The organism is Mycetocola reblochoni REB411, assembly GCF_900163835.1.
Taxonomy (GTDB): domain Bacteria; phylum Actinomycetota; class Actinomycetes; order Actinomycetales; family Microbacteriaceae; genus Mycetocola_B; species Mycetocola_B reblochoni.
In genome coordinates this window covers 1-56,559 of sequence record NZ_FUKR01000048.1, presented here as the reverse complement: position 1 = coordinate 56,559, position 56,559 = coordinate 1, and the positions used below count along the sequence as shown (strand labels likewise).

The window sequence follows — 56,559 nt, the reverse complement described above, 5'->3', positions numbered from 1 at the left end:
GCGCCGGGGGTCTCCGCCGTCCTGTCCATCGCCGGAACCGACCCGAGCGGCGGGGCGGGGATCCAGGCGGACCTGAAGAGCATCGCGGCCCACGGCGGGTACGGGATGGCCGTCGTCACCGCCCTCGTCGCGCAGAACACCACTGGCGTGCGCGAGGTCCACCTCCCCCCGGTCGACTTTCTTCGCGCCCAGCTCGACGCCGTGTCCGACGATGTGCGCCTCGACGCCGTCAAGATCGGAATGCTCGGCACCGCGTCCGTCGTCGCCGAGGTCGCCGACTGGCTGCGCACGTCCGCGGTCGGCGTCCCCGTCGTGCTCGACCCGGTGATGGTGGCCACGAGCGGCGACCGTCTGCTCGAGGCCGACGCCGAGTCCGCGGTGAGGGCGCTGCTCACCCTGGCGACCGTTGTCACGCCGAACCTGCCCGAGCTCGGCATCCTCGCCGCGGAGCCGCCCGCCGCGGACTGGCCGTCCGCGCTCGCTCAGGCCGGACGCGTGGCACGGGCTCACGGCGTGACCGTGCTCGTCAAGGGAGGGCACCTCGAGTCCGGGTCGAGTCCGGACGCGCTCGTCTCCGTGCGCGCGGACGCCCCGGACGGGGTCGACGTCGTCGAGCTGCCGGCCGAGCGCGTCCGCACCCGGAACAGCCACGGCACCGGCTGCTCGCTCTCGAGTGCGCTCGCCACGCTCATCGCGTCCGGCGAGACCGTCGCCGTCGCCGCGGCCCTGGCCAAGGAGTGGCTCTCGGAGGCGCTGCGCCGTTCGGAGGAGCTCGACGTCGGGCGGGGTCGCGGTCCGGTCAACCACTTCGCTGGCTCGCTCGGCACCCTCTCGCCCGCCGCACGGCTGCGGGCCGGGGGCGGTGTGCGCGAGCCGGTCACGTCCTCGTGGTGGCGGGACACCGAGACGGTGCGGCGTCAGACCGAGCGGGGTGCGTTCGTCCGCGCCCTCGCCGACGGCTCCCTGGCCCCCGAGCGCTTCGACGCCTACCTGGCGCAGGACGCGATCTACCTCGACGGCTACGCGGACGTCCTCGCCGCCGCGGCGCTGACGGCCCCCGACGATCAGGAGCGGGCATTCTGGGCTGACGCCGCCGTGCAGTGCCGTGACGCCGAGATGCAGCTCCACCTCTCCCGGCTGTCCGGCCGGGCCGCGGCGCGGCCGTGGCCGACCACGGTCGCCTACCTCGACCACCTGCGCACCGCCGTCGCCACGGGAAGCCACCTCCGCGTCAGCGCCGCCGTGCTGCCGTGCTACTGGGTGTACCGCGACATCGGGCTGCTGCTGCACGAGGCGAGGCATCCGGCTCACCCCTACGACGACTGGCTGGCCACGTACGGGGACGCCGGGTTCGACGAGGCGACGGAGCGGGCCATCGGCTACGCCGAGCGCGCCGCGGCGGCCGACCCGGACGGGGTGCCCGCGGCGGGTTCCGCCTTCTACCGCTCCACGGCGCTCGAGCGCGACTTCTTCGCCGCCCCGGTCGAGCGTGACCTCCGCGAGCTGGGCGTGCCGCCGGCGCGGTAGGCCGACACGCTGGGCTCGTCGGCCAGCCAGAAGCGCCAGGGGTAGTCCGCACCCTCCGCCTCGGGGTTCACACCGACGCGCGGACCGCGGAGGACGCTCAGCCCGCGGCCGGCCGGTCCCTCCGGATCGAGGGCGATCGTCAGCCGGGCGCCGCCGAGCGCCGGCGTTCCGTCGAGCTCGCGGGACGCGATGCCGAGAGCCTGGGCGAGGTTGCCCGGACCCCTGGCCAGGTTGACCTCGGTCGAGGAGTCGCCGCGCCGGAGCCGCACGGCCTCCAGGCCGGAGACGACGGCCGCCGAGCGGATGAGCACACCGCTCGCGCTGCCCTCGGGCGAGCAGACCAGGTTGAGCGCGTGATGGATGCCGTAGTTGAGGTACACGTACCAGTGCCCCGGAGGACCCCACATGCTCGCGTTCCGGGCGGTCATCCCCATGCGGGAGTGTGAGCAGGCGTCAACCGGTCCCGGCATGCCCTTGCCGTGGTACGCCTCCACCTCGGTCACGCGGAGGCTGACGTCGCCGAGCCGGTCGTCGTGCCGCGTGATCACGGCCCCGAGCAGCTGCGGCGCGCAGTCGAGGGCGGGGAGCTGGACGAGCTCGGCGGCGGTGGGCATCCCCCCATCTTGCCGCCCCTGACGCGGCCCGACCAGTGCCCGCTGCCGTTAGCATGTGGTCACGAGGAAGGGACCGCCCGTGACGTTCACGCCCGATGCCGACATCAGCTCGTCGAAGGTCAGGCGCCGCCGCAGCGGTGCACGGACGGGAGGCATCGCCGCGGGCGGGGGCGTCCTGGGCGTCATCGTCCTCGTGCTCGTCGGTCAGGCGTTCGGCATCGACCTCAGCGCCCTGCTCGGCGCCTCCTCGGGGCTGGGGTCGTCGATCGAGGGGCGGACGGGCACCATCAGCGAGCAGGACCTCGGCAGCGAGTGCCGCACCGGTCAGGACGCCAACGACAGCGCGGACTGCCGTATGAGCGCCGCGTACGTCTCGCTGGACGACTTCTGGTCGCGCGCCTACGCCGAGGTCGGCGACGGCGCGTACCACTCCCCCGACTTCCTGCTCTTCTCCGACGGCACCTCGACCGCCTGCGGGTACGCCTCCAGCGCGGTCGGGCCGTTCTACTGCCCCGGTGACGAGGCGATCTACATCGACACCGCCTTCTTCGGCCAGCTCAGCTCCCAGCTCGGGGCGGAGGGCGGTCCCCTGGCCGAGCTGTACATCGCCGCGCACGAGTGGGGTCACCACATCCAGCACCTGGCCGGCACCTTCGACCGCGCCGACCGCTCCGGCACGGGCCCCTCCTCCGACTCGGTCCGGCTCGAACTGCAGGCGGACTGCTTCGCGGGCGCCTGGGTGGGCGGCGCGGCACAGACCTCGGACGCGAGCGGCGGTGCCCTGCTGGAGCCGCCGAGCCGCGCGCAGATCGCCTCGGCGCTCGACGCGGCCGCCGCCGTCGGGGACGACCACATCCAGCAGGCGTCCGGGGGGATCGACCAGGACAGCTGGACGCACGGTTCCAGCCAGCAGCGGCAGAGCTGGTTCACCGCGGGGCTCGAGGGCGGCGTGATCGCCTGCGACACCTTCGCGGTCGCCAGCCCCTAGCCGAGCGAGGACAGCAGCGTCACCTGAACCGCCGTCCCGGCCAGGATGCTCAGCGCGGCGTTGCGTCGCCACAGCTGCAGGGCGACGGTGACGCAGAGCGAGGCGGCCGTGACGGCGCCCTCGCTGAGCGAGGAGATCCCGAGGCCGCCGACGCTGTACATGACCAGGATGATCATGATGCCAAGCGGGAGCTGCTCGGACAGCTCCCTGACCAGCGCGGCGCGACGGAGCTGCCCGACAACGAGGAACGGCGCCGCCCGCAGCGTCCAGGTGATCGCGGCCGAGATCGCGACCGCAGAGACGAGGTACCACGGATCGGTCACGATGAGCTCCCTCCCCGGCGCCGCCGCAGCAGCAGGCGTGCGATCGTCGCGGCGGCGAACAGGCTCGTGCCGACAAGCAGCATGTTGTCCGGCGTGAGCAGCATCGCGACGGCGCCGCAGACGATCGCGAGTACGGGCGTCGGGATGTCGTGCCTGGCCCGGAACGCCTCGATGGACAGGACGGTGAACAGTGCGGTCAGGGCGAAGCCGACGCCGGGCAGCTGGACGGGGAGCGCGGCACCGGCCAGAGCCCCCGCGGTGGCCCCCGCGACCCAGAGCACGTGGAGGATGACCTGGATCCAGATGATCCGCGCCGTTCCGAGCCGGCGCGGTGCCGCACCGGCGGTGATCGCGTAGGCCTCGTCGGTGAGCGCGAAGGTGCTGTAGACGCGCGCCGGCGTTCCCCTCACCTCGTGGAGGGGGAAGGAGAGCGCGTAGAACACGTGCCGGGAGTTGACCAGCAGTGCGGTCACGGCGATCTGCGACAGCGGCGCCGCGACGGCGACGAGGCCGACGAGCAGGAACTCGAGCGAGCCGGCGTACACGACGCTCGCGAACACGGTGGCCCACCACCAGTCCAGACCGCTCTGGGTCACCAGGACGCCGAAGGCCAGGCCGATCGGCAGCATCGCCAGCCCCGCTCCCCTGGCGTCGACGACGGCGTCGCGGAAGGGGCTGCCCGTCGTCTCCGCGGCCAGCGGGACGCCCGTCGGCAGGGTGAGAGGCGCCGTTGCGGGCGGTTCGGGTGGCATGGTGAAATGCTAGGAAAAGATCGGAGCAATGTGGTGACATTCTCGGGGCCCATGACCGGCGTATCGCGCACTGTTGTTCCACTCGACGCCATCGATCACAGCATTTTGTTGCTTCTGGCCGAGGACGGCCGCATGTCCAACGTCGAGCTGGCCCGTCGTGTCGGCCTGACGCCGCCGCCGTGCCTGCGCCGGGTGCGCCGCCTGGAGCGGGCGGGGATCATCGCCGGGTACACGGCGACCGTCGACTGGGCGGCGGCGGGGCGAGGCTTCGAGGTGATGGTCGCGGTCGACATCGGGATGAACGACCGCGCCACGATGGAGGACTTCGAGCGCTCGGTCGTCGAGATGGACGAGGTCATCGAGATGCGGCGCATGTTCGGCCGTCCCGACTACTACATCCGGGTCGCGGTGGCGGACGGCGAGGCCTACGACCGCTTCCTCACCGACCGGCTGTCGCGCCTGTCGGCGATCACCCGGATCGACTCCCACCTGACGATGAACGCACTCAAGCAGAACGGCCTGCGCCCGGCCGGGGTCGAGTCGCGTCCGGCCGGCGACGGGTAGCGCGCCCCATGTGGAGCGTCGCCACGTCGGACGGCGGGATCCCGATGATGGGGTGACCGCTCGTTCCGAGCGGCGGTTTCACCGTCCACCCGTCCCCGTACTCGACTTCCGGCGCGTCTGGTCCCCGTGCGGCGCCGTCCCTGGAGGACCCATGCCCGCACCCCGTCCGTTCCTGATGCCCGCTCACCGTTCCCCCCGCGGGCGACGTCGCGCCGCTCGCACCGTCGCGCGGGTTCTTGTCGCCGTGCTCGTCGGCATGATCGGCGTCTCCCTGGTCCCCGTGATCACGGCACCGGCCGTCGCGGCGACGGACACGGGCATCGATGTCCGCGGGGTGACCCTCGCGGCCGCGCCGGACGCCGCCGTCGACGAGGCCGGTCGTGTCCTGCCGGGAGGGCTGCTGCGTCTCGGGTTCGACTGGAGCGCAGACGACGCGGTCGCCTCGGACGACACGCTGCGGATCCGCGTACCCGAGCCGCTGCGGGCGTTCGGCGGGGGCTTCCCCATCGGCGACGACAACGGCGCGGTCCTCGCCGCCTGCGAGCGGGCGGAGGACGAGCCGGCGGTGATCGACTGCGTGTTCCGCAGCTACCTCGACCAGCACCGCGCGGTGTCCGGCACGATGACCCTCGACGTGCAACTCGACCCCGCCGCCCCTGCCGGCATGGACGAGACCTCGGCGGCGCTCGAGTGGACGATCGCGGGCGAGCGCGTCGCGACGCCGTGGCCGGGAGGGGGCGTCGGCGATCCGGGGGCCGCCGGCGCACTCACGGAGACGCCGATGCGCACCGCGGTGGCCAACGCCGACGGCACCACCACCTGGACCACCACGATCCCCGACCCCTCGACCAGCCACGAGATCCGATTCCCCTCCGGTTCCGAGCCCGTGAGCCGGTCGGTCAGCTGCGACGGAGAGGAGCTGATCGCGGGCGTCGAGGCGGACGGGAACCGGGTCCGGACACCCGCCCTGCCCGACTGCGCGCGCCTCAGCCTCGTCGACAGCCACCTCACGCCGCTGGGCACCACCGTCGTCGCCGACAACAGTCGCGTCCTCCTCGACGGCGTGGACCTCGAGGCGGAGCTGCCGCGCCAGCCGGAGATGGAGGGGCACGGGTCGGGCCGCTTCATCCCGCTGCCGTCGACGCCGACGCCCACCGCTCCGCCGACGTACTCGTTCACCGTGACCCCGCCCCCGGGCGGTGACGGCTCGGCTGCGCCGGCGACGCCGTCAGAGTCGCCTGCGCCGCCCGCGTCCTCAGCGCCGTCCGAGGCGTCGGCGGTGCCCACGCCGTCGACGCCGGGTGCACCGGCCACACCCTCGCCAGCCCCGTCGCCGGCGTCGGCCTCACCGGCGACGCCGGCACCAGCCGCAGCGTCCCCGTCGTCCTCCGCGTCCGTCGTGGCCGCGGCGGTGCCGGCCGAGCGGATGCCCGACCTTTCCGCCGCCGGCCACACCGCCGGCCACACCGCCGGCCACACCGCCGGCCACACCGCCGGCTCGTCCGCCGGCTCCGTCTCCCCCGCCTCCACGCCGATGCGGGGCGAAACGGCCCTTGGCGACGGTGAGGCTGCCGCTGCCGCTGCCGCTGCCGCTGCCGCTGCCGGCGACAGCGGCTCCGCGGAGGTGCCAGCACTCGCGCGGACGGGGGCGGACGACCGACCGCCGCTGGCCCTGCTCGGCGGCGGACTCCTGGCGACCGGCGCGGTCCTCGCGGGTGTTCTCGCCCGGCGGCGGCCGTCGGCGGCCGACGCGTCCGACTGATCGGGGCACGAGCGGGAGTCCGCACGGACGCGGAACCGGTGGTTGGATGGAGACCATGACCTCAGCTCGTCGCCCCGACCCCGAACAGCACATCGACGATCTCTCCCGATTCGTCGCGGCGTCCCCCAGCTCGTACCACGCCGCCGCCGAGACCGCCCGTCGGCTTGACGAAGCCGGATACACCCGCCTCGACGAGCGCGAGCCCTGGGGCGACACCAGCGGTGACCACTACGTCATCAGGGACGGCGCGATCATCGCCTGGCGGCAGCCGGCCGGCGCGGACGCGGGCATCCCGTTCCGCATCCTCGGGGCGCACACCGACTCCCCCGGGTTCAAGCTCAAGCCCCAGCCCACCCTCGAGCGCTCCGGCTGGGCGCAGGCCGGGGTGGAGGTCTACGGCGGCCCGCTGCTGAACTCCTGGCTCGACCGCGAGCTCGAACTCGCCGGACGTGTCGTCGCGGTGGACGGCAGCGAGCACCTCGTGCGCACCGGGCCCCTGCTGCGCATCCCCCAGCTCGCCATCCACCTGGACCGCGAGGTCAACTCCGGCCTCACGCTCGACCGGCAGCGCCACACCGCGCCGGTGTTCGGACTGGGCGACGCGGGCGACCTGCTCGCACTGCTCGCCGCGAGCGCAGGGCTCGCCGCGACGGACGTCGCCGGCCACGACGTGCTCGTCGCCGACACGCAGCCGGCGCGGCGCTTCGGAGCCGACGGCCAGCTCTTCGCCTCCGGCCGCCTCGACAACCTCGCCTCCGTCCACGCCGCCGTGACCGCGCTGCTCGCCGCCCCCGCGAGCGCGGAGCACGTCAGCGTCCTCGCCGCGTTCGATCACGAGGAGCTCGGCTCCGCCAGCAGGTCGGGGGCGTCGGGCCCGTTCCTCTCCGACATCCTGGCCCGGATCACCGCGGGGCTCGGCGGGACGGCCGACGACGCGGCGCGCGCGATCGCCGGTTCCTGGTGCCTCTCCGCCGACGCCGGGCACGGCGTCCACCCCAACTACCCGGAGCGCCACGACCCCGAGGTCAGGCCGATGCTCGGCGGCGGCCCCCTGCTCAAGATCAACGGCAACCAGCGCTACGCCAGCGACGCGCACGGCGCCGCACTCTGGGCGGCACTGTGCCGCGGCGCCGGGATCACCGGACAGGACTTCGTCTCCAACAACACCGTGCCCTGCGGTTCAACGATCGGGCCGCTGACCGCCACCCGCCTGGGGATCAGGACGGTCGACGTCGGTATCCCGCTGCTGTCGATGCACTCCGCGCGCGAGCTCTGCCACGTCGACGACCCCGCCGCGCTGTCCGCCGCCGTCGCGGTCTTCTTCGCCGGGGCGGAGCACGAGGCCGCCCGCGCCTGAGGCCTCGGCGTCACGCCCGGAGGGTCACGCGCCGGAGCCCCGCCGCAGGAGGACACTCCTCGGCGACCAGACACGCCTGGGCGACCAGACATGCCCCGGCGACCGCTCGGTCGCCGGGGCATCGTGGTCAGTGGGCGGCCGAGCCCTCCGACCGTCCGCTCAGCCGCAGAGGTTCGCGTCGGCGGTGCTCGCCTCCGCCTCGACGGCCTCCTCCGAGGCGACCGGCGTGGTGATCTCGTCGATGTCGTCGCCGATGACGAGCGTGACACCGCTGGCGTTCGCGTCGACGACGGGCTCCAGGTCGTAGCCCATCTTCTTCACCAGTGCTTCTGCCGTCGCACGCGCCTCCGCAGTGTCGGTGATGAGCAGCTGGGTCTTCTCGCTGACCGCCGCGTCACCGACCCCGCCGGAGACGAAGCCGGCCTCGGTCAGCTCGGTCGAGGTGGACGTGGCCAGACCCTGGGTCATCGTCCCGTTGAGCACGAGGACCGGCGTCGTGGTCGCGACGCTCGGCTCATCGCTCGGCGTTGCGGAGGCGCTCGGGTCCGCGGTCGCGGAGTCGTCCGCCCCCTCCTCGCCCTCGATCTTCAGCGGGGCGTCGGCGGCGATGTTGGTGAAGATCGCCTGCGCCGCCTCCGTGGGGACGACGCGGTTCGGGTCGGTGGGGGCGGCGGCCGCCGGCATCGCGACGAAGGTGATGTCCGAGTTCTTCACGGAGGCGACCCGCGCCGCGAGCGAGCTCAGGTTGCCGATCGAGCCGAGCCCGCTGTCGACGGTGAGGGACTTCGTGATCGCGTCGAGCAGGTTGACCAGCCGGTCGGGGCGCGTGAGCACCTCGGCGCTGGTGATCTTCTGCATGAGCGCCGCCATGACCTTCTGCTGGTTGCCGAGCCGGGCCAGGTCGCTTCCGTCGCCGACCGCGTGACGGGTCCGGGCGAGGGACAGCGCCTGCTCGCCGTCGAGGACCTGCTCACCCGCGGGCAGGTCGAGCCCCGCGTAGCTGTCCTGCATGGCCTCGGGCAGGCAGATCGGCAGGCCGTCGATGGCCTGCACCATCGTCTTGAACCCGACGAAGTCGATCGAGATGAAGTGCTCGATGTTGACGCCGGTGAGGTCCTGCACGGCCGCGACCGAGCAGCTCTCGCCGTACATGAGCGCCGAGTTGATCATGCCGTAGCCGCCGGCGTACGCGCCCGAGCCGGTGTCCTCGCAGGCGGGGAGTTGGGTCAGCGTGTCCCTGGGGATCTGCAGCACGTCGATCCTGGCGTCGTCCTTGGCGATGTGAACGAGCATCAGGGCGTCGCTGCGGCGTCCGCCGTCGTCGTCACCGTAGGCGGCGTTGTCCGCGTCGCGGCTGTCCGAGCCGATGACGAGGATGTCGAGCGCGTCATGGGACTGCTTCTCGTCCGCCTCCTTCGGCAGCGCGGTGCCCGCCGTGAGGGGCGCGGTCTGCAGGTTTCCCTGGAGCTTGAGCGCGACCGAGCCGACTCCGATGCCGAGCGCGACCACGAGCCCCCCGGCCGTCCAGGCCACGATCCGCGGCCAGAGCCGCCGTTTGCGGGCGTGCCGGGCACCGCCGGAGTGGCGTTGGGTTCGAGGCACGGGTCTCACTTTCATCGGGTGGGGGCGGCACCGGGGCGGGACAACCCGGACGATCATGCTGCTCTCCCGTGGGAATCGCCTGATCGTGGAATCTGCCGACGCTCAGAATCTTAGGCTGATAGTCCCGTCGGAGGCGACGTGGACGTCGAGGTCACGGTAGTTCTCCAGTCGGGGCAGTCCGTCGGCCTCGGGCCCTCCCCCGTCACCGATCGCGACGGCCCGCATCCCCGCGGAGCGGGCCGCGGCCAGGCCGGCGGGGGCGTCCTCGAACACGATCGCGTCCTCCGGGTCGACCCCGAGCAGGCGGGCGGCGCGCAGGTACCCCTCCGGGTCGGGCTTGCCCTCCGCCACCTGCTCTGCCGTGACGACGACGTCGGGGACGGGCAGCCCCGCGGCGCGCATCCGGGCGCGCATGAGCGGTTCCGTCGCACTCGTGACCAGCGCCACCGAGCCGGGGGGCAGCATCGCGAGGACCTCCCCTGCGCCGGGAAGCGCGACGACGCCGTCGAGCTCCGTGGTCTCCCGCTCGGCCAGTCCGGCTGCCAGCGCCTCGTGGTCGGCCGCCGGGGGGAAGAAGCGCCGGATCGAGTCGATCGCGCGCACACCGTGGATGTGCGGAAGGACGGTGTCCGCGTCGATCCCCTCCGCCCGGCAGAGGTCCTTCCAGAGTCGCTCGACGACGGGGGTGGAGTCGAGCACGGTGCCGTCCATGTCGAACAGCAGCGCGCGGGCGCGCATCAGGCGGTCCCCGTGCCGTGTCCGACGGCGACGGCGGCGTCGATCGCCGCGATCACCTCGGGGTCGTCTGGCTGGGTCTTCGGGCGGAAGCGGCGGACCCCGCCGTCGCGGTCGACGACGAACTTCTCGAAGTTCCAGCTCACGCGCCCGGCCTTGCCGTTCCCGTCGGGGGTCGTGGTCAGCTCCGCGTAGAGCGGGTGCCGGGAGCGCCCGTTCACCTTCGTCTTCTCCATGAGGGGAAAGGTGACGCCGTAGCTCGTCGAGCAGAACTCCTGGATCTTCTCCGCCGAGCCGGGCTCCTGGCCGGCGAACTGGTTGCAGGGGAAGCCGACGACGGTGAGGCCGCGGTCGGCGTAGTCGCGCTGCAGCTGCTCGAGCTTGCCGTACTGCGGGGTGAGGCCGCAGCGCGAGGCGACGTTGACGACGAGCACGGGTCCGTCGGACAACTCGCCGAGGGTCGTCGCACGGCCGTCGATGGTGATCAGGGGGATGTCGAAGACGCTCACACGCGGCAGTCTACGCGCGCGGGCGCCGCCCGCGGCGGGCGGGATCCGGCAGGCGCGCCCCGCCCGATCGATACGATGGTCCCCATGCAAGAAGTGAGGATGGCCGACGCCCTCGGTCGTGTGCAGGCGCTCGCCGAGTCCCCGATCGTGGCCCGCGTGGCGGCGGCCTTCGCGGAGGCGGGGCACGAGCTCGCGCTCGTCGGCGGGCCGGTGCGGGACGCCATCCTCGGACGCAGCGTGCACGACCTCGACTTCACGACCGACGCCCGCCCCGACCAGATCCTCGCCGTCCTCGAGCCGATCAGCGCCGCGCACTGGGACATCGGCCGCGAGTTCGGCACCATCGGTGCCCGGGTGCGCGTCGGCGACCTCGTCGACACCGTCGAGGTGACGACCTACCGCGCGGACAGCTACGACGGCGTGACCCGCAAGCCGGTCGTGGCCTTCGGGGACAGCCTGAAGGGCGACCTGCGGCGCAGGGACTTCACCGTGAACGCCATGGCGCTGCGCGTGCCCGAGGTCGAGCTCGTCGACCCGGCCGGCGGCATCGAGGACCTGCTCGCGGGAGTGCTGCGCACGCCCGTCGAGCCGGAGCACAGCTTCGGCGACGATCCGCTGCGGATGATGCGCGCGGTCCGTTTCGCCTCGCAGCTCGGCTTCGAGGTCGAGGGCGCCACCCTCGACGCCATCGCCGAGCGGGCGGGCAGTCTCGAGATCGTCAGCGCCGAGCGCGTGCAGGACGAGCTGAACAAGCTGCTGCGCACCGACTCACCGCGTCGCGGGCTGCGCCTCATGGTCGACACGGGTCTCGCGGCCCTCGTGCTCCCCGAGATCCCCGCGCTGCGCCTCGAGGTCGACGAGCACCACCACCACAAGGACGTCTACGAGCACTCCCTGACGGTCCTCGACCAGGCGATCGACTACGAGCACTCGCGCCACCCCGGCGCGGAGCCCGACCTCGTCCTGCGCCTGGCCGCCCTGCTGCACGACATCGGCAAGCCGGCGACGCGGCGCCTGGAGCCCGGCGGCGCGGTGACGTTCTACCACCACGACGTCGTGGGGGCGAAACTGGCGAAGAAGCGCCTGCTCGCGCTCAAGTACGACCGGCAGACCATCGCCAGCGTGTACCGGCTGATCGAGCTGCACCTGCGGTTCTTCGGCTACACCGATGCCGTCTGGAGCGACTCCGCGGTCCGCCGCTACGTGCGCGACGCCGGTGACGAGCTCGAGCGTCTGCACATCCTCGTGCGCGCCGACGTCACCACGCGCAACAGGCGGAAGGCCGATCGGCTCGGTTTCGCCTACGACGACCTCGAGCACCGCATCGCCGTGCTCGCCGAGGAGGAGGAGCTCAACGCCGTCCGCCCCGACCTCGACGGCAACCGCATCCAGGAGGTGCTCGGTCTTCGGCCCGGCCGTGAGGTGGGCGAGGCGTACCGTTGGCTGCTCGAGCTCCGGCTCGACGAGGGCCCGCTCGGCGAGGAGGAGGCGGAGCGCCGTCTGCGCGCCTGGTGGGCGGAGCGCGCCGCACGCTCGGACGTTCCGTCCGGGGGCGACGGGCAGGGCTGAGGCCCTCACCGGTCCGGGTACTGTCGCCGTGGCGGGTCCGCCGCGGCCGCCCGGTCACCATGGCCCCTAGAGGGAGTCGGCGTCCCCGTCCGACGCGGCGCCACGACCGCGCTCACCGTGACGTTCCCGCGTGCGCGGGTGCACGTAGGGACCGTCCCGATGGGCAGCGGGATCGGTGGCACCGGAGGAACGGTCCGTCGCGGCCGCATCGTCCGCCCCACCGTCGTTCCCCGGCTCGTCCCCCCGGTGGTCGGGTTCCTCGCGCCGCCGCATCCGCCGCAGCCGAGCCTCGGCCCAGCCGAAGGTGAGGTGGGCTCGTCCCCACGCGCCGCCGCCGCTGCCGTCCGTCATCGTCGCTCCCTCGTCAGCGCCAGGCGCTCGGGCCCGTCCCGCCCGGCCGGTACTGGTCCATGGGCACGTCGCCGCGCTGCCAGGCGTTCAGGACAGGCGTCACGATCCGCCAGCCCTCCTCGACCGCGTGCGCCCCCAGGCTGAGCGTCGTGTCGCCGGAGAGCACGCCCTCCAGCAACTGCGCCGCCGCGCTGCCCGAACCTCTGAGCGGGGCCGTCGCGAACGATCGGGCCTCCAGCGTGTACGGATCGGGGCCACCGGACATGCCGAGCGTGATCTGGACCTCGGCGGGGTCCAGCCCGATCCGCACGGTCGACGGCGTCCGCGCCGGGTTGAGCCCACGCGGCACGCGGGGCGGGTCCTTCAGCGTGATGAGGATCTCGTGCCTGGCGCTCAGCGCCCGCCCGGCGCGCAGAACGATGGGGACGCCGGCCCAGCGCCAGGTGTCGACCTGGACGTTCACCTCGGCCAGCGTCTCGGTGTCCGCGGCCCCCGAGGCGGTGAACGCCGGGAACGGCACCTTGTCGATCGTGCCGCCGAGGTAGCGCGCCCGTCGCGACGCGCCCGGCCCGTCGCCGGCGACGCTCGTCGCGCGGAGCACCTGCAGCAGGCCGCCGCGGAGCTCGTCGGCACCGAGGCTCGACGGCGGCTCCATGAGCAGGACGCCGAGCAGGTGGAGCAGCTCCGTCTGGACGACACCGGCGAGCGGCCCGCACTCGTCCGGCGACTGGGCGCGCGGCTCCTCGCGGACGATCTCGATCCGGGCGATGTTGCCCGCGCCGAGCAGGGGCTCGAACAGGCGGTTCCCGAAGCGCAGGCCGAGCAGGCTCGTCAGCATGTCCGTGCTCAGTCCCGGGTCGATCCGGTGGGTCCTGCTGTCGGGCAGGGTGGTCTGGAGCGCGCGGTTCAGGGCGCGCGCCGTGCGCAGCGTCGTCCCGAACGGACCCGACAGGGAGAGGGTGAGACCCGAGGGGACGCCGTGCTCGCGGAGCGCGGCGAGCACGGCCAGGGTGTCGGCGTGCGGGGTGTCCAGGTGCAGGGCGACCCGTCCGCCCGTCGCGGCGAGCATGGTCCGCACGCCGGCGGCCGTCCGCGGGTCGGCGACCACCCAGCGGGCCCCCGTCGTCGTCCTCCGGGTCACCGACCTGCTGTAGCCGGCCGCCTCGAGTGCGGAGCGCAGCTCCGCCTGCCAGCGCGCGTCGTCGATGAGGTCGGGGCCGACCCCGATGATGCGGATCGACCGCCCCGGGTCGGCGGAGAGCAGCTCGGCCGCGCCGGTCAGCAGCGGGGCGGAGGGGCTCGGTACGCCGAGCAGCGCGAGGGTGGTCAGCGGCGTCGCCATAGCGTCAAGAGTAGACGCTGTGACCGCCGACACCCCCGGCCAGGGCGGGGGTTAATCGGAAGCCCGGAGGATCAGCCGCGCGCGCCGAGGATGAATCGGGCGAGCCGTCCGCGTGGCGGTCGCGGCCGCGCCGGCTCCGCCGCCGCGTCGCTGGCGAGCACCTCCGGGTCTGCGGGGACGTTCCAGGTCTTGATGATCGCCCACGCCGCGGCGACGATCGGGACCGCCAGCACCGCACCGATGATCCCTGCCAGCACGGTGCCGCCGGTCAGCGCGACGAGGACGACGAGCGGGTGCAGCTTCAGCGACTGGGCCATGACCACGGGCTGAAGCAGGTTCCCCTCCAGCTGGTTGACGGCGACGACCGCGGCCACGACGATCAGTGCGACGACGAGCCCCTGGTCGACGAGCGCGACGAGCGCCGCGAGCGTTCCGGCCAGCGTCGCCCCGACGATCGGGATGAACGCGCCGACGAAGACGACCACGGTGAGCGGGATCGCGAGCGGCACCTGCATGATCAGCAGCACCGCGCCGATGCCGATCGCGTCGACGAGGGCGATCGTCGCCGTCCCCCTGACGTAACCGCCGAGCACGCGCTGCGTGGTCTGGCCCACCCGGACGCCGCGGGCGTAGCGCTCGCCGCTGAACGGGGTGAGGATGAACGCCCAGATCCGGTCGCCGTCCTTGAGGAAGTAGAACAGGATGACCAGGGTCAGCAGGAAGCCGGTGATCACGCTCGCGACGGCGGACACGCCCGCGATGGCCCCCGAGCCGAACTGGCTGCTGGTGAGGAAGTCCCCGACGGCGCTCTTCATGCTCTCCAGTTGGTCGTTGCTGATGGAGAACGGCAGGTGCTGGAGCGCGTCGTTGATCTGCGCGACGCCGTTGCTCGCCGACTCGACCAGGTCGTCCCACTGGTTCGAGACGGTCGAGGAGATCAGCCAGACGACGCCGCCGAAGATGAGCGCACCGGCGATCAGGGTGATCCAGGTTGCGAGCATCTTCGGCACCTTCTTGGCCGCGAGCCAGCGGACCACCGGCGAGATTGCGGCGGAGAGGATGAGTGCGATGAGGACGGGGATGACCACGACCTTCAGCTGGACGAGCGCGACCACCAGCAGGGCGGCCAGACCGATCACCACCAGGATCTGCAGGCTCCGCATCGCCAGCCAGCCCAGCTGGTCGGTGAGGAGCGCGGTGAGCCGGCCGCGGCCGGTCGAGGGTGTCTGTGCCGGTGTCGCCATGGGTGAAGGTTAGCCCGTCCGGCGTGGCGGACGATACCCGTCGGCGTGTGACGCGGTCGCTGGTCCGCGCGCCCCGATCCCGTTTAGGCTGACGATGGCGTCGCCGGACGGCGGCGTCTACCGGCAACAAGGGAGTCCGTGCCATGACGCAGTCGCGTGTCCGCTTCGACCAGGGGGTCCCCGACACCCACGCGCCCTACCGCGCCGCAGCCGATCGCTACACCGGCACCGAGTACCGCCGCCTCGGCGACAGCGGGCTGCTGCTGCCGCCGCTCTCGCTCGGCTTCTGGTACAACTTCGGCGACGACCGCCCCTTCCAGACCCAGCGCGAGATCCTCCGCTACGCCTTCGACCACGGGGTCAACCACTGGGACCTGGCCAACAACTACGGTCCGCCGTACGGCTCGGCGGAGGAGAACCTCGGCCGGCACCTGCGCAAGGACTTCGCGCCGTACCGCGACGAGCTCACGATCACGACGAAGGCCGGCTGGGACATGTGGCCGGGGCCGTTCGGACAGCTCGGCTCGCGCGGGTACCTGCTCTCCAGCCTGGACGCCTCGCTGCAGCGGCTCGGCCTCGACCACGTCGACATCTTCTACTCGCACCGCTTCGACGAGGACACCCCGCTGGAGGAGACGATCGGGGCTCTCGACACGGCCGTCCGGCAGGGCAAGACCCGCTACGTCGGGATCTCGTCCTACTCGGCGGAGCGCACCGAGCAGGCGCTCGACATCGCGGACAGGCTGGGCACCCCCCTGGTCATCCACCAGCCGGCGTACTCGCTGCTGAACCGCTGGATCGAGGGCGGACTGGACGAGGTGCTCGTCCGTCGCGGCCGCGGGGCGATCGCGTTCACAGCGCTCGCGCAGGGCCTGCTGACCGACCGCTATCTCGGAGACGCCCCCGCGGAGTCGGCCGGTTCGCCGCGGTCGCGTCACGTCGACGAGGAGCTGCGTCGCCGGCTGCGCGGACTGGCCGTCATCGCCGCGGGCCGGGGGCAGTCGCTGGCGCAGATGGCGCTGGCCTGGGTGCTGCACAACCCCGCCGTCGTGTCGACGCTCATCGGGGTCTCGTCGGTCACGCAGCTGAAGGAGAACCTCGCGGCGCTCGACAACCTCGAGTTCAGCCAGGAGGAGCTGACGGCGATCGACGAGTTCGCCGGCGACGCGGGCGTGAACTTCTGGGCGGTGTCGGCGGACGCCTGAGCCGTGGCGTCCGCTGGGGCGGCGTTCCCGTCGCCTCAGCGGGCGAGCCAGTGCAGCGCCGCGGTTCGCAGCGCCGCGACGCCGATGCCGAGCGTGGGCTCGATGACCGGCGCGAAGAACGGCGAGTGGTTGGACGGCTGCTCGGCCACGATGCGGGCGATGTCCTCCTCGTCCCTCGCCCCGGCGAACAGCGAGGGGTCGGCCCCGCCGAGGATCCAGTAGACCAGTGGGGCGCCTGACGCCGTGGCGAAGCCGCCGACGTCTTCGCTCCCGGTGACCGGCCCCGGCTCGATGACCCTGATGCCGGGCACGCCCGCGGCGAGGGCGGCCGCGGTCGCCCTGGCCCCCTCCCCGTCGTTGACCAGAGGGGGGAAGGAGTGGGTCGAGGTGAACTCCGGCTCGCGCTCGGCCCCCGATGCGGCGCACTCGGCGCGGACGATGCGCTCGATCGCCGTGAGGATGCGGTCGCGCACCTGCGGCGTGAACGTCCGGATGCCGACGGTGAGCTCGGCCGTGTCGGGGATGATGTTGGGTGCCGTCCCTGCGTGGACGGAGCCGACGGTGAGCACGGCGGTCTCTGCTCCGGCGACCTCTCGCGAGACGATCGTCTGCAGCCGGAGGATCACCGCGGCGGCGAGGACGACCGGATCGATCGTCGTCTCCGGGCGTGATCCGTGGCCTCCCCTGCCGTACAGCCGGATGGTCAGGGCGTCGGAGCCGGCGAACGCCGGTCCCGGCTGCACGCCGAGCACGCCGGCCGGCAGTGGGGCGACGTGCTGGCCGAGGACAACGTCGGGGGTGCCGAAGCGCTCGAACAGCCCGTCGGCGACCATTGCGGCGGCACCGGTGCCGAGCTCCTCGGCCGGCTGGAAGACGGCGAGCGCCCTGCCGCTCCAAGCGGTGTCGGCGGCGAGCTCGGCGACGGCGCCGAGCAGGGCGGCGGTGTGCATGTCGTGGCCGCAGGCATGCATGACGGGCACCTCACGGCCGTCGGGCGTGACCGTCGTCACCGTGCTCCGGTAGGGCAGCCCGGTCTGCTCGGCCACCGGGAGCGCGTCCATGTCGGCGCGGAGCAGCACGGTCGGTCCGTCTCCGCGGTCGAGGACCCCGACGACCCCCGTCCCTCCGACGCCCGTGTCCACGGTGCAGCCCACTGCGCGCAGCCGCTCGGCGACGATGCCGGCCGTGCGCGTCTCGGCGAGGCTGAGCTCGGGGTGCGCGTGCAGGTCCGTGTAGAGGTCGGTGAGGGGCGGGAGCTCGGTTGCGGGCGTCATGGCCCCATCCTGGTCCTCGACCGCGGCTCGCGGTAGACCGCTCCGTGAGGCCGTCGCTGTGCACTCCCCCGCTCCCGAGCGCGGGCAGAACACCTCGGCCCGCGTCGGCCCGGCCGGACGCCCGTTCGATGTTTGCAGTGGCGTGGTCTAGCATCGTGGGGGTCCGAACCCCGTCTCGGGCCGCGGAGCACCCCGGACACCCGACCGGGCTGCGTCGGCCCAGGAAGAGCAGCATGCGTACTCGCCCCCTCGTCATCACCGCCGTCGTCGCCGTCGGCGCCCTCGCCCTCGCCGGGTGCTCCTCCCCCGCGCCGAGCAGCACCCAGAACCCCGACGGCACCACGACGGTGACCGTCCGGCTGTGGGACGAGACGGTCGCGGCCTCCTACGAGGAGTCGTTCGCCGCGTTCGAGAAGGCCAACAGCGACATCGACGTCGAGGTCTCCGTCGTCCCGTGGGACGAGTACTGGACGCAGCTGCGCACCGACGTGGCCGGGTCCACCGCGGCGGACGTGTTCTGGGTGAACTCGTCCAGCTACGCGGGCTACGCGGACAGCAACAACCTCGTCAACATCGACGAGGCGCTCGGGTCGAACGCGCGCGGCGCCTGGGAGTCCAGCGTCGTCGATCAGTTCACCAGGGACGACGTCCTCTGGGGTGTCCCGCAGGTGTACGACGCCGGCATTGCGACGTACTACAACGCCGACCTCCTCGAGGAGGCCGGCGTGGACCCGGAGTCCCTCGGCTCCCTGGTCTGGAGCCCCGACGAGGACGACGACACCTTCCTCGACGTGGCCAAGAAGCTCACCGTCGACGAGTCGGGCACGCGCGGCGACGAGAAGGGCTTCTCCGGCGACAAGCTGGCGCAGTACGGCACCAACATCGGCAACGACCTGCAGGCGATCCTGCTGCCCTACATCGGCTCGAACGGCGGCTCCTTCGAGGACGGCGAGCAGTTCTCCTTCGCCGAGCCCGCCTCCGCCCAGGCGTTCCAGTACCTCGTCGACGCGGTCAACGACGCGCACGTCGCGCCCCCGGGTGCGGAGACGAACGCGGACGGCGACTTCAGCCGCGACGCCTTCATCGACGGCAAGCTCGCCCTGTTCCAGTCGGGCGTCTACAACCTGAAGAACGTCGCCGACGGCGCCGACTTCGACTGGGGCGTCGTGCCGATGGCCTCCGGCCCGAAAGGCCGCGTCTCGGTCACCAACGGCATCGTCGCCGCGGGCAACGCCCAGAGCGAGAAGCAGGACCAGATCAAGCGCGTGCTGAGCTGGATGGGCAGCGAGGAGGGCAACGCCTACCTCGGCACGTCCGGCAGCGCGGTTCCCGCCGTCACCGCGGCGGAGGACGCCTTCACCTCGTACTGGTCCGGCGAGGACGTCGACGTCACGCCGTTCTTCGACTCGGTGAACGGTGCGACCCCGATCCCCGCACCCTCCAGCTCGCACTACGAGGACGGCGCGGCCGTGTTCGAGCCCATCTTCGACCAGATGTTCGAGGGTGATCGCGAGGTCGGCGAGGCGCTGACCCAGGCGCAGGACCTCGCGAACGTCGCGGTCACCGACGGCTGAGTCGGGCGCGGGCTCCCCGCGGGGCCGGCGCTGATCAGACGGCCGGAGCGGTCCCGTCGAACGGCGTCACGGTCGCCCAGTTGCCCTGGTCGTCGCCGACGAGGTAGAGCACGAGCGGGGTGTCGGTGTCGAGCGGGTCGCTCCAGTCGCCGCTGCCGCACGTCTCGGGCGTGGAGACGACGCGGATCCGGCTGCCGGCCTCGGCGTCGCCCTTGAGCGTCTCGTCGACGGTGACGGTCCAGGCCGCGGCATCGACCCCGAGCATCCGCTCGTCGCCGTCGCGCTCGTCGACGGTGCCGATGACGACGAGCTGGGAGGCGTCGGTGCGCTGCTGCTCGCTGGAGAGCTCCGGCCAGCTCGCGCACTCCTCCGCTCCGCCCGGTGCGCAGGCGCTCGTGCCGAGCACGCCGAGGAGAACGAGGACGGCGGCGGGGCCGCGCGCGGGTCGTCGGGCCATGGGGGTTCCTCTCGGGAACGACGGACGGAACGGGATTACAGCCTACGGTCTCGGGGCCAGGGCGGTGCGGATCGCGCCGTCGACCGCGGAGCGCCTGACGCGGCGGTCGTAGCGATCGGGATCGGCGGTGCTCAGTGTGTTCAGGCCCTCGACGGTGGCGGACAGCGCGAGCGCCCTCTCCTCGCACTCCCGCTCCCCCAGCTCGGGGAGCGCCCGGCCGATGAGGGCGGCGCACCGGCCGAGGAACGCGTGGTTGCCCTGCCTGTGCCGTTCGGCGAGCACGGGGTCGGACAGCGAGGCGGCCAGGAACCCGAGCCACACCCTGGCGTCCTCGTTGCGGTCGGTTCCGTCGTCCTCCCCCGGTCCGGCGTCGACGCTGCGCAGCAGGAACAGCCGCAGCACGTCCGCGGGCCCGCGCGTTCCGTCGTCGAGGGCGTCCGCGTGGCTCGTGCCACGGCTGTGCAGCAGTTCGCGCGCGTGCAGGAGCAGGGCACGCTTGTCGGCGAAGGCGTGCAGGACGAGGCCGGTGGTGCATCCGGCCTCGGCGGCGACGGCGCGCAGCGTGAGCCCGGAGACCCCGTCCCTGGCCAGGACGGTCCAGGTGGCGGCGGACAGGCGTTCGCGCCGGTCGTCGTCTCTCGTGCGGGTCATGCTGCCGGGCTCCTCTCTGGGGGTCGGCGGGAACGGAGGCCCGCGGGGCTGGTTCCCGCACGCGGCTCTCGGGGGTGCTGTGCTGGTCGCCGTGTCCGGGGTCTGAGCACAGCGTAACAAGTGTTACCGTAACGTTTGTTACGACGAGAGGACCCGATTCATGACGACCCCACTCCGCATCGACAGCGTCGCCTGGGATGACCCGGACGCGACATCGCTGCGCGCCGCCCAGCGGGCCGAGCTCGACTCCCGCTACGGCAACGACGACCACGAGTACGGCGCGGCCCCGACGGCCGACTCGGTCAGCGTCTTCCTCGTCGCCCGCGCGGCGGACGGCTCAGCGCTCGGCTGCGGTGGGCTGCGACCGCTCGGCGACGGGGTGGTCGAGCTCAAGCGGATGTACGTGGTGCCCGAGTCCCGCGGCAGGGGCGTCGCCGTCGCCGTGCTCAGGGCGCTCGAATCGGCCGCACGGGCGGAGGGGGCGACGCGGATGCTGCTCGAGGCCGGCGACAGGCAGCCGGAGGCGATCCGGCTGTACGAGCGGGAGGGCTACCGGCGGATCGAGCGCTTCGGCGCCTACGCGGACGACCCGCACTCGATCTGCTTCGAGCGTGTGCTCTCCCCCGCTGAGCCCAGTATCGCCGCCCCGCCCCCGGTCCAGGGCTCTGCGGGGTAGGCGTCGCTGACCGCGGCACACGGAGCCGCGCCGGTGGACGACGAGGGCCCCGACCGTCATCCGGTCGGGGCACTCGGGGTTCTGTGCTCGGCGCTGCCGGGTCAGAAGGTGCTTGCCGAGCAGCTGACGCTCGTGGTGCCGCTCTGGCTGTCGACGACCTCGCCGTCGAGGATGAGCTCGCAGGTGACCTCCTGGTCACTGGTCTCGTAGTCGCCCGTGACGACGAGGGAGGCGGCGTCGTAGCCCTCGAGGGTGGCGGTCTCGGACCACTCCTCCGCGGTGATGTCGGTGGACGAGCTGCTGCCCCCGGTGCTGTAGCTGACGCTCGCGTCGCCCGAGTTGACCGAGGCGCGGAACTCGAGCTCGTACACGGCCTCCGACTGCTCGGTGTACTCGTCTGTGTAGTTGTTGGCGGTGGAGATCGCGGTTGCGAAGACGATCGCGGAGATGATGATCACGATGATCGAGATCAGCACGCCGACGCCACCGGTGATGATGCCGGTCAGCGACATGCCCTTCGCCTGGCGCTTGCGGAGCGCGACGATTCCGAGGACGAGCGCCACGATCCCGAGCGGTGCGGCCAGCAGCGGGAACCAGCACAGCACGACGGAGAGGATTCCGAGGACGAGGGCGGTGATCGCGAGGCCATTCCCCTGGCCCTGAGGGGCGGACGGTCCCTGCGGTGCCACGGGCGGCGCCGGCGGCACGGGCGGGACGGCGGGTCCGTCGGTGGGAGGCGTGGGTGTCTGGTCGGACATGGAGATGGTCCCTTGCGTCGTGTCAGTGGTGACAGTCCAGAAGTCTAAGGGAACTCACAGGCATACGTGCCTGGCGTTTTCTGCACGCCGATCGGCCCATGGCTCGCTTAAGGCTGTGGCCTCCGATAGGGTTGCAGGGTTGCCCCCGTGCATCCTGCACACCGGCGACGATGCAACAACCCTCCTGCTGCAGAAATCCTGCAGCCGTTAAGTCCGAAGGAGGTGGGTTAGTGACGCATCAGTACGAACTCATGGTGATTCTGGACCCCGAGATTGACGAGCGCACCGTTGCTCCCAGTCTCGACAAGTTCCTCAACGTCATCCGCAACGACGGTGGCACGATCGACAACGTCGACATCTGGGGCCGCCGCCGTCTCGCCTACGAGATCAACAAGAAGAGCGAGGGCATCTACGCCGTCGTCGACTTCACCGCGACCAGCGAGGCGACGAACGAGCTCGACCGTCAGCTGAAGCTGTCCGAGGCCGTCATGCGCACGAAGGTGCTGCGTGCCGAAGAGGCGATCGCCCAGGTCGAGGCCGAGGCCAAGCGTCAGGACGCCAAGGCAGCCCGCAAGGCTGCCTCCGTCAAGAAGGACGCCTAGTCCCGATGGCCGGCGAAACCGTCATCACCGTCGTGGGGAACCTCACGGCCGACCCTGAGCTGCGCTACACGCAGTCCGGACTGGCCGTGGCGAACTTCACCATCGCCTCGACCCCTCGCACCTTCGACCGTCAGTCGAACGAGTGGAAGGACGGCGAGGCGCTCTTCCTGCGCGCCAGTGTGTGGCGCGAGTTCGCCGAGAACGTCGCCGGCTCGCTGACGAAGGGCCAGCGCGTGATCGCGCAGGGTCGTCTGCGTCAGCGCTCCTACGACACCAAGGAGGGCGAGAAGCGCACCGTCATCGAGCTCGAGGTCGACGAGATCGGCCCGAGCCTCCGCTACGCGACCGCGCAGGTCACCCGCACCAGTGGCGGGGGCGGCGGCGGAAACCGCGGTCAGGGGCAGGTCCAGCAGCAGCAGTACCCGTCGAACGACGAGCCGTGGGCCGCGTCCGGTCCCGCCGTCTCCGGCGGCGGTGCTGGCGGCTGGAACACGCCGGGATCGTTCGGCGACGACACCCCCTTCTGATTCCCGTCCCGCATGCCGGGACACACATCTTTCTTATCGATAAGGAAAAACTATGGCTGGAAAGTCAAGCGGCACGAGCCGCAAGCCCCGCGGGAAGGGCGCCAAGGTCGTCGCTCCCGCGAAGGCGATCCGCGTCGGCGTCATCGACTACAAGGACGTCGCGACCCTCCGCAAGTTCGTCTCTGAGCGCGGCAAGATCCGTGCGCGCCGCATCACCGGCGTCTCCGTCCAGGAGCAGCGTCTCATCGCACGTGCCGTCAAGAACGCGCGTGAGATGGCGCTCCTCCCCTACGCCGGCTCCGGCCGCTAAGGAGTAACGAATCATGTCGAAGCTCATTCTCACGCACGAGGTCGATGGCCTCGGAACCCCCGGCGACGTCGTCGAGGTCAAGAACGGTTACGCCCGCAACTACCTGGTCCCCCAGGGCTTCGCGGTCGTCTGGTCGCGTGGCGGTCAGAAGCAGGTCGAGCAGATCAAGGCCGCGCGCAGCGCTCGTGCCCTGGCCTCGCTCGAGGACGCTCAGGCGTTCAAGGCCTCGCTCGAGGGCACCGCGGTCAAGCTCGCCGTCAAGGCCGGCAACGAGGGTCGTCTGTTCGGCTCGGTCAAGCCCGCGCAGATCGCTGACGCGGTCGCCGAGGCCGGCCTCGGCCAGATCGACAAGCGCAAGGTCCAGATCGTCAACCCGATCAAGGTCGTGGGCAGCCACGAGGCGACCGTCCGTCTGCACGAGGACGTTCTCGCCACCATCACGCTCCAGGTCGTCGCGGCCAAGTAGCGCCACCCGCGTCTCGCGGTGACAGAAGGGGGAGGGCTTCGGCCCTCCCCCTTCGTCGTGCGCGGACACCGCTGGTGCGCGGACACCGCTGGTGCGCGGACGCCGCTGGTGCACGGTGGCCGCTCGTCCGCGGGCGTGCGCGGGCGAATGCAGCGGTCCGGGCTGGGCGCGCAGCCGACTCGGGCGCGTGCCGGCGGTCGGCCCGCCTTGAGGGCTGTTCACGCCGCCTCACCGTCCTGTCCGCGCGTGCGAATGTGACGATGCCGAGCGCCGGGTGAACGGGCCACGACGGGGATGGCGCGAGGCTGGCTGACACCCCGTTTCGGGGGGTGTTTTCCCCAGAGAAGTACACATAGCGCAACGTCAAGCCCGATGCTTCAACCCTTACTTGAGGTCGGTTTTTCCCCACAGGGTGTGGAGCAAGGAAATCCCTGGTCAGATCAATAAAGTGAAATGTTACTCCCCATGCTGTCCACAGGTTTTTTCCCTGGTTGTTCACAAGGGCGACGGCGTTGCGCCCACGTTTTCCACCGCATTGTCCACAGGTCTGATTTGGCCTGGATCGCCGGGGCTCCCTAGGGTGAATCGACCGTGCCGAACCGGTTCCGTCCGGCACCTCGGCCCTCCGGCTCGACGACGTTCGAGTGTCGGTGGCTGCTGCTCTACTGAAACCGTTCAGTGCCGTGGCATCCACTGGGACGTTCGGACCAATCCCGTGTCGGCCAGTGGGTGTCGGCTAGCGGGTTACGGCCGACCGGCCACTGGGCCCGGTTTCCTTCGGGCCGGCGGTTCGTGATCAGAAAGAAGGCGTCCGGTGTCACTTGCTCAGATCGGCTCCATGCCCACCGAGGAGCCGCGTCACGACCGGACGCCGCCGCATGACCTCCTCGCCGAGCAGTCGGCGCTCGGAGGCATGCTCCTGTCCAAGGATGCCGTGGCCGACGTGGTCGAGACGGTCAGGGGCCAGGACTTCTACATCCCCAAGCACGAGATCGTGTTCGACGCCCTGCTGTCGTTGTACGCCAGGGGCGAGCCGACCGACGTCATCGCTGTCACCGACGAGCTGGTCAAGACCGGCGACCTCAGCCGTGCCGGTGGCGCCGACTACCTGCACACCCTCACCTCGCTCGTGCCGACGGCGGCGAATGCGGGCTACTACGCGAGCATCGTCGCCGAGCGTGCCCTCCTGCGCCGGCTGGTCGAGGCCGGGACGCGGATCGTTCAGATGGGCTACTCGGGCGAGGGGGAGGTCCTCGACCTGGTGAACAACGCCCAGGCAGAGATCTACAGCGTCGCCGGCGGGGTCGAGACCGAGGACTACGTCCCGCTGAGCGACGCGGTCGGCGTTGCCATGAGCGAGATCGAGGCCGCGGAGGGCGCCGACGGCGGAATGGCCGGAACGCCGACAGGCTTCGCCGAGATGGACGACCTCACCAACGGCTTCCACGGAGGGCAGCTGATCATCGTCGCCGCCCGTCCGGCGATGGGAAAGTCCACCCTCGCCCTCGACTTCGCGCGGTCGGCGGCGATCGCCCACAACATGCCCGCGATCTTCTTCTCGCTCGAGATGGGTAGGAGCGAGATCGCCATGCGCCTGCTGTCGGCCGAGGCCAGCGTCCCGCTGCAGTCGATGCGCAAGGGCGAGATGGACGACCGCGACTGGACGAAGGTCGCGTCCACGCGGGGCAAGATCAACGACGCGCCGCTGTACATCGACGACAGCCCCAACATGACGCTCGTCGAGATCCGTGCCAAATGCCGTCGGCTCAAGCAGAAGGTCGGGCTCAAGCTCGTCGTCATCGACTACCTGCAGCTGATGACCAGCGGCAAGCGGGTCGAGAGCAGGCAGCAGGAGGTCTCCGAGTTCTCCCGTGCGCTGAAGCTGCTCGCTAAGGAGCTGCAGGTCCCGGTCATCGCGCTGTCCCAGCTGAACCGTGCGTCCGAGCAGCGCGCCGACAAGATGCCGGCGGTCAGCGACCTGCGCGAGTCCGGCTCGCTCGAGCAGGACGCCGATATGGTCATCCTGCTGCACAGGGAGAGCGTGTACGAGAAGGACAGCCCGCGCGCGGGCGAGGCCGACCTGATCGTGGCCAAGCACCGCAACGGCCCGACACGGACCGTGACCGTCGCGTTCCACGGCCACTACTCGCGCTTCGCGGACCTCGCTCCGGGGATCTGACACCGTCGGGTTTCGGCCGCCCCGGGCGGATCGCTGTCGCGACCGTGCGGTCGGGCGTGCGGTGCGCGGCACGTAGACTGGGGTGACCCCGCACCAGATGAGAGAGGGCCAACTGTGCCAGGCACGACGTCCACAACGACGGGAGCGTTCCCGTACTGGGGCCCGCTCGCCCTCCGCGGCGTGCTCAGCTTCGCAGCCGGCATGGCCGTGACGTTCTCGACGGACCACTCCGAGTCCCGCGGCATGCTCATCTTTGGCGTCTTCGCCATCGTGAGCGCCCTCGCCGTCGGCCCGTGGAGCGCCCGGGTGCTTGAACGGCCGTGGAGCGTCTACAGCATCGTGCAGGCTGCAATCACGCTGGTGGCAGGTATCGCGGCTCTGGTGCTCGTGTCGTCGGAGGTGCGCGTTTGGCTGCTTCTCGTCGCGGTCTGGGCGGGTGCCAGCGGCATCGTCGAGCTCATCGGAGGGCTCCGAGCCCGCGGGCGCCAGCCGTTCTCCAAGGAGTGGGTCTTCACCGCGGTGCTGACAATGGTGCTCGCGGTCGTCTTCGTTCTCGTCCCGGCGGACTTCTTCGTGCAGTACGGCGGCACGGAGAACGTGCCCGGTGCGCAGACCGCCTCGGTGCTGACGCTCGGCGCCTTCGGCGCGTACGCGGCGATCGTCGGCGTGTACCTCGTCATCGCCGCACTCAGCTACAAGTGGGGGACCGAGTCGACCGTGCGCGACGCTGCCCCCGCCGATCAGGAGGTCGCCCGGTGAGCACCGAGCCCCGCAAGCCCAGCCGCCGCGAGATCCTCAAGCCGGTCGAGCTGATCGTGATCTCCGCCATCCTTGGCGTTTTCACTGGCCTGATCACGCTCATGTCGACCCGCGACGTGATCTTCGCGCTGATCGCCTTCGGCATCGCCTTCATCGTGTCGCTGGTGGGGATCGCGATGTTCGCGCTCTCGGTCAAGCCCGATGACCTCGAGCGCAACGACATCAGGCTGCAGGACGGCGACGAGGACAACAAGCCCGGAACGGGCGGAGGCCGCGGACACTGATCGGTGGCCGTTGAGCGACGGCCCGTGATCTGTGGCCGTCGATCTGCGGCAACTGCGCCGTGATCCCCGTGCAGTGACCGTCACGCTGCGGAGCGGCTGCCCGGCGGGGACGGCGCCCCGCCGGGCATTCCTCAGGGGAGCAGGTCGACGAGCGAGTCGGACAGCCCGACGTAGCCGGCAGGGGTGAGGGCGAGTAGGCGCGCCTTCGCAGCGTCACCGATGTCCAGCCCCGACACGAACTCGGCGAGCTCGGCAGCGCCGATCCGCTTGCCCCGTGTCAGATCCTTGAGGAGCGCGTAGGGATCGCTGATCTGGGAACGACCCGCGACGACCTCGGCCCTGATGACGGTCTGGATCGCCTCGCCGAGGATCTCCCAGTTGGAATCGAGGTCGGCGGCGAGCACCGCGCGGTCGAGATCGATCTCGCCGAGGCCCCGACGCAGGTTGTCGAGGGCGAGCAGTGAGTGCCCCAGCGCGACCCCGATGTTCCGCTGCGTCGTCGAGTCCGTCAGATCACGCTGCAGCCGACTGGTGACCAGCGTCGCCGCGAGCGAGTCGAGGAGCGCGCTGGACAGCTCGAGGTTCGCCTCGGCGTTCTCGAAGCGGATGGGGTTGATCTTGTGCGGCATCGTCGACGAACCGGTCGCCCCGGCCTGCGGGATCTGCCGGAAGTAGCCGAGCGAGATGTACGTCCACGCGTCGGTGGCGAGGTTGTGCAGCACCCGGTTGGCGTGCGAGATGCGGCTGTAGAGCTCGGCCTGCCAGTCGTGTGACTCGATCTGCGTGGTGAGCGGGTTCCACACCAGACCGAGGGACTCGACGAACTCGCGGGACACCCCGGTCCAGTCGACGTCGGGGTCCGCGACCAGGTGGGCCGCGAACGTCCCCGTCGCACCCGAGAACTTGCCGAGGTACTCGGTGCCGTCGACCTGGGCGGCGATGCGCTCCAGCCGCCACGCGGTGACCGCGAGCTCGCGGCCCATCGTCGTCGGCGTGGCCGGCTGCCCGTGGGTGCGCGAGAGCATCGCATCGCCCCGGTACTCGTGCGCGCTCTCCCTGAGGGCGCTCACCACGCTGCGAAGCGCCGGCAGCCAGACGCTCTGGACCGCGCTGGACACGGTGAGAGCGTACGAGAGGTTGTTGATGTCCTCGCTCGTGCAGGTGATGTGCGTGAGCTCCGCGATGTGACCGAGGTCGAGGGACTCCAGACGGTCCCTGACGAGGTACTCGACCGCCTTGACGTCGTGGCGGGTGACCGCCTCCTTCTCGGCCAGCCAGGCGATCTCCGACTCGCCGAAGTCGACGTAGAGCGCGCGCAGGGCGTGCTGCTGCTCGTCGGTCAGCGGCGACGATCCGAACATGGAGTGCTCGGTGAGGTAGATGATCCACTCGACCTCGACCTGGACCCTCGCCCTGTTGAGGCCGGCCTCGGACAGGTAATCGCCGAGGGGTCCGACGGCGGTGCGGTACCGGCCGTCCAGCGGGCTCAGCGGCTGCGGAGGAAGTGAGGTCATCGGTTGGCTCCCTAGTGGATGACTGGTGTGGTCAGCGAACGGCCGGCGTGATCAGGTGATCGCCGGCCTGATCTGGCGGAACAGCTGCGCCGACGCTTCCTCAATCATGCCCAAAACCTGCTCGAACGCCGCATCGTCGCGGTAATAGGGGTCGGGGACGTCGCGGGATGCGGCCTGTGCAGGGTCGAAACTGAGCAGAGTGGCGACCTTGCTCCTGTCCGACTCGCTCGGCGCCCAGTCGCGCAGCGCCCGCTCGTGACTGCTGTCGAGCGCGACGACGAGGTCGAGATCGGGGAACCAGGCCGGATCGAACTGCTGGGCGCGCCGCCCGAGGAGCGGGTACCCGTGACGGGTCAGCGCCTCGAGCGTGCGGTGGTCGGGAGGCTCTCCGACGTGCCAGTCCCCGATGCCAGCCGACCGGACCGCGACGTGATCCTGGAGCCCCGCCGTGCTGACCTGATGCTGGAAGATCGCCTCGGCCATGGGGGAGCGGCAGATGTTCCCCGCGCAGACAAAAGCGATGCCGAAGCGATCGTTCTGGGCCAGGCGTGGGGGCAGCATGCCACCCATTGTGATGGACGCGGCGTGACCGCGCCACGCCGTGCTGCCGAAACCCTCCCCGAGGGGGAGACGCGGCCCGTCGTGCACAATGCGCCGTGCACGGCGTCCGCACCGCCCTGTCGGGTGCAGTCTGCGACGCGTGGACAGCGACGACGGCAGGCAGCACGAGGGGGTACGGGATGGGGACGATCGGCGGACACAGCGGCGCGGGAAAGGACGCGGGGAGTGGAGTACTGGGGTCGGGATCTGCCGGGGGGAGCGCCGTTCCTGTCGGCCGTGTCGGACGGGGGTGCGGCGACGGAGCTGGTCGACCGCGTCCGCTCGATCGATCTGGGTCCGCGGATCCTCGATCTGGCCGCACCCTGGCACTCGCCGGCGGCGGCGGCCTGTGCGGCGCGTCTCGTCGAGATCGGCGACAGTCATCGCCGCGTCGTCGCCCTGCTGGACGCCGCGGTTCTCGTCGCGGGCTGACGACGCGGGGGAGGTCCGAGTGAGCGAGGACCCGAGTCCGGTGGTCACGAGCGGTTTCATCTCGGTCGACACCGACCGGCTCTTCACCGCGGCCGCGGCCGTGTGGGATCGTGCCGAGCAACTGCAGTCCTGCCTGGACGACTGCGGACGGCACGACGGTCTCGGCGGAGAGGGCTTCGTCCAGGCGCGGGGAGCGCTCGCGGTGCTCGTGGAGGACTGCGTGCGCCTGGCCCGGACGCTCCGGCAGGCGGCCGAGCGCAGCGAGGAGGGCGAGACCGCCATCAGCGCGGGACTGAGCGCTGCCGGGCCAGGCTTCGCTCCGGTCGCGTCGGGCTATGCCGAGCCCGTCGGAGCGGCCGCGTTCGTCGTCCTGGCGACCGAGCGAGTCGTGGGCGCCAGAGCCGACCCCCGCTCCGCTCGGCGATATGCAGCTATTGCTGCGCGGCTCTCCGGGGCGGGGGAGGGGCCGGTCTCCGCTCGGGCGGGGGATCCCGAGCCGGTCAGGGCCCCGGCGACGTTGGCCGCCCACCTGGAGCGCATCCCCGACGGCGGCCCGCAGCTGCGCATCGACAGGTATCCGGGCTCCCGCGGGGGATCGGACACGGTCGTCGCCTACATCTCCGGAACACGGGACGACCCCGACGGGTCCGAACCCTTCGACCTCTCGAGCAACCTCGCGGGGGTGTCCGGCCGGGTCGGCGCCTCGCAGCGGGCGGTGGAGCAGGCGCTGTCCGACGCGGGGGTCGCGGAGGGGGATCGTGTGCACCTCGTCGGCTACAGCCAGGGTGCGCTCATCGCCTCGCGCATCGCGGCGGACGGGCGTTTCCCCGTCGAATCCACCACGGGCTTCGGCTCACCCGGCGACGGCATCGTGCCCGGCCGGGGTGTGGCGGCTCTCACCGTGCGCCACTCGGACGATCCCGTGCCTGTCCTGTCCGGCGGTGAGCCGAGTGGCCACGACCCTGGCCGCGTCGTCGTCACGGCACCGAGCGGTGCCGGGGCGGCCGCCGCCGTCGGCGCCGCGGGGCACGCACGGGAACGCTACCTGCGGACCGCCTCGGCGGCCGACCGGGCGGCCGACCCGCGAGTGGTCGGCCACGTCTCCGCGATCGTGCCGCCCGGAGCGGTAGGCGAGAGCCGGGGATACCGGCTCACCGAGCACACGGAGCTCAGTCGTCGCGGGCGGTCCGGAGCACCGAGTTCAGGAGGGCGTTGAAGACCGAGATCAGGAGCGCCCCCAGGACACCCCACCAGAATCCGTCCACGACGAGGCCGAAGCCGAACCACGACGTCACCCCCGCGGTGATCAGCAGGAGCAGCCCGTTGACGAGGAACGAGATCAGTCCGAGCGTGAGCACGTAGAGGGGGAAGGCGACGATCCGGATCACCGTGCCGATGACGGCGTTCACCACCGCGAACACGAGCGCGACCACCGCGTAGCTGAGCAGCTCCGGCCCGACACCGTCGGCGAAGGCGCGGACGCTGACGCCCGCGAGCAGCAGGGTGGTCAGCCAGATGGCGACGGCGTTGGTGACGATGCGGAGCAGGAAACCGGTCATGACGCCATACTCACACGGCCGCAATATTCTCGGGGCCGAATCGGGCGGCCGTAGACTCGACGGGTGACATCAACGACTCGGACCCAGGTGCGGCTGCGGCCGGAGATCGCCGGGCTTCCCGCGTACCGGCAGGGCCGCCCGGCCGCGAGCGACGCGCTCAAACTGTCGAGCAATGAGAACCCCTTCCCGCCCCTTCCCGGCGTGGTCGAGGCCGCTGTCGGGGACGGAGCCATCAACCGCTACCCCGACGCCACGGCCGCCAGGCTTCGCGCCGCGCTCGCGGCCCGCTTCGACGTCGACGTCGACGAGGTGCACGTCGGAGCGGGCTCGGTCTCGCTGATCGCCCAGCTCCTCCTCGCCGTCGCAGGAGCGGGCGACGAGGTCGTCTACCCGTGGCGCTCCTTCGAGGCGTACCCCTCGCTCGTGACCGTGACCGGTGCGACGAGCGTCCAGGTGCCCCTCACCGCCGACCACCGGCACGACCTCGACGCCATGGCCGACGCCATCGGTGACCGCACGAGGGCCGTCATCGTCTGCTCGCCCAACAATCCGACCGGGTCGATCGTCACCGAGACGGAGCTGCGTTCGTTCCTCGACCGTGTCCCGGAGTCCGTGCTCGTCATCCTCGACGAGGCGTATCGCGAGTTCGTCGTCGACCCGTCCATCGCCGACGGGGCGAGCATCGTCAGGGAGCACCCGAACGTCGTCCTGCTGCGGACCTTCAGCAAGGCCTACGGCCTCGCGGGTCTGCGCGTCGGCTATGCGATCGGCGACAGGGCCCTCCTCGACGCCGCCAGGTCGACCGCGATCCCGCTCGCCGTCACCGGTCTCGCCGAGAACGCCGCCCTGGAGTCGCTCGCGCGGGACGACGAGATGCTCGAGCGCGTCTCCGTGCTCGTCGGGCGCCGGTCCGAACAGCTCGACGCGGTCCGCGCCGCGGGGCTGCGCGTGCCCGAGCCGCACGGCAACTTCCTCTGGCTCGACGCGGGGGAGCAGACCGGGGCCGTCGCCGGAGTGCTCGAACGGCACGGGATCATCGGACGGGCGTTCCCCGGCTCCGGGGTCCGCATCAGCATCGGGGAGCAGGAGGCGACGGCGCGCCTGACCGCCGCCGCCGCAGAGATCGTCGCCCTCCTGGAGCCGGGACACCCGCTCCTGGGCGGCCCGTCACGGAAGGGTTAGCCTAAGACGATGGCATCAGCACCGCACGAGATCGCCGCCGACACCGTCCGTTTCCTCGACGAGAACGGTCGCTTCGCCCCCACCGCGAGCGCGGAGCCCTACCTGGAGCGCCTCGACGCGCTCGGCGACGACGACCACACGACTTTCCTGCGCGACATGCGCTTCTCCCGCGCCCTCGACACCGAGGCGACCAACCTGCAGCGGCAGGGCCAGATGGCGCTCTGGCCGCCGTCCAGGGGCCAGGAGGGCGCACAGGTCGGCTCCGGCAGGGCCGCGAGGGCGCAGGACCACATCTTCCCGTCGTACCGGGAGCACATCGTCCCGGTGATCAGGGGCGTCGACCCGATCGACATCGTCCGGCTGATGAAGGGCCTGAGCAACGGGGGCTGGGACCCGACCGACCCGTCCAACGGCAACACGCACCTCTACACCCTCGTCCTCGCGGCGCAGACGCTTCACGCCACCGGCTACGCGATGGGGATCGGTCTGGACGGCGCGTGCGCCACGGGCGACGTCGACCGCGACGAGGCCGTGCTCGTCTACTTCGGCGACGGGTCCACCTCGGAGGGGGACGCGAGCGAGTCGCTCGTCTTCGCCGCCAGCTACCAGACGCCCCAGGTGTTCTTCCTGCAGAACAACCACTGGGCCATCTCGGTGCCCGTCGAGCGGCAGTCGCGGGTGCCGCTGGTCAACCGGCCGGGCGGCTTCGGCATCCCCGGTGTGCAGATCGACGGCAACGACGTGCTCGCCTCCTACGCGGTCACCGCGCATCACCTGGACGAGGCCCGCTCCGGGCTCGGGCCGGCGTACATCGAGGCACTGACCTACCGGATGGGCGCGCACACGACCAGTGACGACCCCACCAAGTACCGGCTCAACGACGAGGTCGACTACTGGAGCACCAGGGACCCGATCGCCCGCTTCGACGCCTACCTCCTCGCGAAGGGCGCGGACGAGGCGCTGCTGGCCCGGGCCGACGCCGACGCGGCCGACTTCGCCTCCGACGTCCGCCGCCGCGCCCTCGCCCTCCAGCCCCCGGGGAGGGAGGAGATCTTCGACCACGTGTACGCGCAAGACCACCCCCGCATCGACGAGCAGAGCGCGTGGCTCGACGACTACGAGCGCCAGATGGAGGCCGAGTGATGAGCACCACGTCCCGTACCGAGCCCTCCGTCCCGGCCGCGTCCGACGCGGTGGGCGGCTCGTCCGTCCCGTCGGCGCCCGAGACCCCCTCCGGTGCCGTCGACGAGCCCCGCACGGCGACGCTGACGATGGCGAAGGCCATCAACTCCGGACTGCGCCAGGCGATGCTCGCCGACGAGCGCGTCCTGCTCATGGGCGAGGACATCGGCCCGCTCGGCGGGGTCTTCCGTGTGACCGAGGGACTGCACGCGGAGTTCGGTGCCGAGCGCGTCCGCGACACCCCCCTGGCCGAGTCCGGCATCGTCGGCACGGCCATCGGGATGGCGATGCGCGGCTACCGTCCGGTGTGCGAGATCCAGTTCGACGGCTTCATCTTCCCCGCCTTCAACCAGATCACCACGCAGCTGTCGCGGATGATCGCCCGGCACCGCGGTGCCATCGACATGCCGGTCGTGATCCGGGTGCCGTACGGCGGCAGGATCGGCGCGGTCGAGCACCACCAGGAGAGCCCCGAGGCCTACTTCGCTCACACGCCCGGCCTGCGGCTGGTGAGCCCCTCGACGCCGAACGACGCCTACTGGATGATCCAGGAGGCCATCGCCTCGCCCGACCCGGTTCTGTTCTTCGAGCCGAAGAGCCGGTACTGGCCGAAGGGCGAGGTGGACCTCGGCGGTTCCGCGGCGCCACTGCACAGCGCACGGGTGGTCCGCCGGGGCGACGACGTCACCCTGCTCGGTCACGGGGCGATGGTCTCGACCCTGCTGCAGGCGGCGGAGATCGCCGCCGCGGAGGGCATTAGCGCCGAGGTGGTCGACCTGCGGTCGCTGTCACCGGTCGACTTCGAGCCGATCCTGGAGAGCGTTCGCCGGACGGGCCGACTCGTCCTGGCGCAGGAGGCCAACGGCAACGTCTCGCTCGGCTCGGAGATCGCCGCGACGATCACGGAGAAGGCCTTCTACTCGCTGGAGGCGCCCGTGCTGCGGGTCTCCGGCTTCGACGCCCCGTTCCCCGCGGCGAAGCTGGAGGGGTTCTTCGTCCCCGACGCGGACAGGGTCCTCGAGGCCATCGACCGCTCCCTCGCCTACTAGCTCGGCCCACCCGCAGGAGTCTTCATGTCTGAACAGTTCTTCACCCTCCCCGACGTCGGCGAGGGCCTGACCGAGGCCGAGATCGTCTCGTGGAGGGTCGCCGCGGGGGACACGGTCGAGGTCAACCAGGTCATCGTCGAGATCGAGACCGCCAAGTCGCTCGTCGAGCTCCCGTCCCCCTACGCCGGTGTCGTCGGCGCCCTCCTCGTCGAGGAGGGCACGACGGTCGACGTCGGCACCGCGATCGTCCGGATCGACGGGGAGGGCGACGACGACGGCGACGGCGCCCCCGTCTCCGACTCGCTCGTCACCGAGCCGGTCGAGGTGACCGCGGGCGTCGAGACCGACCCCGACGAGGATGCGGGCTCCGGCGCCGTCCTCGTCGGTTACGGCTCGGAGGGCACGGCCGGCTCGCGGCGCAGGGGCCGCACCCGCGCCGAGCGTCGCGACGGCGCGTCCGGCGACCAGCCGGCCGCGCGCGCCGCCGCCCCCGCTGCGGCTCCGGTGCAGCGTTCGGCGCCCTCGCGTCCGGCGCCGCGCTCCGTGCCGGCGGCCGCCGCCGTCCCCGTCATCGCCAAGCCCCCGATCCGGAAGCTGGCCAAGGACCTCGGCGTCGACCTGACCACGGTCGTCGGCACGGGCCTCGTCGGAGAGATCACCCGCGACGACGTCGTCCGCGAGGCGAGCCAGGCCAGCGTCTTCCGCAACATCGAGACGCCGGCGTGGAAGGACGAGCGCGAGGAGCGCATCCCGGTGAAGGGCGTGCGCAAGATGACCGCGAGCGCCATGGTCCGTTCCGCGTACGAGGCACCGCACGTGAGCCTGTTCGTCGACGTCGACGCCACCCGCACGATGGAGTTCGTCAAGCGGCTCAAGGCCTCGACCGACTTCGCCGGCGTCAAGGTTTCGCCGCTTCTGGTCGTGGCCAAGGCGATCATCTGGGCCGTGCGCCGCAACCCGATGGTGAACGCCGCGTGGACGGACGAAGAGATCATCGTCAGGCACTTCGTCAACCTCGGCGTCGCCGCCGCGACCCCGCGCGGGCTCATCGTGCCGAACGTCAAGGAGGCGCAGTCGATGACCCTGCTCGAGCTGGCGCAGGCGCTCGAGCGGCTGACCCTGACGGCCCGCGACGGCAAGACCCCGCCGCAGGACATGCAGGGCGGGACGATCACGATCACCAACATCGGTGTGTTCGGGATGGACACGGGCACGCCGATCCTCAACCCCGGCGAGGTCGGCATCGTCGCGCTGGGCACGATCAAGCAGAAGCCGTGGGTGTTCGAGGGCGAGGTGCGGCCGCGCTTCGTGACGACCCTCGGCGCCTCCTTCGACCACCGTGTCGTCGACGGGGACGTGGCCAGCCGCTTCCTCGCCGACGTGGCCAGCATCCTCGAGGAGCCGGCGCTGCTGCTCGACTGATCCGGCCGATCCGTCCGGCCTGCATTCAGCCCGCGGCATGGTGGCGGGCGTAGCGTGGGGGTTCCCCGATCTCGACGAGAGGTGACGTGATGACGTCTGCCCACCCGTTCGCCGACCGCCCCTGGCTGGCCGCGTACCCCGAGGGTGTCCCTCACGACATCGACGAGGTGACGGAGACCCTTCCCGAGATGCTCGCGGCGAGCGTGCGCCGCTTCGGACGCCGCCCGGCGCTGGAGTTCTTCGGGGCGCAGACCAGCTATCGCGAGCTCGACGACGCGGTCGCCCGTGTTGCGTCCGCTCTGCGGTCGCGCGGCGTGCGCCGGGGCGACCGTGTCGCTCTCGTGCTGCCGAACTGCCCCCAGCACGTCATCGCCTTCTACGCCGCGATCCGCCTCGGCGCGATCGTCGTCGAGCACAACCCGCTCTATACGCCGCGCGAGCTGCGGCACCAGTTCGAAGACCACGGCGCGTCGGTCGCGATCGTGTGGGACGCCGTCGCCGACGTCGTCGCCGAGTTCCCCGCCGACATCCGGCCGGGGCACATCATCGCGGTCGACATGACCCGCGCGATGCCGAGGGGGACGCGCCTGGCGCTCCGACTGCCGATCCGGCGTGCCAGGGAGGCGAGGGCGAAGCTGACGTCCGCTCCGACCCGTCGAGGCGTGGAGGCGTGGGAGCGGCTGCTCGGCGCGCGCCGTCTGCCGCGCCGCGTGGCGGGACCCGCGGTGGGCGACCCCGCGCTGTTGCTCTACACCAGCGGAACGACGGGCACGCCGAAGGCCGCCGTGCTCACGCACCGCAACCTCAGGGCCAACGCGGCGCAGGGGAGGGCGTGGGTTCCGGAGCTGCGCGAGGGCGACGAGACGTTCTACGGGCTGCTGCCGATGTTCCACGCCTACGGCATGACGCTCTGCGGCACCTTCGCGATGAGCATCGGCGCCAAGCTGGTGCTGTTCCCCACGGTCGACGTCGACCTGGTCGTGGCGGCGGCGAAGAAGAGCCCGCCGACGTTCCTGCCCGCGGTGCCTCCGGTGTACGACCGCCTCGCCCGCGCCGCGCACGAGGGCCGGCTCGACCTCGGGGGCGTCCGTTTCGCGATCTCGGGTGCGATGACGTTGACCACGGCGACGATCAACCGGTGGGAGGAGGCCAGCGGGGGGCTCCTCGTCGAGGGCTACGGCATGACCGAGACCTCGCCGGTCGCGCTCGGCAACCCGATGGGTCCGGCGCGGCGCCCGGGCACGGTGGGGGTGCCGTTCCCCGGGACGGACATCCGGGTCGTCGATCCGGACGACCCGAGCGTGGACAGGGCGCCCGGCGAGGAGGGCGAGCTGCTGATCCGTGGACCGCAGGTTTTCGCCGGCTACTGGCACCGCCCGGACGAGACCGCGGAGACGCTCCTCGCCGACGGCTGGGTGCGAACGGGCGACATCGTGACGGTGTCGGACGACGGCTTCGTCACGGTCGTCGACCGGATCAAGGAGCTCATCATCACCGGGGGCTTCAACGTCGCGCCGAGCGAGGTGGAGGAGGTCCTGCGGACCCACCCGGACGTGGCCGACGCGGCCGTTGTCGCGCTGCCCCGACCGCAGGGCGGCGAGATGGTCGCGGCCGCGGTGGTGCTTGAGGACGGCGCCGTCGCGACGGCCGCCGCACTGAGGGACTTCTGCCGGACCCGACTCGCGGCCTACAAGGTTCCGCGTCGCATCGAGGTCGTCGACGAGCTGCCCCGCTCGCTCATCGGCAAGGTGCTGCGGCGCGAGGTGCGAGCCCGCCTGCTCGGCGTCGCCGCGGACTGAGCGCGCGTCAGGAGCGCACCCTGCTCCGCCGCGTCCTCCGGCGCGGGCGGCTGCGCGGCGTCGTGGAGGGGGAGGGGACGGCCGTCGTCGCGACGGGCCGGGACAGGGCGGCGTCGAGGGCCTCCTCGGCTTCCTGGCGGCTCGGGTGCGTGCCGAGGTCCTCGGCGGTGGGGCCGCGCAGCTCGTAGCCGGCGCCGGTCACGGTGATGTACCCGGCGAACTCGTCGTGGAGGGTCGCCGCGTAGACGTCGTCGGCGGACTGGCGCCAGCGGACGACGGGGGTGGACAGGGGAAGTGTGGGTCGTGCGTTGATGATCATGTCGTTTCTTTCGCCGCGCACGACGGTCGTCGGCGCACGCGGGCTCGTGTCCCGGCAACGGGCGTGCCTCGTGCCGGAGTGTTCAGGTGTTCGGGCGGAATGCCGGGGGACCGGGACGGACGGGAGAGGTCTGTACGCATCGGTCGCTCCGGAGTGAGCGAACCTCACGACGATAGCACGGACCCTGCCCGAGGGGAAGGGTCAGCCGGCGTCGCCGCGAACGTGATGGCGTCCGATCGGCAGCACGAGCGTCATCCCCGACACGGGGTCGTCGATGACGCGGCTGTCCAGCCCGAAGACGCGCCGGACCGTGTCCTCGGTGATGACCTCGTGCGGTGTCCCCGCTGCGTGCACGCCGCCCTCGTGCAGCGCGATCAGGTGGTCGGCGTAGCGGGCGGCCAGGTTGAGCTCGTGCAGCACGATGACGATCGTCGTCCCGCTCGAGCGGTTGAGCTCGGTGAGCAGATCGAGCACCTCCACCTGGTGGTTGAGGTCCAGGAAGGTCGTGGGCTCGTCGAGCAGTAGGACCTCGGTCTGCTGCGCGAGCGCCATCGCGATCCACACGCGCTGACGCTGACCCCCGGACAGCTCGTCGACGGGGCGGTCGGCGAGCTCGGCGATCTCCGTGGCCTCCAGTGCCGCCGCGACGATCGCGTCGTCCTCGGGGCTCCAGCGGGTGAACAGCCCCTGGTGAGGGTGACGTCCCCGACCGACGAGGTCGGTGACGGTGATGCCCTCCGGAGCGATCGGCGACTGGGGCAGGAGCCCGAGGGTGCGGGCGACGGCCTTCGCCTGCATCGAGTGGATGGGTGCGCCGTCGAGCAGCACACGCCCTGCGCTGGGGCGCAGAAGCCGGGCGAGCGCGCGCAGCAGCGTGGACTTGCCCGAGGCGTTCGCACCGACGATGACGGTGATGCGGCCGGGCGGGACGGTCAGGTCCAGGTCGTCGACGATGGTCCTGGCTCCGTAGCCGAGGCTGAGCGACTCCGCGGCGAGCGTGTGGTTCTCGGTCACAGTGAGCCTCCCTGGCGGTTGCTGCGGATGATGAGGTAGATCAGGTAGGGGGCGCCGAGCACGCCGGTGACCACGCCGACGGGGAAGCGCGTCCCGAGCAGGAACTGCCCGGCGAAGTCGGCGACGAGCACGAGCAGCGCGCCCACCAGCGCGGCGGGCAGCAGCGGCGAGCCGTGCGGGCCGACGATCCGGGCTGCGATCGGGCCGGACAGGAACGCGACGAAGGCGATGGGTCCTGCGGCGGCCGTCGCGAAGGAGATCAGGCCGACCGCGCAGACGACGACGATCAGCCGGGTCCTGTCGACGCGGACGCCGAGCGCGGCGGCGGTGTCGTCGCCGAGCCGGGTGGTGGTCAGGTTGCCTGACTGGGCCAGCAGCAGGGGTGTGAGCACGGCGGTCGCGACGAGCACGGGCACGACGCCGGACCAGCTCGCGCCGTTCAGGCTGCCCGTCAGCCAGCGGGTCGCGGCCTGCAGGTCCCACTCGGCCGCCTGCGAGAGCACGTACGCCGTCGCGCTGTCGAGCATGGCGGCGACGCCGATCCCGATGAGGATGAGCCGCGTGCCGGCGACCCCGCCACGGTGCGCGAGCGCGTACACGAGCAGGGCCACGGCGAGCCCGGAGACGATGGCGAACACGGAGACCGCTGCGGACGACAGGTGAAGCGTGACGATCGCGAACGCCGCGGCCGCGCTGGCCCCCGAGGAGATGCCGATGATGTCGGGGCTCGCCAGCGGGTTGCGGAGCATCGTCTGGAAGGACACCCCCGCCAGGCCGAAGCTGAACCCGGCGAGCACGGCCAGCGCGGTCCGGGGCAGGCGGAGCCGGCCGACGGTGAAGGAGGCGCCGGGCACGTCGTGCCCGAGGACCACGTCGACGACCTGCGCGGGTGAGTACACCGTCTGCCCGACCATCAGGCTGACCGCGGCGACGACGGCGATCGCGACCGCCAGGCCCGCGATGACGATCCGCCTCCGCCTGGCGCCGCCGCGGCGGGTGCGGACGACGGCCGCGAGCGTGGCCTCGTGTGCGCCACCGCTCGGCAGGGTGGAGGCCTGTGCCGCTCCTGCACTGTTCACAGTTCCCTCACCTTCTGGCGGCGCACGATGGCGATGAACACCGGTGCCCCGATGAGCGCGGTGATGATGCCGACGTCGACCTCGGACGGCCGTGCCACGACGCGGCCGATGACGTCCGCGGCGACGAGGAGCACGGCCCCGCCGAGCGCGGAGAACGGCAGCAGCCAGCGGTGGTCGATGCCGACGAGCAGCCGGAACAGGTGCGGCACGACGAGACCGACGAAGCCGATCGGCCCGGTCAGCGCCGTGCTCGCCCCGCAGAGGACGACCGCGCCGAGCGCGGCGGCCGCCCGGGCCACGGCGACGCGCTCGCCGAGTCCCGCCGCCAGCTCGTCGCCGAGCGCGAGCGAGTTCAGCGAACGGGCGGAGAGCAGGCAGATGGCCGTCCCGGCGATGAGGAAGGGCAGCACGACGGCGATCGAATCGCTGGTGGCGCCGCCGACCCCGCCGATCTGCCAGGAACGCACGTTGCCGGCGATGTCGTTGCGCGGCAGGACGACGGCGCTGATGAACGAGGCCAGCGCCGCGGTCGTGGCCGCGCCGGCGAGCGCGAGCTTGAGCGGCGTGGCGCCTCCGCGGCCGAGCGAGCCGACGACGTAGACGAACACCGCGGCCGCGCCGGCCCCGGCGATGGCGATCCAGATGGTCGCGGTGGCGGAGGAGACGCCGACGAACGCCAGCCCGCAGACGACGGCGAGGGTCGCGCCCATGTTGACGCCGAGGATCCCTGGATCGGCGAGCGGGTTGCGGGTGACGCCCTGCATGACCGCTCCGGCCAGCCCGAGCGCGGCGCCGGCGAGGACGGCGAGCAGTGTGCGGGGGATCCGGGTCGCGACGGCGGCCTGGTCGAAGCCGTCGGTGCCGCCGCCGAGGGCGGCGAGGATGTCGTCGAGGGCGACCTGGCGTGAGCCGATGCTGACGGAGGCGACGCAGAGCGCCACCAGTGTCCCCAGCGCGACGGCGAGCCAGAGCGCGCGAAGCCGCCTCGGGCGACGAACGACGTCGACGCCCGAGGCGGCTGGTGCGGTGCGGGGGAGGGTCACTCCGAGCGGGCGGCGGCCTCGCCGAGCAGCCCGACGTAGTCGTCGAGGATCCAGGAGATCGACAGCGGCGTCGGGTTCGCCGCGGTGCCGAGCGGCTGGTCGCCGGGCAGGCTGACGATCGCCCCGTTGGCGACGGCGGGCATCTGGGAGAGCAGCGGGTCGCCCTCGAGGGTCTCGACGAGCTCCTCGTCGCCGTAGGTGACGATGATGTCGACGTCGGAGAAGGAGTCGGCCTGCTCGGCGCTCGTGGTCAGGGCGAACTTGTCCGTCTCGGCCGAGGCGCTCGCGATGCTCTCCGGCGTCTTCAGGCCGAGGTCCTCGAAGAACATCGCCCTGGTGTCGTGGGTGGTGTAGAAGCTGACCTCGCTGAGGTCGCTCGTGTCGACGTGGGTGAGGAACATCGCGGTCGACTCGCCGAGCTCGGGGTGCTCCGCTGCGGCTGCGGCGATCTCGGTCTCCAGGTCGCCGATCAGCGCCTCGCCCTCGTCGGCCAGGCCGAGCGCGCGGCTGTTGAACTCGATCATCTCGCGCCACGGGGTGCCCCAGGCGGTCTCGGGGTAGGCGACGACCGGCGCGATCTCGCTCAGGGTGTCGTAGTCCTCCTGCGTCAGGCCCGAGTAGGCGGCGAGGATCACGTCGGGGTTGGTGTCGGCCACGCCCTCGAAGTCGATGCCGTCGGTCTCGTCGAACAGGACGGGGGTGTCGGCGCCGAGCTCGTCGAGCTTCTCGTCGACCCAGGGCAGCAGGCCATCGCCGTCATCGTCGCCGAAGTTGGCCGCGGCCATGCCGACGGGGACGACGCCGAGTGCGAGGGGGACCTCGTGGTTGGCCCACGCGACGGTCGCGACGCGCTCGGGCTTGGTCTCGATCGTCGTCGTGCCGAGCGCGTGCTCGATGGTGACGGGGGTCCAGTCGCCGCTTCCGGAGGTGGCGGTGGCGTCGGCGTCGCCCGTGCCGGACGAGCAGGAGGCGAGGCCGGCGACGAGGAGCGCGGCGGCGGGGAGGGCGAGCAGGCGGGAGGCGCGAGCCATGGTGTCCTTTCGGGGGCGCGGCACGGGCCGGCGCGGGGAGAGGGGAGGGCCGTCGGCGCGTTCGGGGGACCCGTCGTCGCACGACTGATAAGGATTGCCTAAGCAAAGGTAGATGAGCGCTAGGGGCATTGCAATCACGCAGAGCAGACACTCTTCTTCGCGGATCGGACAGTCGCGGCCGGTGGAGCGCGACCGCGCGTGACCATGCACGGCCCGGCGCCGGGGCACGGTGCCCCGGCTGCGCGCCGCGGCGCCGCGCGGTCCCGCTCACCCGCCGGTGCGGAACCTGCCGGGGCTCGTCCCCGTCACGCGGCGGAACGCGGTGCTGAAGGCGCTCGCCGAGGCGTAGCCGACCTGCTCGGCGACGTCGTCGAGCGACTCGCCCCTGGTGAGCGCGGCGATGGCGTGCTGGGCCTTCGCCGTCGCCACCCACTGGCTGAAGCCGACGCCCGTCTCAGCGAGGAAGCTGCGCGTGATCGTCCGGGACGACACCCCGAGCAGCGACGACCACTCGGCGAGGGTCGTGGTGTCGGACGGGCTGTCCTGACAGCGGTCCGCGATCGGCCGGAGCAGGGGGGACTGCGGCAGTTCGAGCAGCAGACGGCGGGGGGAGGGGCGCATGACGTCGAGCACCATCTCCTCGGTCAGCGCCCGCGAGGCGTCGGCCAGCCCGTTCTCGCCGAGGCGTTCCAGCAGCAGCCGGAGCAGAGGGGTCAGCTCGATGCCGACCGCCTCGGCGGCCAGCGCGGGTGTGGCGGAGACGGAGAACTGATGGGCCCGGTACGTGCTGCCGGCCGGCATCCGCCCGGAGTGCGGTGTCCCCGCGGGGATCCACAGGCCCATCGACCGCGTGATCGTCCAGCGCCTGCGGCCGACGGTGGCGCTGGACGCGCCGTTCTCGTGCCAGATCAGCTCGTGCGTCGGGTGGGAGTGCTCCTGCCAGACGGTGTCCTGCTCGACGCGCTCGCTCATGCTCTGGATCACGAACGGCACGGGGAAGGCGCCGGCCGCGTAGCGGGGCAGTGCTCGGGCGTCGACGAGGCCGGGCGAGGGCGGCGAGGGGCGGGGGCTCACGCTCCCAGGCTAGGCGTCGCGGGCGCGGCTGGTCGCCGTTCGTGCGCAAATACGCCGTGGGGTGCACCTGTGGGGTAACGAAAACGCAACGATGGCATCCTTGTGCGCAAATCCATGCTGATCGGGGGTTTCGACGTACTCCCTCCCGAAAGGCTCGACGTTCATGACCCACGGGGAGTGCACGGGGCACGACGGGCGGCACCGAGCCGCGTTAGCCTGGTTGGCGGCCCCTCGGGGTGCAAATCCAGTCCGCGATCGCATTACCACGGCCCGTTTCGTGGGGGTGCGGCGTACGGTCGGAGGCGTTGGCGGCGGTCCCATGACCGCCCCCGGGATCACCCGAATCGCGTGGCACGGCGTAGAAGGATCCGCGTGTCACCCGCTTGATGGATGGGGATCCGGCACGACGTCATCGGCCCGGTCGTGAGAACAGATGAGCGCACTGCCGGACCCGACCGGCGCGCGTGGAGAGAACGTGTCAGGCATTGACGAAACACGGACGGTCGCCGTCCGAGCCCAGAATGTGTACAAGGTCTTCGGCCGCAAGCCGAAGGAGGCGGTCCGCCGCCTCCAGGCCGGCGAGAGCCGCGAGCAGGTGGCGTCGCTCGGCACCGCGGCCGTGATCGACGCCAGCTTCGATGTGCACCAGGGCGAGATCTTCGTGGTCATGGGGCTGTCCGGCTCCGGAAAGTCCACCCTCATTCGCATGCTGAACGGCCTGTGGGACAGCACCGCCGGCAGCGTCTCGGTGTTCGGCACCGAGATCGTCGGCATCTCCGACGCGGAGCTGCGCGAGGTCCGCCGCACGAACGTGTCGATGGTGTTCCAGCACTTCGCGCTGCTGCCGCACCGCACGGTGCTGGACAACGCCGCCTACGCCCTCGAGATCCAGGGCGTCGGAGCGGCCGAACGGCGCGAGCGCGCGCAGCGCATCGTCGAGCGCGTCGGCCTGAAGGGCTGGGAGGACAAGCTCCCCGGCGAGCTCTCCGGCGGAATGCAGCAGCGCGTCGGCCTGGCCCGTGCGCTCGCCGCCGACACCGACATCCTGCTCATGGACGAGGCATTCAGCGCGCTCGACCCGCTGATCCGGCGCGAGATGCAGGAGCAGCTGATCGAGCTCCAGCAGGAGCTCGGCAAGACGATCATCTTCATCACCCACGACCTCAACGAGGCGATGTTCCTCGGTGACCGGATCGCCGTCATGCGCGACGGCCGGATCGTCCAGGTCGGCACGCCCGACGACATCCTCACGGACCCGGCCAACGACTACGTCGCCCAGTTCGTCCAGGACGTCGACCGTGCCCGCGTGCTCACCGCCTCCGGCGTCATGGAGCCCGTGCGCTCGGTCGTCCAGGTCAGCGCGGGCCCCCGCGGCGCGCTGCGTGTCATGCGCGATCTGCAGACCTCCGCCGTGTTCGTGGTCGGCCACGGCCGCAAGCTCGTCGGTGTCGCCTTCGACCGCGACGTGCTCCAGCAGGTGCGGTCCGGCGAGAACGACCTGATGAAGGTCGTCCGCAACGACCCCGCCACGGTCACGGCGGACCAGCACCTCAGCGAGCTCTTCGAGTACTCGGCCGACTCCAGCCTGCCCATCGCCGTCGTCGACGACAACGCCCGCCTCATCGGCGTCGTCCCCCGCGTCACGCTGCTCGCGGCGCTGGCCAACCAGCCGTCGAACACGAGCGAGCTGCCCGTCGTCGAGCCCCCGGTCACCGTCCCGGTCGACCTGATCACGCAGACGCTGCGCGACACGGGGGGCCCCACCGACGATGAGCTGGCCGCGAGCGAAGGGAGCAAGTGATGGAGTTCCGTATCCCCCTCGGCGACTGGGCCGAAGAGGCCGTCGCCTGGATCACCGCCACCCTCGGCGGGCTGTTCGACGTCATCCGTGCGATCGCCGCCGGCATCTACGATGCCGTCGACGTCGTGCTGGCGTCGCCGCCGTTCTGGGTGATCATCATCATCGCCGTCGTGCTCGCCTTCATCGCGCGTGGCTGGGTGTTCGCGCTCGGCTCGGCGATCGGCCTGCTCGTCATCGTCGGCGTCGACCAGTGGGACAACGCGATGGACACCCTCGCGCTCGTCCTCGTCGCCAGTGCGATCGCGATCCTGATCAGCATCCCGCTCGGCATACTCGCCGCCCGGTCGGACACGGCGTCGAAGATCATCAAGCCGATCCTCGACTTCCTGCAGACCATGCCCGCCTTCGTCTACCTGATCCCCGCGCTCATCCTGTTCCGGGTCGGTGTGGTCCCCGGCATCGTCGCGACCATCATCTTTGCCATGGCGCCCGGCGTCCGGCTCACCGAGCTCGGCATCCGTGGTGTCGACAGGGAGGTCGTCGAGGCCGGCCAGGCGTTCGGCGCCACCCCCGGCCGCATCCTGCGTCAGATCCAGCTGCCGCTGGCGATGCCGTCGATCATGGCTGGCGTCAACCAGGTGATCATGCTCTCGCTGTCGATGGTCGTCATCGCCGGAATGGTCGGTGCGGGCGGTCTCGGAGGCGAGGTCGTCGCCGCGCTGAACCGGATCGACGTGGGCCTGGGCTTCGAGGCCGGACTCTCCGTGGTGATCATCGCGATCTTCCTCGACCGGCTCTCCGCCTCGCTCGGCGGCCGTAAGCGTCGTGTGCGCGCCGCGTCCCCGTCGCGTGCGAGCGATGACGCGGACTCGGCCGCGGACAAGGCCGCCGCGTCGATCGTCAAGACCCCCCACTAGCCGACACGGCCCCGTGCCGTGATCACCGTGCCGCCCATCGGTACCCGCATCACAATCCCCACGACCCGCCTCGCGGCGGGAAGAAAGGAAACATCAGCAATGAAGTCATTCACCAAGATCGCCCTGAGCGGCGTCGCCGTCGCCGGACTGCTCGGCGTCGCCGGCTGCTCCTCCTCCGGGTCGTCCGACGAGACGCTCGAGAACGGCGACGCGAAGGACGTCACCATCGCCGTGTTCAACGGCTGGGACGAGGGCATCGCCGCGAGCGAGCTCTGGAAGGCCGTGCTCGAGGGCGAGGGCTACGAGGTCGAGCTCGAGTACGCCGACCCCGCACCCGTCTACCAGGGCCTGTCGGACAACGACTACGACCTGACCCTCGACACCTGGCTGCCGGTCACCCACAAGAGCTACATCGACCAGTACGGTGACAAGATCACCGACCTCGGCGCGTGGAACGAGGAGGCCAAGCTGACCATCGCGGTCAACGAGGACGCCCCGATCGACTCGCTCGACGAGCTCGCCGACAACGCCGACCTGTTCGGCAACCAGCTGGTCGGCATCGAGCCGGGCGCCGGCCTGACCGAGGTGACCACCGACAAGGTGATCCCGGAGTACGGCCTCGAGGACATGGACTACCTGACCTCCTCCACCCCGGCGATGCTCACCGAGCTGAAGGCCGCCACTGACAAGGGCGACAACGTCGCTGTGACGCTGTGGCGCCCGCACTGGGCCTACGACGCGTTCCCGATCAAGGACCTCGAGGACCCGAAGGGCGCGCTCGGCGGCGCCGAGGGCATCCACTCCTTCGGCTCGAACGAGTTCGAGGAGAAGTACCCGACCCTGACCGGCTGGCTGCAGAACTTCTCGATGGACAACGAGCACCTCTACTCGCTGGAGAACGTGATGTTCAACGAGAACGACACCGACGACTACGGTCCCATCGTCGAGCAGTGGATCGCCGACAACCAGGAGTACGTCGACGGGCTGACCAAGTAACAGCGGCATTCCGTCGGAACGGGCCGGGAGCACACGCTCCCGGCCCGTTCTGCGCGCCGGGAGGCGGGAACGGCGTCCTCGTCCTCACGCGGCAGCCCGGCGGTGAGGAGAAGCGGGCCGGCAGCCATGACCCGATTTTGACAACCGTTATCAATAACCTACGATGGGGACATGCAGAATCGTCGCCTCCTGGCCCTCGGGGCCCTCCCGCTCACCGCGATCGTCATCACCGGCTGCTCGTCGGCCGACAGCGGCGGAGGCGACCAGAGCCCCGGCGCTGACGGCGTGCTGACCGTCGTGGCGTCGACCAACGTCTACGGCGACATCGCCAGCTCCGTCCTCGGCGACACCGCCGAGGTCACCAGCATCATCGACTCCTCCGCCCAGGACCCGCACGAGTACGAGGCGACCGCGCAGGACCAGCTCGCCATCAGCAAGGCCGACATCATCATCGAGAACGGCGGCGGCTTCGACCCGTTCATCGACAGCCTGATCAGCGCCTCCGGCAACGACACGGCCGTGGTGCTCAACGCCTCCGAGCTCTCCGGGCTCATGCCCGGTGCCGAGGAGCACAGCCACGACCACGAGGGGGAGGACGCGGACGCCGCGGAGACCACCGAGACGGAGGACGCCCACGACCACGCCGAGGAGGGCGAGGACGAGCACGAGGGCCACGACCACATCGAGGGCTTCAACGAGCACGTCTGGTACAGCTTCGACGCGGTCGACAACCTCGCGCACGAGCTCGTCCACGCCGCCGGCGACGTCGACGAGAGCATCGCCGACGCCGCCCACGAGGGTTACGAGGCGTTCGCCGCGAAGCTCGCCACGCTCGGGGAGACCGCGGACGGCCTGAGTTCCGTCGCCGACGGCAGGGACAGCCTCGCCACCGAGCCCGTCCCGGGCTACCTGCTCGAGCGCGTCGGCCTGCACGACGTCACGCCCGCCGACTTCAGCGAGGCCGTCGAGGAGGGCGATGACGTCCCTCCGCTGGCGCTGCAGCAGACGCTCGACCTCGTCGACTCGGGTGACCTCGCGCTCGTCGCCACCAACACGCAGTCTGGGGGCGCCGAGGCCGACCAGGTCGTGTCCGAGGCGGAGAAGGCCGGCCTGCCGGTCGTCCCGTTCTCCGAGACCCTGCCGGAGGGCGCCGGATATATTGAGTGGATGACCGACAACCTGAGCGCGCTCGACGACGCGCTGCAGAAGTGAGCGGCACCGCCGCTGCGAGCGCACCCGTCCTCCAGGTGGAGGGCGGGTCGCTCCGTTTCGGGCAGCGTGTGCTCTGGGACGAGCTCGACCTCAGCGTGGCACGGGGTGAGTTCCTCGCCGTCCTCGGGGCGAACGGCTCGGGCAAGACCAGCCTGCTCAAGGCCATCCTCGGCCAGCTGGCGCTCAGTGAGGGGCAGATCCGGGTGTCCGGCCGCCCGGTGCGCCGGGGAGACCGCTCGATCGGCTACATCCCCCAGCAGCGCCTCATCCCCGCCGGGACGCCGCTGCGGGCGCGCGACCTGATCGGTCTCGGCATCGACGGGCACCGCTTCGGGCTGCCGCTGCCCTCACGGGGCAAGCGCGAGCGCGTCGACGCCCTCCTCGGCGAGGTCGGTGCGACGTCCTACGCCGACGAGCCGGTCGGCTCCCTCTCCGGGGGCGAGCAGCAGCGTCTTCGCGTCGGGCAGTCGCTCGCGTCGGACCCCGTGATGCTGCTGTGTGACGAGCCGCTGATCAGCCTCGACCTCAACCACCAGCGCGCCGTGAGCGAGCTCATCGACCGGCGCAGGCGCGACGACGGCACGGCGGTCGTGTTCGTCACCCACGACATCAACCCGATCCTGCCGATGGTCGACCGGGTGCTCTACCTCGCCGACGGTCGCTTCCTCACCGGGACACCCGACGAGGTGCTGCGCAGCGAGGTCCTCACCGCGCTGTACAAGACGCCGATCGAGGTGATCCGCGCCGCCGGCCAGGTGATCGTCGTCGGCGTGCCCGACCAGCACGGCCACCACGGTCCGGCAGGGCACGAGCACGGGACGGAGGCCACGGCATGACCGCCCTCGCGTTCGACCCCTCCGACCTCTGGGCGCGCCTGTTCAGCTTCGAGAACTACGGCGAGATCCTCGCGCTCGTGCAGAACTCGATCCTCGCCGCCGCGGTGCTCGGCGTCGTCGGCGGCCTGATCGGCGTGTTCGTCATGCAGCGGGACATGGCCTTCGCCGTGCACGGGATCAGCGAGCTCTCCTTCGCCGGTGCCGCCGCCGCACTGCTGTTCGGCGTGAACGTCGTCGTCGGCTCCGTGGTGGGGTCGCTGATCGCCGCCCTTCTGATCGGCGGGCTCGGTGCGAAAGCGAGGGACCGCAACTCGATCACGGGTGTGCTCATGCCGTTCGGGCTGGGGCTCGGCATCCTCTGCCTGGCGCTCTACCCCGGACGCAGCGGTAACCAGTTCGGACTGCTGACGGGGCAGATCGTCTCCGTCGACTCGCCCCAGCTGGGCGCGCTCGTCGTGATCTCCGCGCTCGTGCTCGTCGTGCTGATGCTGATCTGGCGGCCGCTGAGCTTCGACAGCCTCGACTCGGACGTGGCGGCGGCGCGCGGCGTGCCCTCGGGGGTGCTGTCGGTCGTGTTCATGGTGCTGCTCGGCCTGACCGTCGCGGTGTCGGTGCAGATCATCGGTGCCCTGCTCGTGCTCTCCCTCGTGGTCACGCCGGCCGCGGCGGCCTTGCGCGTCTCCGCGTCGCCGGTGATGGTGCCGCTGCTCAGCGTGACGTTCGGCGTCGTCTCCGCGGTGGGGGGCATCCTGCTCGCCCTCGGCGGTTCGTTGCCGATCAGCCCGTACATCACCACGATCTCGTTCCTGATCTACCTGGTCTGCCGTGTGGCCGGCCGCCGTCGCGTGTCGCGGAGGGTGCACGCCTGAGGCAGGCGCGACCTGACGGGGGAGTGCCCGGGCCTGCGCGGGGGTTGTTCTCCTGTCCCGCTCACGTGGGGGTTCGCGGTGGGCGCAGGCGCTGTCCTGGGGTTTCCCGCGGCCAGGCGGTACCCTGAACGGTGGAGAGGGGACCCCTGATGGCCGTGGCGAAACGGAACACCTGGCAGCGTGAGGCGGTGCGGACCGCGCTCGACGACGCCGAGGGGTTCATCAGCGCCCAGTCGCTGCACGCCCGGCTCCGTGACGAGGGGTCGTCGATCGGTCTGGCCACGGTCTACCGCGCGCTCACCTCGCTCAGCGGGGACGGCGAGGCCGACTCGCTCCAGTCGCCGGACGGGGAGAACCTCTATCGCGCCTGCGTGAGCAGCGGTCACCACCACCACCTCATCTGCCGGAACTGCGGTCTCACCGTCGAGATCGAGGCGGACGAGGTCGAGGCGTGGGCGTCGCGTGTGGCGTCGGCCCAGGGCTTCACGCAGGCCAGGCACGTGGTCGACATCTTCGGCCTCTGCGCGAACTGCACCGCCGCCGTTGCGGACGGCTCCGCGGATCCCGCGGGGGACGCCTCCGCCTGACCCGCCGGTCCTTGTCGTCCCGCGGCCCGCGTCGCCGACTGCGGCACGCTGCGCGGGCGGACGGTCGTTTCACCTCCAGGCGTTGACAGCACCGGCCCGGCAGCGATAGACATAGGCAGATTGACAACGCTGTCAAATGTGCGGGGACGTCGAGCTCCGCTTCGATCCGGAGAGTGACAATGACGTCTGAGACCGACACCACGCCACCCGCGCGCCGCCGGCGCCGCGGCGCGCGAGCCACCACCGCCCTCATCGTCAGCGGGGCCGTCCTCGTCGGCGGCGGCAACCTGCCCGCCGCGGCGGCGCCGACCGCGGGGGAGGCGTTCGCGACCTCCTTCGAGAGCGGTGACGCGGCCACCCTCGTCAGCACACCGTGGACCGACCCGGTCAACGTCGTCGGCTCCAGCGGCTACCGGCCCGGAAGCGCGCTCGGCCTCGTCGAGGAGGTCACCGCGACGGCGGAGAACAGCCCCAACGAGGCGGCCATCAACCTGACCAGCACCGACCCGAGCACCAAATGGCTCGCCTTCGAGCGCACGGCGGACATCGTCTACTCCTTCAGCGAGACCGTCCACATCGCGCGGTACACGCTGACCGCGGGCAACGACGCCCCCGAGCGCGACCCCAAGGACATCGTCGTCGAGGGGCGAAGCGGAGACGGCGCCTGGACCGCACTCGACACGCGGACGGGCCTGAGCTTCCCCCAGCGCGGCGCCGAGCTCAGCTTCGAGCTGGACGAGCCGGCCGACGTCGACCAGCTGCGGCTGCGCATCACCGCGAACAACGGCGGCGGCATCACCCAGCTGTCCAGCTGGGACGTGCTCGACGGCAGCGACGAGCCCGCACCGGACGCGCCCATGACGACGGAGATCGGCTCAGGGCCCGGATCGAGCCCGACGGCGGCCATCCGGAAGGGCTTCACCGGCGTGCAGTCACTGCGCTACGCGGGCAGCCATCGCGGCGACGGCGCGGCATCGGCGAGCAACGTCCTCATCGAGGACGTCGACACGCGGATCGCCGCCGACAGCGAGCTCAGCTACCGCATCTTCCCCGAGCTGGACAGCGACGACCTCCAGTACCCGGCCACCTATGCGGCGGTCGACCTGCTGCTCGACGACGGCACGACAGCCTCGGCAGGCGATCTGCTGCGCGACGAGCACGGCGGGGGCATCGGAGCCCGCCAGCAGGGCGAGAGCAAGATCCTCTACGGCAACCAGTGGAACGCGGTCACCGTCGACCTCTCGCCGCTGGCCGGGCGCACCATCGACAAGGTGCTGCTCAGCTACGACAACCCGTCAGGCCAGTCCTCCACCGAGTTCCAGGGCTGGGTCGACGACATCGAGGTCACGCCGGACACCGAGCCCATCGACGGCTCCAGCCTGGTCAACTACGTGGACACCCGCAGGGGCACCAACTCCAGCGGAGCGTTCTCGCGCGGCAACAACATCCCGGCGGCGGCCGTCCCGAACGGCTTCAACTTCTACACGCCGATGACCAACGCGACCAGCGACACCTGGCTCTACAACTACGCCAGCGCGAACAACGCGGACAACCTCACCGAGCTGCAGGCGATCGGCATCTCCCACGAGCCGAGCCCGTGGATGGGCGACCGCAACCAGCTGGCCATCATGCCGGCGCTCGCCGGCACGACCGAGCTCGCACCGGCGAAGCGCGCGCTCGCGTTCCGCCACGACAACGAGATCGCCAGGCCTGACCTGTACAGCGTGCGCTTCGAGAACGGCGTGGCCGCCGAGGTCGCGCCGGCCGACCACTCGGCGATCATGCGGTTCCAGTTCCCCGAGGGCGCCGAGTCGGGCACCGTCGTCGTCGACCGCACGCTCGGCGATGCCAAGCTGAGCGTCGGCGAGGACGGCGTCGTCAGCGGCTGGGTCGACGCGGGCAGCGGGCTGTCCGTCGGCCGCTCCCGGATGTTCGTGTCCGGGCAGCTGGACGCGCCCGTCACCGGCGTCACGACCGACGCCGCCAGGGACAGCGCCAGGGCCGCCACCGTGTCGCTGTCCGGCGACCGGATCGTCGAGCTCCGCATCGCCACCTCGTTCATCTCGCAGGAGCAGGCGGCGGCCAACCGCGATCTGGAGGTCACCGGCCGCGGCTTCGACGACGTCAGGGGCGACGCCGAACGCGCCTGGAACGAGCGCCTCGGCGTCATCAGCGTGGAGGGCGCAGGGGACGACCAGCGCACCACGCTGTACTCCAGTCTGTACCGGCTGAACATGTACCCGAACTCGCAGTTCGAGAACACCGGCACCGCGGCCGAGCCGCGTTACCAGTACGCCAGCCCCGTCGCCGAACGGAGCGGGACCGCGACGGACACGACGACGAATGCCCCGATCCGCGACGGCAAGATCTACGTCAACAACGGCTTCTGGGACACCTACCGGACCGCATGGCCCGCCTACTCGGCGCTGTACCCCGACCTCGCGCCCGAGCTGATCGACGGCTTCGTCCAGCAGTACCGCGACGGCGGCTGGATCGCGCGCTGGTCCTCGCCCGGGTACGCCGACCTCATGACGGGGACGAGCTCCGACGTGGCCTTCGCCGACGCCTACATGAAGAACGTTCCCATCGCCGAGGCGCTGGACACCTACGACGCGGCGCTGAAGAACGCGACGGTCCCGACCACGGTGAAGGGCGTTGGGCGCAAGGGCCTCGACACCTCGATGTACCTCGGCTACACCCCGGCGCAGACGCACGAGAGCGTGTCGTGGGGGCTCGAGGGCTTCATCAACGACTTCGGCATCGGCCAGATGGCCGCGGGCCTGGCCGCGGACGACCGCACGCCGGCCGGCAGGGTCGATCAGCTCGTCGAGGAGTCGGAGTACTTCCTCGACCGGGCGCAGCACTACGTGCACATGTTCAACGAGGAGACCGGCTTCTTCCAGGCCCGGAACGCGGACGGCGAGTTCGCCACCCCCGCAGCCGACTTCGACCCGGGCGACTGGGGCGGCTCGTACACCGAGACGAACGGCTGGAACTTCGCGTTCCACGCGCCGTTCGACGTCGACGGCCTCGCCGCGCTCTACGGCGGCAGCGAGGGCCTGACGGCGAAGCTCGCCGAGTTCTACGGCGAGCAGGAGCGGGCGGACAAGCCCGGTGGATACGGCGGCGTCATCCACGAGATGGTCGAGGCGAGGGACGTGCGGATGGGGCAGCTCGGCATGAGCAACCAGGTCTCGCACCACATCCCGTACATCTCCGCGGCCGCGGGCGACCCCTCGACGACGCAGTCCGTGGTCAGGGAGATCACCCGGCGCCTCTTCGTCGGCAGCGAGATCGGCCAGGGGTACCCCGGTGACGAGGACAACGGCGAGATGAGCTCCTGGTACGTGTTCTCCGCCCTCGGCTTCTACCCGCTGAGCATGGGGACCGACAGCTACACGATCGGCTCGCCGCTGTTCGACTCGGCCACCATCCACCGCGAGGGCAGGCCCGACTTCACGATCACGGCGGAGGGCAACAGCGTCGACAACGTCTACATCCAGTCGGCATCGCTCAACGGCGAGCCGCTGGAGGCCCCGTCGCTGTCTCAGGACGCCATCGACGAGGGCGGGACGCTCGCGTTCCGGATGGGGGCGTCGCCGACCGCGTGGGGCGAGTCCAGCTCGGACGAGCCGGTCCGCCAGCCGCGCGTCGACGTCGCCGGCGGCGAGCTGAGCACGGTGCGGAGCGAGGACACCGCGGACGTGGCCGCTCTGACCGACGACTCGGCCGTCACGACCACGGTGTTCGACACCGCGTCGCCGACCGTCTCGGTCCGCTCCCGGCAGGGGGCCGTCCAGCTGAGCGGCTACACCTTGACCGCGTCCGGCTCGGCGGCCGCGCCGTCGTCGTGGACGCTGGAGGGCTCGGCCGACGGCAGCAGCTGGACGCGTCTGGACAGCCGGAGCGGGGAGGAGTTCCGCTGGTCGGGGCAGAACCGCCCGTTCCAGATCGCCGAGTTCGGCGCGTACAGCCACTACCGGCTCGTCGTGTCGGAGAGCTCCACGGGGGAGGCCGTGTCGCTGGCCGAGCTCGAGCTCCTCGCCGACGCCGACGTCGTGGACAGCGCCTTCACCGTCACGGCGGGGGAGGAGATCACCGTGCAGCCGGGCGTCGAGGTCACCGAGCAGCTGGCCGCCATCACCGGCGAGTCGGAGTCGGCGGACGACTACACCGTCACGGTCGACGCCGGAGACGGCTCCGAGCCGGTCCCCGCGGCGCTGACCCGCGGCGCACTGGGCGCCTTCACCGTCACGGCCCCGCTGAGCTACGAGCGGGCTGGGGTGTACTCCGCGGTCGTCACCGCCACGGACGGCTCGACGACGGAGAGCGCCACCGTGCCGATCCGCGTCGAGCGTCAGGTGGTCGACTCGCTCACCGACGCCTTCGACTCCGTGTGCATCGCCGAGGAGGGCGTCGCGGGCGACTGCGACGGCCAGAACACGGCGTACGAGCGGCCCGACCTGGCCGCGGACGGCTTCGTCCAGGACGGCACCACGCCGATCGCGGTCCCCGGCACGGAGCTGAGCTTCACGCTGCCCCGGGTGGAGCCGGGCGAGCCGGACAACGCGACCGGTCGCGGCCAGGTCATCCCGCTGACCGTCGCCGAGGGAACCACGTCGATCTCGCTGATCGGCACGGCGACCGAGAGGGCGCAGGACGAGGTCGGCACGCTGACCTTCTCCGACGGCTCGACGGCGGAGATCCCGATCGCCTTCGGCGACTGGACGGCCAACAGGACGAGCCTGTACGCGGACAACATCCTCGTGGCGACCTCCGAGCACCGCAGGGTCGGTGCGGACCGGCTGAACGGCACGGCCGCGGGGATCTACTCGACCGCCCCGGTCGAGCTCCCGTCCGACCGCACCCTCGTGTCGCTGACGCTTCCCGTCCAGGACGGGTCGCCGACGACGGAGGGCAGGATCCACGTGTTCGCGCTCGCCTCCGACGGCGGGGTGTCGGTGAGCGAGCCGTGGCGACTGGACGGCGCCGAGCAGGCGGAGGCCGTCGCAGGGACCGAGTTCTCGACCGTCCTCGCCGAGATCGGCGACCGCGCCCCCGCGGCGGATGCCGGGTACACGGCGACCGTCAACTGGGGTGACGGCGCGGCCGTCGCCGAGGCCGCCGTCGACACGGAGGCGCCGCGGGCGATCCGCGCCTCGCACGTCTTCGCCGAGGCGGGGACGTACACGGCCACGGTCGTCGCGGACGACGGGGTGCGCACGGCAGCGGCCACGGTCGACGTCGTGGTCGCCGAGCCGCAGGCCGAGTTCGATCCGACGCTCAGCCTCGGTGTGGACGGTGCGGTCGCGCCCGGTGCCCGCGTCGGGGTCAGCGGCGAGGGCTTCGCGCCGGGCGAGGACGTCGAGTTCCGCTTCGACGGCGGCTCGACCGGGCTCGTGGCGGACGCCGACGGCCGCATCTCGACCGAGATCACGGTCAGGGAGGACGCGGCCGACGGCGAGTACGAGGTGCTCGCGATCGGCGCCGAGTCGGCGGTCCCTGCCAGGGCGATCCTCACCGTGGACGGCGAGGGCTCGACCGAGCCGCCCGTCGAGTCGGAGGCGAGCCTCGTGCTCGCAGCCGGCAGCGTCTCGCCGGGCGAGACCGTGGCCTTCACCGGCGACGGGTTCGCGGCGGGCGAAGCGGTGGCGCTCGTTCTCCACTCGACCCCGGTCGAGCTGCTCGACGTCGAGGCCAGCGGCGACGGCATCGTCTCGGGCGAGTTCGTCGTCCCGGCCGATACCGAGCTCGGCGAGCACACGGTCGTGGCGACCGGCGGGGAGTCAGGGGCCGAGGCGTCGGCACCGCTGACCGTTTCCGCACCGGTCGACCCGACGCCGCCCGGCGGCTCGTCGGGCGGCTCGGCCACGCCGACGCCGGGTGCCGCCGGTTCCGGTTCCGATTCCGACGGTGAGTGGTCGGGGATCCTCTCCGACACCGGTGCCGACGGCTCGGCGGCGCTCCGGCTGGCCGGGATCGCCGGGGGGCTGCTGCTCGCCGGGGCGGCTGTGGTGCTGTGGCTGCGGCGGCGACGACGCTGATACCGAGCGCCGGTGCCAGCTCGAAGTCGTCGAAGCC

Annotated in this window: 53 protein-coding genes (1 of these 53 only partly in view); 31 read left to right on the top strand and 22 right to left on the bottom strand. The window is 71.5% G+C overall.

Features of this window, described 5'->3' with window-relative positions:
• On the top strand, window positions 1–1,527 hold the 3' portion of the coding sequence (locus FM119_RS08445) for a bifunctional hydroxymethylpyrimidine kinase/phosphomethylpyrimidine kinase (RefSeq protein ID WP_087137231.1). 6 nt of this gene lie to the left of the window's left edge; only the last 1,527 of its 1,533 coding nucleotides appear in the window; its start codon lies off the left edge, out of view; the stop codon is at window positions 1,525–1,527.
• Here FM119_RS08445 and FM119_RS08440 read toward each other — a convergent pair.
• Window positions 1,440–2,141 (bottom strand): DNA-3-methyladenine glycosylase, encoded by a 702-nt coding sequence (locus tag FM119_RS08440; protein ID WP_087137230.1) that lies wholly within the window; start codon window positions 2,139–2,141, stop codon window positions 1,440–1,442. The two genes, FM119_RS08445 and FM119_RS08440, sit on opposite strands and share 88 nt — an antisense overlap.
• Before the next feature lie 79 nt (window positions 2,142–2,220).
• On the opposite strand from FM119_RS08440, the gene ypfJ reads away from it, so the two are divergent.
• On the top strand, window positions 2,221–3,129 hold the full coding sequence (gene ypfJ, locus FM119_RS08435; protein WP_087137229.1) for a KPN_02809 family neutral zinc metallopeptidase: 909 nt from the start codon (window positions 2,221–2,223) through the stop codon (window positions 3,127–3,129).
• On the opposite strand, the gene FM119_RS08430 is transcribed toward ypfJ, so the two are convergent.
• Together FM119_RS08430 and FM119_RS08425 are read right to left on the bottom strand one after the other, a co-directional pair.
• Window positions 3,126–3,452 carry a branched-chain amino acid transporter permease gene (locus FM119_RS08430; protein WP_087137228.1) on the bottom strand — a complete coding sequence of 109 codons (327 nt, stop codon included), beginning with the start codon at window positions 3,450–3,452 and terminating at the stop codon, window positions 3,126–3,128. The two genes, ypfJ and FM119_RS08430, sit on opposite strands and share 4 nt — an antisense overlap.
• Window positions 3,449–4,204 carry an AzlC family ABC transporter permease gene (locus FM119_RS08425; protein WP_087137227.1) on the bottom strand — a complete coding sequence of 252 codons (756 nt, stop codon included), beginning with the start codon at window positions 4,202–4,204 and terminating at the stop codon, window positions 3,449–3,451. Before FM119_RS08425 ends, FM119_RS08430 begins: the two co-directional genes overlap by 4 nt.
• Before the next feature lie 51 nt (window positions 4,205–4,255).
• Here FM119_RS08425 and FM119_RS08420 point away from each other — a divergent pair, with 51 nt between their 5' ends.
• From FM119_RS08420 to FM119_RS08410, 3 genes are all read left to right on the top strand, one after another.
• On the top strand, window positions 4,256–4,768 hold the full coding sequence (locus tag FM119_RS08420; RefSeq protein WP_087137226.1) for an Lrp/AsnC family transcriptional regulator: 513 nt from the start codon (window positions 4,256–4,258) through the stop codon (window positions 4,766–4,768).
• A 151-nt stretch (window positions 4,769–4,919) separates the two neighbouring features.
• Window positions 4,920–6,530, top strand: coding sequence for an Ig-like domain-containing protein (locus tag FM119_RS08415; RefSeq protein ID WP_087137225.1), 1,611 nt, complete (start codon window positions 4,920–4,922; stop codon window positions 6,528–6,530).
• A gap of 55 nt (window positions 6,531–6,585) precedes the next feature.
• On the top strand, window positions 6,586–7,887 hold the full coding sequence (locus tag FM119_RS08410) for a M18 family aminopeptidase (protein ID WP_087137257.1): 1,302 nt from the start codon (window positions 6,586–6,588) through the stop codon (window positions 7,885–7,887).
• Window positions 7,888–8,046: 159 nt separating this feature from the next.
• Here the strand turns inward: FM119_RS08410 and FM119_RS08405 are convergent, their stop codons facing one another.
• From FM119_RS08405 to FM119_RS08395, 3 genes are all read right to left on the bottom strand, one after another.
• Entirely contained in the window at window positions 8,047–9,489 is a 1,443-nt protein-coding gene (locus FM119_RS08405; protein WP_179205271.1) for an LCP family protein, read from the bottom strand.
• A gap of 102 nt (window positions 9,490–9,591) precedes the next feature.
• The gene (locus FM119_RS08400; RefSeq protein ID WP_087137223.1) at window positions 9,592–10,227 is read right to left on the bottom strand and encodes an HAD-IA family hydrolase; all 636 of its coding nucleotides are present in this window, start codon (window positions 10,225–10,227) and stop codon (window positions 9,592–9,594) included.
• Window positions 10,227–10,733 (bottom strand): glutathione peroxidase, encoded by a 507-nt coding sequence (locus FM119_RS08395; protein WP_087137222.1) that lies wholly within the window; start codon window positions 10,731–10,733, stop codon window positions 10,227–10,229. The genes FM119_RS08400 and FM119_RS08395 overlap by 1 nt, the downstream gene beginning before the upstream one ends.
• Window positions 10,734–10,817: 84 nt before the next feature.
• On the opposite strand from FM119_RS08395, the gene FM119_RS08390 reads away from it, so the two are divergent.
• The gene (locus FM119_RS08390; RefSeq protein WP_087137256.1) at window positions 10,818–12,302 is read left to right on the top strand and encodes a CCA tRNA nucleotidyltransferase; all 1,485 of its coding nucleotides are present in this window, start codon (window positions 10,818–10,820) and stop codon (window positions 12,300–12,302) included.
• A gap of 66 nt (window positions 12,303–12,368) precedes the next feature.
• Here the strand turns inward: FM119_RS08390 and FM119_RS08385 are convergent, their stop codons facing one another.
• The 3 genes from FM119_RS08385 to FM119_RS08375 form a co-directional block, all read right to left on the bottom strand.
• Window positions 12,369–12,653 (bottom strand): hypothetical protein, encoded by a 285-nt coding sequence (locus FM119_RS08385; protein ID WP_087137221.1) that lies wholly within the window; start codon window positions 12,651–12,653, stop codon window positions 12,369–12,371.
• A gap of 13 nt (window positions 12,654–12,666) precedes the next feature.
• Window positions 12,667–13,995: a hypothetical protein gene (locus FM119_RS08380; RefSeq protein WP_087137220.1), complete on the bottom strand. Its 1,329-nt coding sequence runs from the start codon at window positions 13,993–13,995 to the stop codon at window positions 12,667–12,669.
• Window positions 13,996–14,066: 71 nt separating this feature from the next.
• Window positions 14,067–15,239 carry an AI-2E family transporter gene (locus FM119_RS08375; RefSeq protein ID WP_121657643.1) on the bottom strand — a complete coding sequence of 391 codons (1,173 nt, stop codon included), beginning with the start codon at window positions 15,237–15,239 and terminating at the stop codon, window positions 14,067–14,069.
• Between the two features lie 143 nt (window positions 15,240–15,382).
• Here FM119_RS08375 and FM119_RS08370 point away from each other — a divergent pair, with 143 nt between their 5' ends.
• Window positions 15,383–16,444 (top strand): aldo/keto reductase, encoded by a 1,062-nt coding sequence (locus tag FM119_RS08370; RefSeq protein ID WP_087137219.1) that lies wholly within the window; start codon window positions 15,383–15,385, stop codon window positions 16,442–16,444.
• Between the two features lie 35 nt (window positions 16,445–16,479).
• Here the strand turns inward: FM119_RS08370 and FM119_RS08365 are convergent, their stop codons facing one another.
• Complete coding sequence (locus FM119_RS08365; RefSeq protein ID WP_087137218.1) at window positions 16,480–17,718, bottom strand: amidohydrolase; 1,239 nt, start codon at window positions 17,716–17,718, stop codon at window positions 16,480–16,482.
• 233 nt (window positions 17,719–17,951) lie between these two features.
• On the opposite strand from FM119_RS08365, the gene FM119_RS08360 reads away from it, so the two are divergent.
• Window positions 17,952–19,292, top strand: coding sequence for a sugar ABC transporter substrate-binding protein (locus tag FM119_RS08360; protein ID WP_087137217.1), 1,341 nt, complete (start codon window positions 17,952–17,954; stop codon window positions 19,290–19,292).
• A 34-nt stretch (window positions 19,293–19,326) separates the two neighbouring features.
• Here the strand turns inward: FM119_RS08360 and FM119_RS08355 are convergent, their stop codons facing one another.
• Both FM119_RS08355 and FM119_RS08350 read right to left on the bottom strand, forming a co-directional pair.
• On the bottom strand, window positions 19,327–19,749 hold the full coding sequence (locus FM119_RS08355; RefSeq protein WP_087137216.1) for a hypothetical protein: 423 nt from the start codon (window positions 19,747–19,749) through the stop codon (window positions 19,327–19,329).
• 42 nt (window positions 19,750–19,791) lie between these two features.
• A complete protein-coding gene (locus FM119_RS08350) occupies window positions 19,792–20,400 on the bottom strand; it encodes a TetR/AcrR family transcriptional regulator (RefSeq protein ID WP_087137215.1) in 609 nt (202 codons plus the stop codon).
• Between the two features lie 160 nt (window positions 20,401–20,560).
• Between FM119_RS08350 and FM119_RS08345 the strand changes: the two genes are divergently transcribed.
• Complete coding sequence (locus FM119_RS08345; protein WP_087137214.1) at window positions 20,561–21,076, top strand: GNAT family N-acetyltransferase; 516 nt, start codon at window positions 20,561–20,563, stop codon at window positions 21,074–21,076.
• Between the two features lie 101 nt (window positions 21,077–21,177).
• Here the strand turns inward: FM119_RS08345 and FM119_RS08340 are convergent, their stop codons facing one another.
• Entirely contained in the window at window positions 21,178–21,834 is a 657-nt protein-coding gene (locus tag FM119_RS08340) for a DUF4190 domain-containing protein (RefSeq protein WP_087137213.1), read from the bottom strand.
• A gap of 251 nt (window positions 21,835–22,085) precedes the next feature.
• Here FM119_RS08340 and rpsF point away from each other — a divergent pair, with 251 nt between their 5' ends.
• The 7 genes from rpsF to FM119_RS08305 all read left to right on the top strand — a co-directional run bounded on the left by rpsF (window position 22,086) and on the right by FM119_RS08305 (window position 26,961).
• Window positions 22,086–22,436 (top strand): 30S ribosomal protein S6, encoded by a 351-nt coding sequence (rpsF, locus tag FM119_RS08335; RefSeq protein ID WP_420845584.1) that lies wholly within the window; start codon window positions 22,086–22,088, stop codon window positions 22,434–22,436.
• Between the two features lie 5 nt (window positions 22,437–22,441).
• Complete coding sequence (locus tag FM119_RS08330) at window positions 22,442–22,963, top strand: single-stranded DNA-binding protein (RefSeq protein WP_087137211.1); 522 nt, start codon at window positions 22,442–22,444, stop codon at window positions 22,961–22,963.
• A gap of 52 nt (window positions 22,964–23,015) precedes the next feature.
• Window positions 23,016–23,273 carry a 30S ribosomal protein S18 gene (gene rpsR, locus FM119_RS08325; RefSeq protein ID WP_087137210.1) on the top strand — a complete coding sequence of 86 codons (258 nt, stop codon included), beginning with the start codon at window positions 23,016–23,018 and terminating at the stop codon, window positions 23,271–23,273.
• 13 nt (window positions 23,274–23,286) lie between these two features.
• A complete protein-coding gene (gene rplI / locus FM119_RS08320) occupies window positions 23,287–23,739 on the top strand; it encodes a 50S ribosomal protein L9 (RefSeq protein WP_087137209.1) in 453 nt (150 codons plus the stop codon).
• A gap of 814 nt (window positions 23,740–24,553) precedes the next feature.
• Window positions 24,554–25,918, top strand: a complete 1,365-nt coding sequence (gene dnaB, locus FM119_RS08315) for a replicative DNA helicase (protein WP_420845583.1) — start codon at window positions 24,554–24,556, stop codon at window positions 25,916–25,918.
• 114 nt (window positions 25,919–26,032) lie between these two features.
• The gene (locus tag FM119_RS08310) at window positions 26,033–26,677 is read left to right on the top strand and encodes a DUF308 domain-containing protein (protein ID WP_087137207.1); all 645 of its coding nucleotides are present in this window, start codon (window positions 26,033–26,035) and stop codon (window positions 26,675–26,677) included.
• Window positions 26,674–26,961 (top strand): ABC transporter ATP-binding protein, encoded by a 288-nt coding sequence (locus tag FM119_RS08305; RefSeq protein ID WP_179205270.1) that lies wholly within the window; start codon window positions 26,674–26,676, stop codon window positions 26,959–26,961. Before FM119_RS08310 ends, FM119_RS08305 begins: the two co-directional genes overlap by 4 nt.
• Before the next feature lie 131 nt (window positions 26,962–27,092).
• On the opposite strand, the gene purB is transcribed toward FM119_RS08305, so the two are convergent.
• Together purB and FM119_RS08295 are read right to left on the bottom strand one after the other, a co-directional pair.
• On the bottom strand, window positions 27,093–28,475 hold the full coding sequence (purB, locus tag FM119_RS08300) for an adenylosuccinate lyase (protein WP_087137206.1): 1,383 nt from the start codon (window positions 28,473–28,475) through the stop codon (window positions 27,093–27,095).
• 51 nt (window positions 28,476–28,526) lie between these two features.
• On the bottom strand, window positions 28,527–29,036 hold the full coding sequence (locus FM119_RS08295; protein ID WP_179205269.1) for a low molecular weight protein-tyrosine-phosphatase: 510 nt from the start codon (window positions 29,034–29,036) through the stop codon (window positions 28,527–28,529).
• A 225-nt stretch (window positions 29,037–29,261) separates the two neighbouring features.
• Between FM119_RS08295 and FM119_RS08290 the strand changes: the two genes are divergently transcribed.
• Both FM119_RS08290 and FM119_RS08285 read left to right on the top strand, forming a co-directional pair.
• Window positions 29,262–29,507 carry a hypothetical protein gene (locus FM119_RS08290; protein ID WP_087137205.1) on the top strand — a complete coding sequence of 82 codons (246 nt, stop codon included), beginning with the start codon at window positions 29,262–29,264 and terminating at the stop codon, window positions 29,505–29,507.
• Between the two features lie 19 nt (window positions 29,508–29,526).
• Entirely contained in the window at window positions 29,527–30,723 is a 1,197-nt protein-coding gene (locus FM119_RS08285) for an alpha/beta hydrolase family protein (RefSeq protein WP_143822659.1), read from the top strand.
• Here FM119_RS08285 and FM119_RS08280 read toward each other — a convergent pair.
• Window positions 30,677–31,066 carry a phage holin family protein gene (locus tag FM119_RS08280; protein WP_087137203.1) on the bottom strand — a complete coding sequence of 130 codons (390 nt, stop codon included), beginning with the start codon at window positions 31,064–31,066 and terminating at the stop codon, window positions 30,677–30,679. The genes FM119_RS08285 and FM119_RS08280 overlap by 47 nt on opposite strands.
• Before the next feature lie 63 nt (window positions 31,067–31,129).
• Here FM119_RS08280 and FM119_RS08275 point away from each other — a divergent pair, with 63 nt between their 5' ends.
• From FM119_RS08275 to FM119_RS08255, 5 genes are all read left to right on the top strand, one after another.
• The gene (locus FM119_RS08275; protein WP_245827393.1) at window positions 31,130–32,248 is read left to right on the top strand and encodes a histidinol-phosphate transaminase; all 1,119 of its coding nucleotides are present in this window, start codon (window positions 31,130–31,132) and stop codon (window positions 32,246–32,248) included.
• 9 nt (window positions 32,249–32,257) lie between these two features.
• Window positions 32,258–33,391, top strand: a complete 1,134-nt coding sequence (locus tag FM119_RS08270; protein ID WP_087137201.1) for a thiamine pyrophosphate-dependent enzyme — start codon at window positions 32,258–32,260, stop codon at window positions 33,389–33,391.
• A gap of 128 nt (window positions 33,392–33,519) precedes the next feature.
• The gene (locus FM119_RS08265) at window positions 33,520–34,479 is read left to right on the top strand and encodes an alpha-ketoacid dehydrogenase subunit beta (RefSeq protein WP_245827397.1); all 960 of its coding nucleotides are present in this window, start codon (window positions 33,520–33,522) and stop codon (window positions 34,477–34,479) included.
• Window positions 34,480–34,503: 24 nt separating this feature from the next.
• Window positions 34,504–35,901 carry a dihydrolipoamide acetyltransferase family protein gene (locus FM119_RS08260; RefSeq protein ID WP_087137199.1) on the top strand — a complete coding sequence of 466 codons (1,398 nt, stop codon included), beginning with the start codon at window positions 34,504–34,506 and terminating at the stop codon, window positions 35,899–35,901.
• Between the two features lie 89 nt (window positions 35,902–35,990).
• A complete protein-coding gene (locus tag FM119_RS08255) occupies window positions 35,991–37,700 on the top strand; it encodes a long-chain-fatty-acid--CoA ligase (RefSeq protein ID WP_087137198.1) in 1,710 nt (569 codons plus the stop codon).
• Between the two features lie 7 nt (window positions 37,701–37,707).
• Here the strand turns inward: FM119_RS08255 and FM119_RS08250 are convergent, their stop codons facing one another.
• From FM119_RS08250 to FM119_RS08225, 6 genes are all read right to left on the bottom strand, one after another.
• Window positions 37,708–38,019 (bottom strand): hypothetical protein, encoded by a 312-nt coding sequence (locus tag FM119_RS08250; RefSeq protein ID WP_087137197.1) that lies wholly within the window; start codon window positions 38,017–38,019, stop codon window positions 37,708–37,710.
• Between the two features lie 201 nt (window positions 38,020–38,220).
• Entirely contained in the window at window positions 38,221–39,033 is an 813-nt protein-coding gene (locus tag FM119_RS08245) for an ABC transporter ATP-binding protein (RefSeq protein ID WP_087137196.1), read from the bottom strand.
• Window positions 39,030–40,079: a FecCD family ABC transporter permease gene (locus tag FM119_RS08240; RefSeq protein WP_087137254.1), complete on the bottom strand. Its 1,050-nt coding sequence runs from the start codon at window positions 40,077–40,079 to the stop codon at window positions 39,030–39,032. Before FM119_RS08240 ends, FM119_RS08245 begins: the two co-directional genes overlap by 4 nt.
• Window positions 40,080–40,108: 29 nt before the next feature.
• On the bottom strand, window positions 40,109–41,155 hold the full coding sequence (locus tag FM119_RS08235) for a FecCD family ABC transporter permease (RefSeq protein WP_179205268.1): 1,047 nt from the start codon (window positions 41,153–41,155) through the stop codon (window positions 40,109–40,111).
• Window positions 41,152–42,186, bottom strand: coding sequence for an iron-siderophore ABC transporter substrate-binding protein (locus FM119_RS08230; protein ID WP_087137195.1), 1,035 nt, complete (start codon window positions 42,184–42,186; stop codon window positions 41,152–41,154). Before FM119_RS08230 ends, FM119_RS08235 begins: the two co-directional genes overlap by 4 nt.
• 267 nt (window positions 42,187–42,453) lie before the next feature.
• On the bottom strand, window positions 42,454–43,260 hold the full coding sequence (locus FM119_RS08225; protein ID WP_245827391.1) for a helix-turn-helix domain-containing protein: 807 nt from the start codon (window positions 43,258–43,260) through the stop codon (window positions 42,454–42,456).
• Between the two features lie 475 nt (window positions 43,261–43,735).
• On the opposite strand from FM119_RS08225, the gene FM119_RS08220 reads away from it, so the two are divergent.
• The 8 genes from FM119_RS08220 (at window position 43,736) to FM119_RS08185 (ending at window position 56,522) form a co-directional block, all read left to right on the top strand.
• Window positions 43,736–45,061 carry a quaternary amine ABC transporter ATP-binding protein gene (locus FM119_RS08220; protein ID WP_245827390.1) on the top strand — a complete coding sequence of 442 codons (1,326 nt, stop codon included), beginning with the start codon at window positions 43,736–43,738 and terminating at the stop codon, window positions 45,059–45,061.
• Window positions 45,061–45,978 (top strand): ABC transporter permease, encoded by a 918-nt coding sequence (locus tag FM119_RS08215; protein ID WP_179205267.1) that lies wholly within the window; start codon window positions 45,061–45,063, stop codon window positions 45,976–45,978. The genes FM119_RS08220 and FM119_RS08215 overlap by 1 nt, the downstream gene beginning before the upstream one ends.
• A gap of 99 nt (window positions 45,979–46,077) precedes the next feature.
• Window positions 46,078–46,974, top strand: a complete 897-nt coding sequence (locus tag FM119_RS08210; protein ID WP_087137192.1) for a glycine betaine ABC transporter substrate-binding protein — start codon at window positions 46,078–46,080, stop codon at window positions 46,972–46,974.
• 171 nt (window positions 46,975–47,145) lie between these two features.
• Window positions 47,146–48,186 (top strand): metal ABC transporter substrate-binding protein, encoded by a 1,041-nt coding sequence (locus tag FM119_RS08205; protein ID WP_087137191.1) that lies wholly within the window; start codon window positions 47,146–47,148, stop codon window positions 48,184–48,186.
• Window positions 48,183–49,022, top strand: a complete 840-nt coding sequence (locus tag FM119_RS08200; protein ID WP_087137190.1) for a metal ABC transporter ATP-binding protein — start codon at window positions 48,183–48,185, stop codon at window positions 49,020–49,022. Before FM119_RS08205 ends, FM119_RS08200 begins: the two co-directional genes overlap by 4 nt.
• Window positions 49,019–49,891, top strand: coding sequence for a metal ABC transporter permease (locus FM119_RS08195; protein WP_087137189.1), 873 nt, complete (start codon window positions 49,019–49,021; stop codon window positions 49,889–49,891). The genes FM119_RS08200 and FM119_RS08195 overlap by 4 nt, the downstream gene beginning before the upstream one ends.
• A 155-nt stretch (window positions 49,892–50,046) precedes the next feature.
• Window positions 50,047–50,478, top strand: a complete 432-nt coding sequence (locus FM119_RS08190; protein ID WP_087137251.1) for a Fur family transcriptional regulator — start codon at window positions 50,047–50,049, stop codon at window positions 50,476–50,478.
• Window positions 50,479–50,657: 179 nt separating this feature from the next.
• A complete protein-coding gene (locus FM119_RS08185; RefSeq protein ID WP_179205266.1) occupies window positions 50,658–56,522 on the top strand; it encodes a GH92 family glycosyl hydrolase in 5,865 nt (1,954 codons plus the stop codon).
• The last annotated feature ends 37 nt before the right edge of the window (window positions 56,523–56,559 follow it).

Coding starts and splice junctions, on each gene's coding strand:
- FM119_RS08440 (WP_087137230.1), bottom strand. CDS start 2,141: ATGCCCACCGCCGCCGAGCTCGTCCAGCTCCCCGCCCTCGACTGCGCG.
- FM119_RS08425 (WP_087137227.1), bottom strand. CDS start 4,204: ATGCCACCCGAACCGCCCGCAACGGCGCCTCTCACCCTGCCGACGGGC.
- FM119_RS08420 (WP_087137226.1), top strand. CDS start 4,256: ATGACCGGCGTATCGCGCACTGTTGTTCCACTCGACGCCATCGATCAC.
- FM119_RS08415 (WP_087137225.1), top strand. CDS start 4,920: ATGCCCGCACCCCGTCCGTTCCTGATGCCCGCTCACCGTTCCCCCCGC.
- FM119_RS08410 (WP_087137257.1), top strand. CDS start 6,586: ATGACCTCAGCTCGTCGCCCCGACCCCGAACAGCACATCGACGATCTC.
- FM119_RS08400 (WP_087137223.1), bottom strand. CDS start 10,227: ATGCGCGCCCGCGCGCTGCTGTTCGACATGGACGGCACCGTGCTCGAC.
- FM119_RS08390 (WP_087137256.1), top strand. CDS start 10,818: ATGCAAGAAGTGAGGATGGCCGACGCCCTCGGTCGTGTGCAGGCGCTC.
- FM119_RS08385 (WP_087137221.1), bottom strand. CDS start 12,653: ATGACGGACGGCAGCGGCGGCGGCGCGTGGGGACGAGCCCACCTCACC.
- FM119_RS08380 (WP_087137220.1), bottom strand. CDS start 13,995: ATGGCGACGCCGCTGACCACCCTCGCGCTGCTCGGCGTACCGAGCCCC.
- FM119_RS08375 (WP_121657643.1), bottom strand. CDS start 15,239: ATGGCGACACCGGCACAGACACCCTCGACCGGCCGCGGCCGGCTCACC.
- FM119_RS08370 (WP_087137219.1), top strand. CDS start 15,383: ATGACGCAGTCGCGTGTCCGCTTCGACCAGGGGGTCCCCGACACCCAC.
- FM119_RS08365 (WP_087137218.1), bottom strand. CDS start 17,718: ATGACGCCCGCAACCGAGCTCCCGCCCCTCACCGACCTCTACACGGAC.
- FM119_RS08360 (WP_087137217.1), top strand. CDS start 17,952: ATGCGTACTCGCCCCCTCGTCATCACCGCCGTCGTCGCCGTCGGCGCC.
- FM119_RS08355 (WP_087137216.1), bottom strand. CDS start 19,749: ATGGCCCGACGACCCGCGCGCGGCCCCGCCGCCGTCCTCGTTCTCCTC.
- FM119_RS08350 (WP_087137215.1), bottom strand. CDS start 20,400: ATGACCCGCACGAGAGACGACGACCGGCGCGAACGCCTGTCCGCCGCC.
- FM119_RS08345 (WP_087137214.1), top strand. CDS start 20,561: ATGACGACCCCACTCCGCATCGACAGCGTCGCCTGGGATGACCCGGAC.
- FM119_RS08340 (WP_087137213.1), bottom strand. CDS start 21,834: ATGTCCGACCAGACACCCACGCCTCCCACCGACGGACCCGCCGTCCCG.
- rpsF (WP_420845584.1), top strand. CDS start 22,086: ATGGTGATTCTGGACCCCGAGATTGACGAGCGCACCGTTGCTCCCAGT.
- FM119_RS08330 (WP_087137211.1), top strand. CDS start 22,442: ATGGCCGGCGAAACCGTCATCACCGTCGTGGGGAACCTCACGGCCGAC.
- rpsR (WP_087137210.1), top strand. CDS start 23,016: ATGGCTGGAAAGTCAAGCGGCACGAGCCGCAAGCCCCGCGGGAAGGGC.
- rplI (WP_087137209.1), top strand. CDS start 23,287: ATGTCGAAGCTCATTCTCACGCACGAGGTCGATGGCCTCGGAACCCCC.
- purB (WP_087137206.1), bottom strand. CDS start 28,475: ATGACCTCACTTCCTCCGCAGCCGCTGAGCCCGCTGGACGGCCGGTAC.
- FM119_RS08295 (WP_179205269.1), bottom strand. CDS start 29,036: ATGCTGCCCCCACGCCTGGCCCAGAACGATCGCTTCGGCATCGCTTTT.
- FM119_RS08280 (WP_087137203.1), bottom strand. CDS start 31,066: ATGACCGGTTTCCTGCTCCGCATCGTCACCAACGCCGTCGCCATCTGG.
- FM119_RS08270 (WP_087137201.1), top strand. CDS start 32,258: ATGGCATCAGCACCGCACGAGATCGCCGCCGACACCGTCCGTTTCCTC.
- FM119_RS08265 (WP_245827397.1), top strand. CDS start 33,520: ATGGCGAAGGCCATCAACTCCGGACTGCGCCAGGCGATGCTCGCCGAC.
- FM119_RS08260 (WP_087137199.1), top strand. CDS start 34,504: ATGTCTGAACAGTTCTTCACCCTCCCCGACGTCGGCGAGGGCCTGACC.
- FM119_RS08255 (WP_087137198.1), top strand. CDS start 35,991: ATGACGTCTGCCCACCCGTTCGCCGACCGCCCCTGGCTGGCCGCGTAC.
- FM119_RS08250 (WP_087137197.1), bottom strand. CDS start 38,019: ATGATCATCAACGCACGACCCACACTTCCCCTGTCCACCCCCGTCGTC.
- FM119_RS08230 (WP_087137195.1), bottom strand. CDS start 42,186: ATGGCTCGCGCCTCCCGCCTGCTCGCCCTCCCCGCCGCCGCGCTCCTC.
- FM119_RS08215 (WP_179205267.1), top strand. CDS start 45,061: ATGGAGTTCCGTATCCCCCTCGGCGACTGGGCCGAAGAGGCCGTCGCC.
- FM119_RS08210 (WP_087137192.1), top strand. CDS start 46,078: ATGAAGTCATTCACCAAGATCGCCCTGAGCGGCGTCGCCGTCGCCGGA.
- FM119_RS08205 (WP_087137191.1), top strand. CDS start 47,146: ATGCAGAATCGTCGCCTCCTGGCCCTCGGGGCCCTCCCGCTCACCGCG.
- FM119_RS08195 (WP_087137189.1), top strand. CDS start 49,019: ATGACCGCCCTCGCGTTCGACCCCTCCGACCTCTGGGCGCGCCTGTTC.
- FM119_RS08185 (WP_179205266.1), top strand. CDS start 50,658: ATGACGTCTGAGACCGACACCACGCCACCCGCGCGCCGCCGGCGCCGC.